This is a genomic window from Klebsiella sp. GG_Kp175 (assembly GCF_040062325.1).
GTDB classification, from domain to species: Bacteria; Pseudomonadota; Gammaproteobacteria; order Enterobacterales; family Enterobacteriaceae; genus Klebsiella; species Klebsiella quasipneumoniae.
Genome location: NZ_JBEAFX010000016.1, coordinates 1 through 56873 on the forward strand (window position 1 = coordinate 1; position 56873 = coordinate 56873).

A 56873-nucleotide genomic window follows, 5' to 3' on the forward strand; every position below is an offset into this window, starting at 1 on the left:
GCCTTATCCGGGCTACCCGTCAGCTCCGGTTTGTAGCCCCGGTAAGCGCAGCGCCGCCGGGGATATGTTCCCGGATAGCGGCTGGCGCCTTATCCGGGCTACCCGTCAGCTCCGGTTTGTAGCCCCGGTAAGCGCAGCGCCACCGGGGAACAGGGATTACTGACTCAAATCCAGCTGATAAATGGCGAAGCCGATATCATCGGTGGCCACCTGACGCATCGGATACTGGGCTTTCTCTTTGATAAACGCCGCGGCTTTGTCGCCAGGCGAGGTCTCAAAACGGATATCCAGCGGCGTCTTACTGTGGATCGGCGCCAGACGCCAGTTGTTATCCGCCGCCGGATGGATCGCGCCATCCTTCTTCGATTGCGCGCCAATCCACGCCGCCAGCACTGAACGGTTTTCATCCGGTGAGGCGAAGGCGATATGGCTTTCGCCGGTGCCAGCGAATTTACCGCCGTACGCGCGATAGTTATTGGTGGCGACCAGGAAAGTGGCCTGCGGATCGACCGGTTTGCCGTTGAAGGTCAGGTGCTTAATACGCTCTGCCTGCGGATGGATCATCTGACATTCGCCGTCGTAGCGGGCCGGCTGAGTGACGTCGATCTGGTAGTTCACCCCGTCAATCACGTCGAAGTTATAGGTGCGGAAGCCGTCCCAGTTGATCAGCGACTGCGGCTTGCTGCTGGCGGGATCGATCTGGTTAAACTGCCCGGCGGAGCACTCCAGCCACTCCTTGACCTCCTTCCCGCTGACCTTCATCACCACCAGGGTGTTCGGGTAGAGATAGAGGTCGGCGGCGTTGCGGAAGGTAAGCTGGCCTTTTTCCACTTCCACGAAGCTCGCCGGATCGTTTTTACGCCCGCCGACTTTAAACGGCGCGGCAGCGGAGAGTACCGGTAGTTTCGCCAGATCCGGGTCGCCCTGAATGTAGTGTTCAACGTAGGCTTTCTGCGCCATGTTGACCACCTGCACCGTCGGGTCGTCCTGCACCAGCGCCAGATAGCTGTACATGTTGTCGGCGGACTTGCCGATCGGCTTACTGACGAACTCGCGAGTAGCGTCGTGATCGGCTTTCAGCACCGCCACCAGCTTACCGTCTTCGTCCGCCAGCGATTTCTTCGCCACCGCGTCGTAGATTGGCCGTGCTTCCGCTTTACTCTGAGTCACCTGCCATTTGCCGCTGTCGTTGTTCAGCACCAGATCGACCACCCCGAGATGATCGCCCCACATTCCCGGCATCACCGCCGGTACGCCGTTCAGCGTCCCTCTGGCGATATCCGCGCCTTTAATGTTGGCGAAGTCTTTGCCTGGGAATACCGCGTGGGCGTGGCCGAACATGATGGCGTCAACGCCGGGCACCTGGCTTAAGTAGTAGACTGAGTTCTCGGCCATCGCCTGATACGGGTCGGCGGAGAGGCCGGAGTGAGCGACCACTACCACCACATCAGCCCCTTTCGCCCGCATCTCCGGGATATATTTGCGCGCGGTTTCGGTAATGTCGTTGACCGTCACTTTGCCGCTAAGATTGGCTTTATCCCAGGTCATGATCTGCGGCGGCACAAAGCCGATATAGCCGATGCGCAGGGTGTGGGATTGACCTTCGCTGTCCTGAACCGGGGTATCCTTGATCAGGTACGGGGTGAACAGCGGTTTGCCGGTTTTGGCATCGATGATATTGGCGTTCACGTAGGGGAATTTCGCCCCGGCTAGCGCCTTGTGCAGGAAGTCGAGGCCGTAGTTGAATTCATGGTTGCCCAGGTTGCCGACGGCATAATTCAGGGTATTCATCGCCTTATACACCGGATGAACATCGCCCTCTTTCAGTCCCTTGGCGGCCATGTAGTCGCCCAGCGGGCTCCCCTGGATGACATCCCCGTTATCCACCAGTACGCTGTTTTTCGCTTCTGCCCGCGCCTGTTCAATCAGGGTGGCGGTACGCACCAGGCCGAATTTCTCCGTGGCGGCATCTTTGTAATAGTCAAAGTCCATCATATTGCTGTGCAGATCGGTGGTTTCCATGATCCGCAGGTCGACCGTTGCGGCGTTGACGCTGGCGGCGATCAGCGTGGCCAGGAGCGTTGCGCTAAACTTAATCATCAGAGGCGTCCTTTTTTATGAGCGATAGCACAGAAGAAAATGTATTTATATTCTGTTGCTTACAGAAATGTGAATCTTGCCAGAAAAGCGGGCAGAGAAACCGCCATCGTTATCACAGATAGCGGAACTTGCGGTGATGCGATATAAATAAAACAACAAGTTAACGCCACTGTAACCAGACGAGGTGGAGAATGTTAGAACAAGTATGTCAGCTTGCACGGAACGCGGGCGATGCCATCATGGAAGTTTACGATGGAAACCAGCCGATCAACGTCGCCAGCAAGAAAGATGATTCTCCGGTCACGGCGGCGGATCTCGCGGCGCATAAAGTCATTGTCAGCGGCCTGCAGGCGCTGGATGCCACCATTCCCATTCTGTCGGAAGAGGACCCGCCGGCCTGGGAAGTGCGCCAGCACTGGCAGCGCTACTGGCTGGTCGACCCGCTGGACGGCACCAAAGAATTTATTAAGCGTAACGGCGAGTTCACCGTTAATATCGCGCTGATTGAAAACGGCAAGCCGACGCTGGGCGTGGTCTATGCGCCGGTGATGAAGGTGATGTACAGCGCGGAGAAAGGCAAAGCCTGGAAAGAAGAGTGCGGCGTGCGCAAGCAGATCCAGGTCCGCGATGCCCGTCCACCGCTGGTGGTGATCAGCCGCTCCCATGGCAACGATCCGGAGCTGCAGGAGTACCTTGAGCAACTGGGCGAGCACCAGACCACTTCCATCGGCTCCTCGCTGAAGTTCTGCCTGGTGGCGGAAGGCCAGGCCCAGCTCTATCCGCGCTTCGGGCCGACCAGCACCTGGGACACCGCCGCCGGCCATGCCGTCGCGGTCGCCGCCGGGGCGCATGTTCACGACTGGCAGGGCAAAACCCTCGACTACACGCCGCGTGAATCCTTCCTCAATCCCGGCTTCCGGGTCTCTATTTATTAAGCAATTTATGCAGCAGGTCGATCACCTGCTGCACCTCTTGCTGAGTGAGCGCGCCGTCTTTGGCCCACTGGATGCGCCCGCTCTTATCCAGCACCACAATCGCCGAGCTCTTCTCGTCCAGCTGCCAGGCTTTTCGCACCAATCCATTGCTGTCGACGATAAATTGCGACCATGGGAAGAGCTTTTTATTGCTTTCGATACTGTTGCGCACAAACATACCGGTGCCCGGGATGGCATCGTCGGTATTGACGATGGTGGTGGTCTGATAGCGATCGTGCGGGAAGCCCGCCGCTTTAATCGCCTCGATCAGATTGGCATTTTTCTCTTTTGCTGACGAGCGTCCGGCGATGTGCTGGACGACGCGCACTTTTCCCGCCAGCTGCGAGCTATTCCAGTTTTTATAGCTAAACTTATCATTATCCAGAATTAATTCGCCCCGATCCGCGACGCCGACCGGCGCCACGCGCTGGCCATCGACAAAGTTATGCGCTGAGGCCAGCAGCGGCACGAGGAGTAACGAGGCGGCCAGTATGCTACGTAGGGTCATACGGTTTCCTTAATCATTTTTTGTGCAGGTGATCCGACCACTTGGTCTCGTTTAATCATAAGTGCGATTGGTGGTGATTACCCGCAATGAGGATGCCAGTTTGCGTGTTGACGCACAAATTAGTCGAAAAACGGCGACTTATACTTACTTCATCGTATGTCTGAAACGAAAATTCTGAATTATTGTCATCAAAGGGTAAATAAACTTATACATACTGGGTCCCTCTGAGATTCTGGACTATAGTTTTAGGGCATTAAAATTTGCGCTCCCGATACGTGGGCTAACTGTGGCACCACAGGAGCGTAACCCTGGCAGGAGAGAAGAATGAAAATTTTCCAACGCTACAATCCGCTGCAAGTGGCGAAGTACGTGAAGATCCTGTTTCGTGGACGGTTGTACATCAAGGACGTTGGCGCATTTGAATTTGATAAGGGCAAAATCCTTATCCCGAAGGTCAAGGACAAGCTGCATCTGTCAGTGATGTCCGAAGTCAATCGTCAGGTGTTGCGTCTGCAAACTGAGATGGCATAACCTGAAACGTAGCAGTACGTAGTAGGTAAAAGACGGCTCCCGATGGGAGCCGTTGATGTTTTTAGCCCTTCATTTCCGCATAGCGTTTGCGATATTCGCCCGGTGGAATACCGTTATGTTTACGAAACAAGCGGGTGAAATAGACCGGATCGCTGTAGCCTACCGATAAAGCAATTTTGTTAAGCGGGAGCGAGGTGCTCTGAATAAGCCACCTGGCGCGGTTGATGCGTTGCGTTTCCCGCCATGCATAAACCGTTTGCCCCAGTTCATTTTTGAAAAGGTGCGCCAGACGTGAAGGGGAGATAAATACCATCGCCGCCAGGGTCTCGATTTTTACCTCCTGCGCAATATGGGCGTTGAGGTAGTCGCAGACGGCGTTAATCCGTGGGTCGTGGGCGTGACGGTTGCTGATGGGCTGTCGCTGAAAACAGTGAAGGATCAATCTTTCCAGGGCGTTCATCGCCAGCGCTTCCGACAGCGGCGCGGATGCCGAGTGATGGCGTATCACTTCGTAGAACAGATCGCGCAGCTGCTGGAGCTGTTCGGGATCGTTAATGGTTGTTTTGCCGATACCGTGAGTAGTTTGGTCCCACTTTAGCCAGTCTATCCAGTAGGGGCGGGGGATAAAGTAGATCCACAGATGGTCCCAATACTCGCTGTGCTCGTCCCTGCCGTAGTGATGGGGCACCCCGGGAGGAAACAGCAGCAGATCGTTTTCCCGGCACAGAAGGAAGCCATCGCCCGCCTTCGCCCGCGCCTGGCCGCGCAGGGTCAGATTAATGATGTAACCTTTCATCCCCTGCGGGCGGTTAATGTAGTAGTCCAGCGTGGAGCCGCGGGTAATCGGCGTGAAGCCTGCGACGACCCAGGCATTGAAGGTAAAGGTCTTCATCAATGGCGAGAAATTGAGTAGCTCATTGATATCCAGTTCCATTCTCTCTCCCACCTGAGCGCCGCCGCGTCGTTAGCTTTCGATGATAGTAAATTCCCAGGCCCTGAGGCGCAACGGCTGGCCGACGTATATTGTCTCCCCGCTCAGCAGCGCGCTACCCGCGGTCTCGCTGACAAATTCCAGCGTCTCGCCGGAGTAATTGAACAGGAAGTGGATGGTTTTCCCGGCGCGATTACGCATTTTTTTGACCACTAATGGGAAGCGATAGGCGGAAGTGCGCGAGCGCAATGCGATATCGGCGGTTAGTACATCAAACAGCTGGCTAATCAATCCCTTCTGCGGCAGGAAGCCAACATACATCGCTCGTCCCCGGCCATAATCCGCTTCGGTGGCGGCGGCGTATTCGCCCCATGCCGGATGCTGATAGCGCAGCAAGGTGCGGGTCCCATCATCGGGCGTCAGCAATTCCATCCACAGCTCAGCCTGATTGTCATTGCGGCAATCAATCTCTGCACAGCAAGAGCTTACCGTCGTCCCTTCCGGCAGGGTGAACTGGCTGTAGCTGACGCCGCAGCTCTGCCGCAGGATCCCAGGCTGCGCGCTGCGGCGTACCTTGACGTTTTCATCGCTAAAGCCCGATTTAAAGCCGATAAGCGCTCTGCCGCCCTCGGCGATATAGTGATTGATCCGCGCCAGCAGGCCATCATCGGCAGCGTACAGGCCGGGAACGATCAGCACTCGGTAGCGCGAGGTTTCCTCGTTTACATCGTGGATGATGTCGAGGCTGATATTGTGGTCATACAGCGCATCGTGGAAGCGGCGAAAGATATCGTTATAAATGTTGCCCTCGGCATCGCCAGGACGGAAGTGATTGAGGGCGTCCATTGCCTCATTGCTTATCAGCAGCGCAACGTCGTTTTCGGCCTTCAGCTCCGCCAGCTGCGGCGACAGGCGGGCAAAGTCAGCCCCGATAGTGGTGGCCTCCTGCCAGGTCGGGTTACGCGAGAAGTCGTGGCTGAGCAGCCCCTTCCAGTAGGTTTCGAAGGCGTTATGAATCGAATGCCAGTGCCAGTAGGAGACCATGGCGGCGCCGGAGGCGATATGGCTGAACGCCTGCAGGCGCAGCTGGCCCGGGTAGGGAGTCCACTGGGCGAAGCCCTGCGCCTGGGTTTCCAGCACGAAGTAGTTCTGGCCCGGCTTAAGCGAGCGGGTGATGGCGCCGCCAAAGGCGATTTCCCGCCCGGTCAGGTGTGCCTGGCTCGGGTGATAGATATCGACGCCGGCGATATCCAGCGCCTGCGCCGCCGCAAAATGGTCGACCCGCGGCTGCACGCCGTAAGAGTAACCGCGCCATTCAAAATCGAAGTTGTGGGTGACGAACTGGTGCGGTTGGGCGTACTCGCGCACAATCTCCGCCTGCCAGGCCAGATACTCGGTGACCTGCTGGCGCTGATAGCGGGAGAAGGCGCAGGCGAGGCTGGCGTTGATGGTGTTTTCCACCGGCGGAAAATCCTGCCAGCGGTCAATGCGGTTGCTCCAGTAATCCAGACCGAAATCGTGATTCAGTTGTCGGAGGTCTGGATATTTCTCCTGCAGGCTGCGCACGAAGCCCTCCTGCATATAGCGGCCAATATTGTCGTAATGCTTGGTTTCGTTATCCAGTTGCCAGCCGATAATCGCCGGATGGTGTTGCACATGGGCCATCAGCGTGCGGATAATTTTTTCGGCATAGCGGCGAAAGGTCGGGTTGACGATATCCATGATCTGCCGCGGACCATATTTTTGCTGCCCCGCGACGGTGGTGACCAGAATATCGGGATGTTTCGCCGCCAGCCAGGCCGGGACCGCGTAGGTGGGCGTCCCGACGATGACCGCAATGCCGGCCTCATGCATCGCCTCGAGCACCCGGTCGATATGGTAGAAATTGTACTGGCCCTCTTCGGGCTCCAGTGTACTCCATGTGGACTCGGCGATACGCACCACGTTAATGCCGGTTTCGCGCATTAAGGCGATATCGCTGGCCAGCCGATCTTCCGGCATATATTCATCGTAATACGCCACGCCATAAAATAACTGAGACATGCAGACTACCTCCTGACATTAATTCGCGGGCACAGGTTGTGAAGAGAACACGCGTGCTTTATCCAGCGTGATAAACGAAATGAGCGTGAAGCACAGGGCGATACTACCGAGCACGATATAGCTGCTGGTAAAGCCCATGCTCTGGTACATATGGCCGATGCCGGTGGAGAGAAAAATAGAGCTAAAGCTTTTTGAAAACTGGAAGCCAATTAAGTAAACCGTCGCGGAAAGCAGGGGGTTAAAGTTAGCGGTAATATATTTAAGCGCCGCGACGAGTAACACCGAGCTTTCAAATCCATGGAGTAGTTTAATCATGCTGATGGATACCGGGCCAATAGCCCACGCGGAACCGATAATGCGCAAGCTCATAATCAGCCCGCAGTATAACAGCGCATTTTTCGGGCCGATTTTATTCACAAACCATGGCGCAAAGAACATCACGATGGCATCAAGGAAAATCTGACCCGTGGTTAAATAACCGAAGACTTCTGCACCCCGGGCTTTACTCTCAAAGAAATGGCTGTAGTAGATAGCGAACTGCTGGTCATAGGTTTCATAGACCGCCCCGACGCCAATGACATAGAGGGCGAAGAACCAGAATTTTTTAATTTTTAACAACGAGACGGCATCGCGGAGGGTAACCGGCGACGTTTTGCCGGACAGCAGCCCTTGCTTTTGATGGGTGCTGATCTGCATTTTCCAGACAATCGCCAGCAGACAGACGCCTGCGCCGCTGGCCAGCCAGAAAATCATGTTCTGATCGATGCCGTAGAGCTTTCCTGCCGCAAAGGTGCCGATCGCAGCGCCGATGCCGCCAAACATCCGCGCCCGACCAAATTCGAAGCCGGAGGCGCGGCTGACCTTATCGATGTAGGCTTCGCAAATCCCGCAGCCTGCGCCGTAGGCCATGCCAATATAGAGGCCGCCAGCCAGCGCGCCAAGGAACACATTTATTTTTAACAGAGGCGCGAAGACATAGATCCAGTATGGAGCGAATAAGGTGATAATGATCGCCAGCATCCACATCAGATTCTTACGATACACCAGCTTATCCGATATAAAACCGAATAATGGCTGAACGCAGACGGCCACAATGGCGGTGAAAGAATAAACCAGACCGACGTCCGTGTAGTTAATACCGATGGTTTCCGTTAACCACAGTGATAAATAGGGGTAGCAGCATCCCCAGCCTATAAAGAAAAACAGGAAAAACAGACAGCTGATAAAGTAATTTTTATTCGACGTTATCATGGTAACCCTCGCTTCCTTTATTCAGGAATATGATCGTGTAGACGCGAGCAACGTTACCTTTTTGCGCACGGGGGAGTCATAAACGTTTCGCTATCGAGCAGTAATAATCTGCTATCGGCAGAGGGGCGTGAGCCGCTTCACATTCGGGCAATAAAAAGGGCGGATGATCATCCGCCCTTAAGAGAGAGAAAGGATTACGCTCAGGCGTTCTGGCTTTCCGCCGCTTCCGCCTGCTTGGGCACCAGCACCGTGGGCTTGTTATCGATGCGGGTCACCAGCAACTGGTCGATACGGTAGTTATCGATATCCACGACCTCGAACTTATAGCCGGAGAACTTCACCGCGTCGGTGCGTTTGGGGATTTTACGCAGCATAAACATCATAAAGCCGCCGATGGTCTCGTAGTTCCCGGACTGCGGAAACTCGTCGATATCCAGCACGCGCATCACGTCATCAATCGGCGTACCGCCATCGATTAGCCACGAGTTTTCATCGCGGGCGACGATCTGCTCTTCCAGCCCCTGGCCGACGAGGTCGCCCATCAGAGTTGTCATCACGTCGTTAAGGGTGATGATCCCGACCACCAGCGCATATTCATTCATGATCACCGCAAAGTCTTCCCCGGCGGTTTTGAAGCTTTCCAGCGCTTCGGACAGGGTCAGGGTATCCGGGACGATCAACGTGTTGCGGATCTGTACGCCGCCGGTCAGCACCAGGCTCTGGTTCGCCAGCACGCGGTTCAGCAGATCTTTGGAATCGACGTAACCGATAATGTGGTCGATATCTTCATTACAGACGAGGAACTTCGAGTGCGGGTGTTCGGCCACTTTATTCTTCAGGCTCTGCTCGTCTTCATGCAAATCAAACCAAATGACGCTTTCACGCGGGGTCATGGAGGAAGGAACGGTGCGGGACTCCAGCTCGAACACGTTCTCAATCAGCTCATGCTCCTGCTTGCGCAGCACCCCGGCCAGCGCGCCGGCTTCGACCACGGCATAGATATCGTCGGAGGTGATATCGTCTTTCCGCACCATCGGCAGTTTGAAGATGCGGAAGATCATGTTGGCCATGCCGTTAAACAACCACACCAGCGGGCGGAAGACTAACAGGCAGAAGCGCATCGGGTTGATGATGCGCAGGGCCACGGTTTCGGGCGCAATCATACCGATGCGTTTCGGAGTCAGGTCAGCAAACAGGATGAACAAGCTGGTGACCAGGGTAAAAGAGATGATGAAGCTCAGTTGCTCGGAGAGCTCCGGTGACAAATACCCGCTGAGCAGGCTATGAAACGCCGGTGAGAAAGCCGCGTCGCCCACGATACCGCCAAGAATGGCGACGGCGTTGAGGCCAATCTGCACGACGGTAAAGAAGGTGCCCGGGTTCTCCTGCATCTTCAGCACCCGCTGTGCGTTGACGTTGCCTTCATCGGCCAGCAGTTTCAGTTTGATTTTACGTGAGGCGGCCAGTGAGATTTCCGATATCGAAAAAAACGCACTGACGGCTATCAGACAGAGTATTACTAAAATACTGTTTAACATATCTTTTCTGACCGTTGAGGTCAGATCCTCGGAAGGGAAGTTGATAACTTAAATGTGGAATACATAAAAAACCGGTCCGAAGGCGCTGGACCGGCTGTCACACTGGGTAGTATAGCGTAAGGGAATGTAAAGCCGCCAGAGCGTTCATTAACCGCCTCGCTGTTGAGGCGGAAATCAGAATTACGCCTGAGGCGGCAGGCAGACGCCAATGCCGCCAATGCCGCAATAGCCATGCGGGTTCTTATACAGATACTGCTGGTGATCGTCCTCGGCATAGTAGAACGGTTTGGCGGTGGCGATCTCGGTGGTGATGTGACGGGTATCGTGCGCGTCGTTCATCGCCGCCTGGAAGCGCGCGAGGCTGGCCTTTGCCGCTGCCGTCTGTTCCGGCGTCAACGGATAGATCGCCGAACGGTACTGGGTGCCGAGGTCGTTACCCTGTCGCATGCCCTGCGCGGGGTCGTGATTTTCCCAGAACACCTGCAATAACTGCTCATAGCTGATGACCTGTGGATCGTAGACAACGCGCACCGCTTCCGCGTGACCGGTCTGGCCGCTGCACACTTCGCGATAGGTCGGATTGGGCGTATAGCCGCCAGTGTAGCCGGCGGCGGTGCTGTAAACCCCCGGCAATTGCCAGAACAGACGTTCAACTCCCCAGAAGCAGCCCATGGCGAACAGTGCCACTTCCATCCCCGCCGGGACGTTGGTCATCGAGTGGCCGTTAACTGCGTGGAGCGTCGCCACTGGCATCGGGGTATTGCGTCCAGGCAGCGCATCCGCCTGGGCGACAAGATGCGTTTTATCAAATAGACTCACGGTGGGCCTCTCAATACAGAAATCGTCGTTAAGGTTGTAACGAAGCGTGTCTTTTAACACAATAAATACGCGTAATACGTCTAGATTAATACATAAGAATTATTTGGGTTATTGCCACTTTTTCAACCCTAAGTTGTTAGTGTTTTGTTAAGCCGTGGAGCGGCGCCAGTGTTTCCTGTAGGGGGAAACAGGGATATTCAGGAGAAAATGTGCTAAAAATCCGCCAGTTATGTGTCACCAGCCTTTTGCTGGTCAGCGGGGTCGCCAGCGCAGCGAATGTGCGTTTGCAGGTTGAGGGATTATCCGGAGAGCTGGAGAAAAACGTTCGCGCCCAGCTTTCCACCATCCAGAGTGATGAGGTCACGCCGGATCGTCGCTTTCGCGCGCGCGTCGATGACGCCATTCGCGAAGGTCTGAAAGCGCTGGGATATTACGAGCCGACGATTGAATTTGATCTGCGTCCGCCGCCGAAAAGGGGCCGTCAGGTGCTGATCGCCAAAGTGACCCCGGGTGAGCCGGTACGCATTGGCGGAACCGAGGTGATTCTGCGCGGCGGCGCCCGCACCGACAGCGACTATCTGGCGCTGTTGAAAACCCGCCCGGCCATCGGGACGGTGCTCAACCACGGCGATTACGACGGTTTCAAGAGCTCATTGACCCGTGTCGCCCTGCGCAAAGGCTACTTTGACAGCGAGTTCAATAAAAGCCAGCTTGGGGTCTCCCTCGACCGTCATCAGGCGTTCTGGGATATCGATTACGACAGCGGAGAACGCTATCGCTTTGGCCACGTCACCTTCTCCGGATCGCAAATTCGCGATGAATACCTGCAAAACCTCGTGCCGTTTAAAGAGGGCGACTACTACACCTCGCAGGACCTGGCCGAGCTAAACCGCCGCCTGGCGGCGACCGGGTGGTTCAGTTCGGTGGTGGTGGCGCCTGATTTTGCTAAGTCACGGAAAACCAAGGTGCTGCCTCTGCAGGGCGTTGTCTCGCCACGCAAAGAGAACACCGTGGAAACCGGGGTAGGGTACTCCACAGACGTCGGTCCGCGGGTGAAAGCCACGTGGAAAAAACCGTGGATGAACTCCTATGGCCACAGCCTGACCTCCAGCGTCAGCCTCTCCGCCCCGGAGCAGCAGTTTGACTTCACCTATAAAGTCCCGCTGCTCAAGAGCCCGCTCGAGCAGTACTATCTGATGCAGGGCGGCTTTAAGCGTACCGATCTCAATGACACCCAGGCCGACTCCACCACCTTGGGGTTGTCGCGTTTCTGGGAGATGTCGAGCGGCTGGCAGCGGGCGATTAACCTGCGCTGGAGCCTGGACCACTTTACCCAGGCGAACGTCACCAACACCACCATGCTGATTTACCCGGGGGTCTCGGTGAACCGCACTCGCTCCCGCGGCGGCCTGATGCCTACCTGGGGCGATTCGCAGCGCTACTCGGTGGACTACTCCAACACCATGTGGGGCTCGGACATCAACTTTATCGTGATGCAGGCTCAGGACGTCTGGATCCGTACCCTCTATGACCGCCACCGCTTTGTGGTGCGTGGCAACCTGGGCTGGATCGAAGCGGACAACTTTGACAAGGTGCCGCCGGACCTGCGTTTTTTCGCCGGGGGCGATCGCAGTATTCGCGGCTATAAATACAAATCCATCTCGCCGAAGGACGATGACGGCAAGCTGATCGGGGCCTCGAAGCTGGCCACCGGCTCGCTGGAATATCAGTACAACGTCAGTGGCAAGTGGTGGGGCGCCGTGTTTGTCGATAGCGGCGAAGCGGTCAGCGATATTCGCGAGAGTGATTTCAAAACCGGCGCCGGGGTAGGCGTGCGCTGGCAGTCGCCGGTGGGGCCGATCAAGCTGGATATCGCCCGGCCAATCGGCGACAAAGAAGAGCATGGTTTACAGTTTTACATCGGTCTGGGGCCTGAATTATGAGTTTATGGAAGAAGATAAGCCTCGGCGTATTAATCGTGTTGGTTCTCCTGCTGGGCACCGTCGGGTTCCTGGTGGGCACCACCACCGGCTTGCATCTGGTGTTCAAAGCGGCGGAACGCTGGGTGCCGGGGCTGGAAATCGGCAAAGTGACCGGCGGCTGGCGTGATTTAACCCTTGATAATGTCCGCTATGAGCAGCCCGGCGTGGCGGTGACCGCCGGCCAGTTTCATCTCAGCGTCAGGCTGCGCTGTCTGTGGGACAGCAGTCTGTGCGTAAACGACATCGCGCTGCGCGATATTTACGTCGCCGTCGATACGAAGAAGATGCCGCCCTCTGCGCCGGTCGAGGAAGAGGACAGCGGGCCGCTGAATCTCTCCACCCCTTATCCGATCGCCCTCAGCCGCGTCGCGCTGCATAACGTCAACGTCAAAATCGACGATACCGCGGTCTCCGTGCGCGATTTTTCCACCGGCCTGAACTGGCAGGAGAAAAATCTGACCCTGACGCCGACCTCGCTGCAGGGGCTGCTGATCGCCCTGCCGAAGGTGGCGAAAGTGGCGCAGGAGCAGGTGGTTGAGCCGAAAATCGACAACCCGCGACCGCAGGAGAAACCGCTCGGCGAGACGATGACCGACCTCTTCTCGCAGCCGGTGCTGCCGGCGATGACCGATGTCCATCTGCCGCTTAACCTCAATATTCAGGCGTTCCGCGGCGAGCAGCTGCGCCTGACCGGCGATACCGATATCACCGTGTACAACCTGCTGCTGAAAGTCAGCAGTATCGACGGGCAGATGAAGCTCGACGCCCTCGACATCGACTCCGATCAGGGCAAGGTCAGCGCTTCGGGCAGCGCCCAGCTACAGGATAACTGGCCGGTAGACATCACCCTCGCCGGAACGCTGAACGTCGACCCGATGAAAGGGGAGAAGGTGCAGCTGAAGGTGGGCGGCGAGATACGTAAAACGCTTAAGGTCGGGGTGGACTTAAGCGGGCCGGTCGCGGCCACGCTGCGGGCGGACGCGCAGCTGGCGGAGGCCGGGCTGCCGCTCAATATGGAGCTGAAAAGTAAGCAGCTCGCCTGGCCGTTCAGCGGCGAGAAGCAGTTCCAGGCCGACGACGTCCAGCTGAAGTTCAGCGGCAAAATGACCGACTATGCGCTGGCCTTCTCCACCGCGGTGAAAGGCCAGTCGCTGCCGCCGGCGAAAATCGCCCTCAACGCCAAAGGCAATGAGCGGCAGATCAATCTCGACAAGCTGACGGTCAATGCCCTGGAAGGGAAAACCGAGCTGAAAGCGCTCCTCGACTGGCAGCAGGCGATCAGCTGGCGCGGCGAGCTGACCCTCGACGGCATCAACACCGCCAAAGAGGTGCCGGACTGGCCATCGAAGCTCAATGGTAGGATCAAGACCCAGGGCAGCCTGTACGGCGGCAGCTGGCAGATGTCGGTGCCGGAGCTGAAAATTACCGGCAACGTGAAACAGAACAAGGTGGATGTTTCGGGCTCGCTGCAGGGCAACAGCTATCTGCAGTGGAAAATCCCGGGGCTGCATCTGGCGTTAGGCCCGAACAGCGCCGATATCAAAGGCGAGCTGGGGGTGAAGGATCTGAATCTCGACGCCACCATCGATGCGCCGCACCTGGATAATGCGCTGCCGGGGCTCGGCGGGACGGCGAAGGGGCTGGTGAAAGTGCGCGGCACTGTCGATGCGCCGCAGCTGCTGGCGGACATCACCGCCCGGGCGCTGCGCTGGCAGGAGCTGACCATCGCCCAGGTCAACGTCAAAGGGGATGTGAAATCCACCGATCAGATTGGCGGCAACCTGGACGTACGGGTGGATCGCATCAGCCAGCCGGGGGTGAATATCAGCCTGGTGCAGCTCAATGCCAAAGGCACTGAGAAGCAGCATGAGCTGCGGCTGCGGGTGCAAGGCGATCCGGTTTCCGGCCAGCTGGCGCTGGCGGGCAGCTTCGATCGTCAGGCCGAGCGCTGGAGAGGCGCGCTAAGCGATACCCGCTTCCAGACGCCGGTGGGTCCGGTGGCGCTGACGCGCAGTATCGCGCTGGACTACCGCAACCAGGAGCAGAAAATCAGCATCGGGCCACACTGCTGGACCAACCCGAACGCCGAGCTCTGCGTGCCTGAGACCATTGACGCAGGCGCCAGCGGGCGGGCGCGGGTGAATCTCAACCGCTTCGACCTGGCGATGCTCAAGCCGTTTATGCCGGAGGCGACCCAGGCCAGCGGCGTCTTTACCGGTAATGCCGATGTCAGCTGGGACACCACCAAGGAGGGGCTGCCGCAGGGCAAAGTGACCCTCAGCGGGCGCAACGTCAAAGTGACCCAGGTGGTCAATGACGCCCCGCTGCCGGTGGCGTTCGATACGCTGAACCTCAGCGCCGATCTGCATAACAATCGCGCGGAGCTGGGCTGGCTTATCCGCCTGACCAACAATGGCCAGCTGGATGGGCAGGTGCAGGTCACCGACCCGCAGGGGCGGCGTAACCTCGGCGGCAACGTCAATATCAGCAACTTCTCGCTGGCGATGATCAACCCGATTTTCGCCCGCGGTGAAAAGGCGGAGGGAAGGCTCAACGCCCGTCTGCGCCTGGGCGGCAACGTGAAAAGTCCACAGCTGTTCGGCCAGATGCAGTTAAGCGGGGTGGATATCGACGGCAACTTTATGCCGTTTGATATGCAGCCGAGCCAGCTGGCGATGAACTTCAACGGCACGCGCTCGACCCTGCAGGGGACGGTGAACACCCGTCAGGGGCAAATCGCCCTCAGCGGCAACGCCGACTGGACGCAGATCGATAACTGGCGGGCGCAAATTGCGGCGAAAGGCAGCCGGGTGCGGATCACGGTGCCGCCGATGGTCCGTCTCGATGTATCGCCGGACGTGGTGTTTACCGCCACGCCAAGCCTGTTCAACCTCGATGGCAAGGTGGATGTGCCCTGGGCGCGGATCGTGGTCAACGAAGTGCCGGAGAGCGCGGTTGGCGTGTCTTCTGATGAAGTGATGCTCGACAAAAACCTCAAGCCGATTAATCAGCAGAGCGCCGGGATCCCGATCAACAGCAACCTGACGATCCACGTCGGCAACAACGTTCGTCTGGAAGCCTTCGGTCTGAAAGCGCGTCTGACCGGCGATCTGAAAGTGGCGCAGGACAAGCAGGGGCTGGGACTCAACGGGCAGATCAATATTCCGGACGGCCGCTTCCACGCCTATGGCCAGGATTTGATTGTGCGCAAAGGGGAACTGCTGTTCTCCGGTCCGCCGGATCAGCCATTACTGAATATCGAAGCAATTCGTAACCCGGATGCCACCGAAGACGACGTGATCGCCGGCGTTCGCGTCACCGGATCCGCCGATCAGCCGAAAGCGGAGATCTTCTCTGACCCGGTTATGTCCCAGCAGGAAGCGCTGTCTTATCTGCTGCGCGGCCAGGGTTTGAGCAGCGGACAGAGCGATAGCGCCGCGATGACCTCAATGCTTATTGGTATGGGGGTTGCACAAAGTGGTCAGGTTGTGGGTAAAATCGGCGAGACGTTTGGCGTAAGCAATTTGGCGTTGGACACCGAAGGGGTAGGCGACTCTTCCCAGGTGGTGGTCAGCGGCTATGTACTGCCGGGTCTGCAGGTAAAATACGGGGTCGGTATCTTCGATTCCCTGGCGACGCTGACTTTACGTTATCGCCTGATGCCTAAGCTATATGTGGAAGCGGTGTCTGGCATCGACCAGGCGCTCGATTTGCTCTATCAGTTTGAGTTTTAGCAATGCGAATATTTGTTTACGGCAGTTTACGACGCAAACAAGGCAACAGCCACTGGATGACCAACGCCCAGTGGCTGGGCGCTCATAGTGTCGACGATTATCAGCTGTACAGCCTGGGCCACTATCCAGGCGCGGTGCCCGGCGAAGGCACAGTACATGGTGAAGTTTATCGTATTGATGCATCGACGCTGGCCGAACTGGATGCGCTCCGCACCAAGGGGGGCGAGTATGCGCGCCACCTGATTCAGACGCCATACGGCAGCGCATGGATGTATGTCTATCAACGTTCCGTTGAGGGTTGTACGTTGATAGCGAACGGCAACTGGTTGGATCGCGACCAGTATTAACCATGACAGCGCCACCTTCGGGTGGCGTTGTTTTTTTCTGCGCCTACCTCTTACCAGAGCGGAAGATAATCCTTCGCCAGCCACGCTGTGGAAGCCAGCGTCGTCAGCGCGAGGAATACTAATCGTCGTGTTGGGGTGCTAAACATTACATGACCTCCTCGAGCGTGGTAGGAGGGGCAGCCCCCCGCAGGTAACGCCGCATCGCCGATCGCAGCTTCAGCCAGTCAGCCACCCGGTGTGACAATAACCAGGCCGTTGGGCCTATCAGCTCCAGCACCGCCAGTACCCCGCCAAAACAGAGTAACAATAAGGACAGCATGTCCAGCGAATCCTGAACCTGCCACCAGACGCGCCGGCCTGACTGAAGGGCGCTGACGAGTTCTACTCCGAGAAATAACAGATACATCACCAGCGCGAGGCCGTAAAACAGGTAATAGAGCAGCGACAGCTGTCGGCGTCCAGGATAGAGCGGATGGTTTTTTATATAAGCCGCGCCGTCGCTGGCATTGTATAGCGCATGGATCGCCCGGCTGTCGCGCTCGTATACGGCGAGGATGCGATCGCCGGTGGCAAGAAACGGCGGCTGACAACGGTAAAACACCGGATGCAGCGCGAAATTAGCGCAGCCTGCCTGCCACCAGAAGGCCAGCGGCAGGGAACCGCATTGTATCCCGAGGCCGTGATATTCGCGGGTTGGATTGCCTGCATACCACTTCTTAAAGTGGGCGTCGATGATGATGTCTGCCTGAGCGGCATAGCGTTCCGGCAGGGCTTGCGTAAAAGGCATTGCCGACTGGCGGAGGGCTTGCGTCGTGGCGGGTAGCGGCTGGCAAAAGGAGACGTCGCGTCGGCGGGCCAGCGCCATCTTCGCCAGCAGATCGCGCATGGCGGGGTGCCGTTTTAGCGCCGGGTGGAACAGAAGCTCGTAGAGCCCGGTTAACAGCGCGATGAAGGCCAGTATCGCGATAATGCCGCAGCCGAACTTTCCCCATTCTGAGGCGCTCACCATGAGCGGGATAAGGGTGATGATGAGCGTCAGCAGGCTGATAAACAGCAGTGGCCGGGCCCAGCGCTTTACGTGTTGACTGGGCTCAAGGAGCGTTTCGCCATCGCTGAGCCAGTGGATCCAGTAACTGCCGTTGTCCAGGCGGCGGGCGCCAAGATGCAGGGGCTGATTGATCTTCAGACGGTCAAAAAGTGCGGGGTCGTTAAAATAGCGTTTATCGGTGTAAAAGACATGCTCGCCGGCGATAAGGCGCAGATACCCCTGTTTTTCAGAGACGGCGGTCGTGAAGCCAGAAAAGTTAAGAGTGAAATAGCGAACGCTTTTCACGGGACACCCTCCATGGTGTTATCGCGGCAATCCGTGCCGCAATCAGGCAGGGGATGACCCTGCCTGAGACAGAATTACTTCTGCTTAGCGCGCTCGAAAGAGGCAACGATTTCGGCTTTCGCCGCTTCCGCGTTGTCCCAACCGTCGACTTTAACCCACTTGCCTTTTTCCAGATCTTTGTAGTGCTCAAAGAAGTGAGTGATCTGGGCTTTCAGCAGTTCCGGCAGGTCGTTCACATCATTGATGTGATCGTATTCTTTGCTCAGCTTGGTGTGCGGTACGGCAACCAGTTTCGCGTCTTCACCGGATTCGTCGGTCATCTTCAGAACGCCAACCGGACGGCAGCGGATCACGGAGCCCGGCTGCAGCGGGTACGGAGTCGGGACCAGCACGTCAACCGGGTCGCCGTCCAGGGAGAGGGTGTGGTTGATGTAGCCGTAGTTGCACGGATAGAACATCGCTGTGGACATGAAACGGTCAACGAACAGTGCACCGCTCTCTTTGTCGACTTCGTATTTGATAGGATCTGCGTTCGCCGGGATCTCGATCACGACGTAGATGTCTTCCGGCAGATCTTTGCCCGCAGGTACGTTGAGTAAGCTCATGTCTGTTTCCTTTAAAATGTATGGCAAACAAGTGCTCGGTATTATAGCCAACTCACATCGAATGTCTTCGCTTCTTTTTCCCGATCTCGCCGCGGAGTGCTCTGAATTTTGCACGCCATAATGACATGAAAATCCATAAACATAGCCACATCATGAATAAATTTATGTAACCGTTTTCATTGCATGTGATTGATTTATCAAACTGCTTAAAAAAACGTCACAAACCGCCGCTGCCGCGCTCCCCGCGAAGCCTTATCCGCTCTCCGCTGGGCTATTGGGCTGTAATTAACATCTCATTTACTTTTTTGAAGTGTGATGTAACGCATTCAGTTACATCACCGATTGTCTATAGTTTGTCCGCAGGTGAGACTTTAACCAACAATAACCCTACGAGGATACCCTTATGTGGAAGCGCTTACTTCTTGTCACAGCAGTTTCCGCAGCTATGTCGTCTATGGCGATAGCTGCCCCGCTAACCGTAGGTTTTTCGCAGGTCGGTTCTGAATCCGGCTGGCGTGCGGCGGAAACCAGCGTCGCGAAAGAGGAAGCCGCCAAGCGCGGTATTACGCTGAAGATCGCTGATGGTCAGCAAAAACAGGAAAACCAGATCAAAGCGGTGCGCTCCTTTATCGCCCAGGGGGTTGACGCGATCTTCATTGCGCCGGTGGTGGCCACCGGCTGGGAGCCGGTGCTGAAAGAGGCGAAAGAGGCCAAGATACCGGTCTTCCTCCTCGACCGTTCCATTGATGTGAAAGATAAAGATCTCTACATGACCACCGTGACCGCCAACAACGTGCTGGAAGGCCAGCTGATTGGCGACTGGCTGGTGAAAACCGTCGACGGTAAGCCGTGTAACGTCGTTGAACTGCAGGGCACCGTCGGGGCCAGCGTGGCCATCGACCGTAAGAAAGGCTTCGCCGACGCTATCGCCAAAGCGTCGAATATCAAAATTATCCGCTCTCAGTCCGGCGACTTCACCCGCAGCAAAGGGAAAGAGGTCATGGAGAGCTTTATCAAGGCGGAGAATAACGGCAAAAACATCTGCATGGTATTCGCTCATAACGACGATATGGCCATCGGCGCCATCCAGGCCATTAAAGAAGCCGGTCTGAAGCCGGGCAAAGATATTCTGACCGGCTCCATCGACGGCGTGCCGGATATCTATAAAGCGATGATCGCCGGCGAAGCCAACGCCAGCGTCGAGCTGACGCCGAATATGGCCGGCCCGGCGTTTGATGCGCTGGAGAAATACAAAAAAGACGGCACCCTGCCGGAGAAGCTGACCATTACCAAATCGACGCTGTATCTGCCGGATACGGCGAAAGAAGAGTTAGAGAAGAAGAAAAATATGGGCTACTGAGTGGCTAGCCCCTCATCCCGGCCCTCTCCGCAAGCGGAGAGGGTAACAGGCAGCGTTCCAGTAACCCCGGCAAGCAGAGCGCGAACCGGGGCAACCTGACATCATTTGAAGGTGATATCGATTATGAGCGCCGAGGCACACCAGGAGATCCTTCGCACCGAAGGACTCAGTAAATTCTTCCCCGGCGTTAAGGCGCTGGATAACGTCAACTTTAGCCTGCGGCGCGGCGAAATCATGGCCCTGTTGGGCGAAAACGGCGCCGGAAAATCGACGCTGATCAAAGCGCTTACCGGCGTTTACCATGCCGATCGCGGCACCATCTGGCTGGAAGGCCAGGCCATTTCCCCGAAAAATACCGCCCATGCCCAGCAGCTGGGGATCGGCACCGTTTATCAGGAAGTGAACCTGCTGCCGAATATGTCGGTGGCGGACAACCTGTTTATCGGCCGTGAGCCGCGGCGGTTTGGCCTGCTGCGGCGTAAAGAGATGGAGGCCAGGGCGACGGCGCTGATGGCCTCCTATGGCTTTTCCCTCGATGTGCGCGAGCCGCTGAACCGCTTTTCAGTAGCGATGCAGCAGATCGTTGCTATCTGTCGGGCTATCGACCTGTCGGCCAAGGTGCTGATCCTCGACGAGCCCACCGCCAGCCTCGATACTCAGGAGGTGGAGATGCTGTTTACCCTGATGCGCCAGCTCAGGGATAACGGCGTCAGCCTGATCTTCGTCACCCATTTTCTCGACCAGGTCTATGCGGTCAGCGACCGCATTACCGTGCTGCGCAACGGCAGCTTCGTCGGCTGCCGCGAAACCCGCGAGCTGCCGCAGATTGAGCTGGTGAAAATGATGCTGGGCCGCGAACTGGACCACAACGCCCTGCAGCGGGCGGGCCGAACCCTGCTGAGCGATAAGCCGGTGGCGGCGTTCGAAGGCTACGGCAAGAAAGGCACCATCGCCCCGTTCGACCTGCAGGTCCGTCCGGGCGAAATTGTCGGCCTCGCCGGCCTGTTGGGTTCCGGACGCACTGAAACCGCCGAGGTGATCTTCGGCATTAAAACGGCGGACAGCGGGAAGGCATGGATCAAAGGCAAACCGCAAACCCTGCGCTCTCCGCATCAGGCCTCCTGCCTCGGGATCGGCTTCTGTCCGGAGGATCGCAAAACCGACGGCATTATCGCCGCCGCTTCGGTGCGGGAAAATATCGTCCTTGCCCTGCAGGCGCAGCGCGGCTGGCTGCGGCCGATACCCCGGCGTGAACAGAACGAGATCGCCGAGCGCTTTATTCGCCAGCTGGGGATCCGTACCCCCAGCGCGGAGCAGCCGATCGAGTTTCTCTCCGGCGGCAACCAGCAGAAGGTATTACTTTCCCGCTGGCTGCTGACCAAACCGCAGTTCCTGATCCTCGATGAACCGACCCGCGGCATTGACGTCGGCGCCCACGCGGAAATTATTCGCCTGATTGAAACCCTCTGCGCCGATGGTCTGGCGCTGCTGGTCATCTCCTCTGAACTGGAGGAGCTAGTGGGTTACGCCGATCGGGTCATTATCATGCGCGATCGCCGGCAGGTGGCCGAGATCCCGCTCGCCGAGCTCTCTGTACCGGCGATCATGAACGCTATTGCGGCATAAGGAGTAACTCATGATGCCTCGATCTCTTTCGCAAACCGGCCCGGAGAAGCGACGCTTCACCTGGCCGAAGGGCACCCCGCAGATCATTGCTCTGCTGCTGGTTCTGCTGGTCGACAGCCTGGTGGCGCCCCATTTTTATCAGGTAGTGCTCCAGGATGGCCGCCTGTTTGGCAGCCCAATCGATATTCTCAACCGCGCCGCTCCGGTGGCGCTGCTGGCCATCGGCATGACGCTGGTGATCGCCACCGGCGGCATCGACCTGTCGGTGGGGGCGGTGATGGCGATTGCCGGCGCGACGGCCGCCTCGATGACCGTCGCCGGACACAGCCTGGCGGTGGTGCTGCTGGCCTCGCTGGCGGCGGGCGCGCTGGCCGGGCTGTGGAACGGCATCCTCGTGGCGGTCCTTAAGATCCAGCCCTTTGTGGCGACGTTGATCCTGATGGTGGCCGGACGCGGGGTAGCGCAGTTGATCACCGCCGGGCAGATCGTCACCTTTGATTCCCCTGCGCTGGCGTGGCTTGGCAGCGGATCGTTTCTGCTGTTTCCGACGCCAGTGATCGTCGCCGCTGCTACGCTGCTGCTGTTCTGGCTGTTTACCCGTAAAACGGCGCTGGGCATGTTTATCGAAGCGGTGGGGATCAATATCCGCGCGGCGAAAAACGCCGGCGTTAATACCCGCATCGTGGTGATGCTGGCCTATGTCCTGAGCGGCGTCTGCGCGGCGATCGCCGGGATCATCGTGGCGGCGGACATTCGCGGCGCGGATGCCAATAACGCCGGGCTATGGCTGGAGCTGGACGCCATTCTGGCGGTGGTCATCGGCGGCGCTTCGCTGATGGGCGGGCGATTCAACCTGCTGCTGTCGGTGGTGGGGGCGCTGATTATCCAGGGCATGAACACCGGGATTTTGCTCTCCGGCTTCCCGCCGGAGCTCAACCAGGTGGTGAAAGCGGTGGTGGTGCTGTGCGTACTGATTGTCCAGTCGCCGCGCTTTATCGGTTTACTGAAAGGGGTACGCGGCCATGATAAAACGTAATTTACCGTTGATGATCACCCTCGCGGTGTTTGTGCTGGGCTATCTCTACTGCCTGACGCAATTCCCCGGCTTTGCCTCGACGCGGGTGATCTGCAATATCCTGACGGATAACGCCTTCCTCGGGATCATCGCCGTGGGCATGACCTTCGTGATCCTCTCCGGCGGGATCGATCTGTCTGTCGGGTCGGTGATCGCCTTTACCGGCGTCTTTCTCGCCAAAGCGATTGGCTTTTGGGGAATATCACCGCTGGTGGCGTTTCCGCTGGTGCTGGTGATGGGCTGCGCCTTCGGCGCGTTTATGGGGCTGCTGATTGACGCCCTGAAGATCCCGGCCTTTATCATCACCCTCGCCGGCATGTTCTTCCTGCGCGGCGTGAGCTATCTGGTGTCAGAGGAGTCGATTCCGATTAACCACCCGGTGTATGACACCCTGTCCGGGCTGGCATGGACCATTCCCGGCGGCGGACGCCTCAGCGCCATGGGGCTGCTGATGCTGCTGGTGGTGGTGGCCGGTATTTTTGTCGCCCACCGCACCCGCTTCGGCAATCAGGTGTATGCCATCGGCGGCAACGCGACGTCGGCGAATCTGATGGGGATTTCCACCCGCAGCGCCACAATCCGTATCTATATGCTCTCCACCGGGCTGGCGACGCTGGCCGGGATCGTCTTTTCCATTTATACCCAGGCGGGCTATGCGCTGGCGGGCGTCGGCGTGGAGCTGGACGCCATTGCCTCGGTGGTGATCGGCGGTACGCTGCTCAGCGGCGGCGTTGGCACCGTGCTGGGAACCCTGTTCGGGGTGGCGATCCAGGGGCTGATTCAGACCTACATCAACTTCGACGGCACCCTCAGCTCATGGTGGACGAAAATCGCCATCGGCATTTTGCTGTTTATCTTTATCGCGCTGCAGCGTGGGCTGACCGTGCTGTGGGAAAACCGGCAGAATGCGGCGGTGACGCGGGTGAGCGGGGCGGGGAGTCGCTAAGCGAGAGGCTCCTCCCGCAGGCGCGGGAGGAGCGGGCAGGGCGTTTAGGCGTCCGGGAACGACTTAATAAAGTTCTCGACGTCTTCCACCATGTGGTTGTTGCCGACGAAGAAGGAGCGGCGCTGGTGCAGGCTTTCCGGAACAATATCCAGAATACGCTCTTTACCATCGCTGGCCTTACCGCCCGCCTGTTCGGCAAGGAAGGCCATCGGGTTGCATTCATACAGCAGGCGCAGCTTACCATCCGGGTGGCTGGCGGTGCTTGGATAGAGGTAGATGCCGCCTTTCAGCAGGTTGCGGTGGAAGTCCGCCACCAGAGAGCCGATATAGCGTGAGGTATAAGGACGCTGAGTCGCTTTGTCTTCTTCCTGGCAGTACTTAATGTACTTCTTCACGCCCTGCGGGAATTTGATGTAGTTGCCTTCGTTAATGGAGTAGGTATTGCCCTTCTCCGGGAAGCGCATGCGCTCCTGGCACAGACAGAAGACGCCGAGGGACGGGTCATAGGTGAAGGCGTGGACGCCGCAGCCGGTGGTATACACCAGCATTGTCGAAGAGCCATAGACCACATAGCCCGCTGCCACCTGCTTGTTTCCCGGCTGCAGGAAATCTTCTTCTGTCACCGGCGTGCCAACAGGCGTCACGCGGCGATAGATAGAGAAGATCGTACCGACAGAGACGTTAACGTCGATGTTAGAGGAGCCATCCAGAGGGTCCATCAGCACCACGTATTTGGCGTGTTCACACCCTTCGAAGACGACAATCTCATCTTCTTCTTCAGAGGCGATCCCGGCAACAATATCGCGTGCTCGCAGTGCGGCTTTTAATTTTTCATTAGCGAACAGATCGAGTTTTTGCTGAACCTCGCCCTGAACGTTTTCAGCACCGCTGGCACCCAGGATATCGACCAGACCGGCCTTGTTGATATCGCGGTGGATGATCTTGGCGCCCAGCTTTATTGCTGACAACAAAGCAGTCAGCTCACCGGTGGCGTGGGAGAACTCGTGCTGCTTTTCAACAATAAACTCACCTAACGTTTTCATAACTCGTTCCCTGCATTTTTATGTTGAGTAAAACGAACGCAACAATCTTAACAAAGAATCAAAAAAGTGCGCACTGGTGAATCGCGCCAGCAAAATACAGATTCGCCTGAAATGCATTTCGCCAGGGCCCGGGATATGGGTAAAATGTGCCCCGGATAAGAGAAGGAAATGACGAATGCGCATTCATATTTTAGGAATCTGTGGCACGTTTATGGGGGGCCTGGCCATGCTGGCGCGCTCCCTCGGTCATGAGGTAACGGGGTCGGATGCTAACGTCTATCCGCCGATGAGCACCCTGCTGGAAAACCAGGGGATTGATTTAATTCAGGGCTATGACCCCAGCCAGCTGGAGCCCCGGCCGGACCTGGTGATCATCGGTAACGCCATGACTCGCGGCAACCCGTGCGTTGAAGCGGTGCTGGAAAACAATATTCCCTATATGTCCGGCCCGCAGTGGCTGCACGACTTCGTGCTGCGCGATCGCTGGGTGCTGGCCGTCGCCGGGACCCACGGCAAAACCACCACCGCCGGCATGGCGACCTGGATCCTTGAAGCCTGCGGTTACCAGCCGGGCTTCGTTATTGGCGGCGTTCCGGGCAATTTTGACGTCTCTGCGCGCCTGGGCGACAGCCCGTTCTTCGTCATTGAAGCGGATGAATACGACTGCGCCTTCTTCGACAAGCGCTCCAAATTTGTTCACTACTGCCCGCGGACGCTGATCCTCAACAACCTTGAGTTCGACCACGCGGATATCTTTGACGACCTGAAGGCGATTCAGAAGCAGTTCCACCATCTGGTGCGCATCGTGCCGGGCAAAGGCAAAATTATCCTGCCGGAGAACGACATCAACCTGAAGCAGGTGATGGCGATGGGCTGCTGGAGCGAGCAGGAGCTGGTGGGCGAGCAGGGCCACTGGCAGGCGAAGAAGCTGAACGCCGACGCCTCGCAGTGGGAAGTGCTGTTTGACGGCGAAAAGGTCGGCGAGGTGAAGTGGGCGCTGGTCGGCGAACATAATATGCATAACGGCCTGATGGCCATTGCCGCGGCGCGTCACGTCGGGGTACTGCCGGCGGATGCCGCGAACGCGCTGGGCAGCTTTATCAACGCCCGCCGTCGCCTGGAGCTGCGCGGCGAAGCCAACGGCGTCACCGTGTATGACGATTTCGCTCATCATCCGACGGCGATCCTCGCCACGCTGCAGGCGCTGCGCGGCAAAGTGGGCGGCACCGCGCGCATTCTCGCCGTGCTGGAGCCGCGCTCTAACACCATGAAAATGGGCGTCTGCAAGGACGATCTGGCGCCGTCTCTTGGCCGCGCCGATGAGGTGTTCCTCCTGCAGCCGCAGCATATCCCGTGGCAGGTGGCGGAAGTGGCGGAAGCCTGCGTCCAGCCGGCCCACTGGAGCGCCGACGTCGATACCCTGGCGGAGATGGTGGTCAAAACCGCCCATCCTGGCGACCATATCCTGGTGATGAGCAACGGCGGCTTCGGCGGCATTCATCAAAAGCTGCTGGATAAACTGGCGCAAAAAGCGGCCGCGACAGAGTAACGTCCCGCCTCCGGTCACTGCCCTCCGCGTGAGGGCAGTTTTGTTTTTACCAACAGGGAGGGTGTGATGCTGACCCGCGAAAGCGTTCTTTCTACCGACTCGCCCCATTTCGCCATGCTGGACGCGCTCTACGCGCGCGCCTTTCCTTGGCACGAGCAGCGCGAAAGCGAGGCCAAACGTCAGGCGCTCAGCAACGCGCACTACGCGCTTGAGGCGTGGTTCGATGAGGACGTATTTATCGGCCTCAGCGGCTGCTGGCAGTTTGCCGGCTACGGTTATGTCGAACATTTGGCGATCGACGATACGCTGCGCTCCCGCGGCTATGGTAAACAGCTGCTGGCGCAGATCCTGACGCGCGCCCCGCTGACCATTCTGGAAATCGATCCGCTGAGCAGCGAGATCGCCCATAAACGGCTGCGCTTTTATCAGTCGATGGGATTTCACGCTAACCCCTGGGCGCATCGTCATCCCACCTATCATCAGGGCATCGCGGATCATGAGCTGCTGGTGCTGAGCTATCCGCAGCCGATCGATGAGCGACAGTACCAGCAGTTTGCCCGGGATCTCGGGCACGAGGTGATGGGGCGGGAGTAGCCCGGCGCGGCGTACCGCTCCGGGCGTTCGGCTGGGGGTATTTTTACTCTTTGGCGATCGGCGTTTCGTTCTCCACCACTTTATTGTCGCCCTGAATCTGCGCGATCTTCTGCTCGACGGCGGCCACCTGGGCGCTGTCGTGCAGCAAGGTGTAGGTCAGATCAAACTGCGCGCTGGCGCCCGGCTGCAGCTGCTTCACGCGTTTTTGCTCGCGTTCAATGGTCACCGGATAGGCGTAGCTGGTCCCCGGCTCGATACCGGTGACGTAACCCTGTTTGACGGTGTCGGTGTTTTTCCACAGCGTCAGGACCGGCAGCTGGCGGGTGTCGAACTGAATAGAGGCGCCTTTATCGCCAGCCTTGTTGACCACGGCGGCCAGCGTCTGGTGATTTTCATCGGCCAGCGGCTGAATATTAAATACCATCTCGTCAAAGTCTTTGGTCGGTCCCTGATAGGTTTGCCAGGTTTTTAACCCGCTCTTGGCGTAATCATTGAACGGGCTGATGCTGGACATCGGGGCGAGGAAACGTGCGCCTTCTTCGAGGATCGGGGTACCGAAGTTGCTGTGGTAGATGATCTGATAATCATGCGGATAGTCGGCGTGATTGGTTAAGACATCGTGCAGGCTGAAGCTGTTACTGCCCGGGATATAGCGCAGCTCGGTCATGGTCTGCAGATCGGCTTTTTTGAAGGTGCTCTCTTTCACCAGCCCGCGGACGCGAATTTCATACGGCGCGCTGTCGGCCACCTCAACCTCCACCAGGGAGGCCGGCGTGTTGCCGGCCTTGCCGTGCAGGGTATAAATTTGCCCGTCCGCGGTGACTGGATGGCCGGTCCACTCATAGCCGCAGCGGACCATCATCTCGTTGAACCCTTCCAGCCAGCCGAGTCCGTTGCGGCTCTCCAGGTTGATAAACGCCGGGTTAACAACCTCTTTGACCGGCGAATCCCAGCCCATCCGGCTGCCGAAGCCTTCCACTCGCAGCAAGTTCATGCCCCGCGTCGGGCTGAGGGTGATTGTCAGGCCGTCTTTACTGCGAATGGTGAGGATTTTGCTGCCTTCCTGCTTGCCGCCGTGCAGGACTTTTTGCTCAATGCTGAACGTATGGTCTTTCACCTTCAGCTGATCGCTGCTGATCTGCCAGTTTCCTTTATCCATGCCCTCTTCAGCACTCGTCAGCACCCATGTTTTTGCCGCGGCGGAGCCAGAAACCAGCAGAGCGATAGCCGTCAGAACCAATGTCTTTTTCATTTTTATTCCCTTTTGCTGAATCGATTGTGTCATTGACGTGTGAAATCTACCGGCATGGGGGTGATTAAAATGTGAAGCGCCTCACCTGGTGAGAAAGTGGCCGTTTTGAAGATGTTAAATGCGATAAGTGTCGTATTATTGTGCTAAGGCATGATTAATTATCACCACAAGATGTGATCTGCATTGCTTTTAGCTTTAACGATTCAGCGGTGGTGAGGCAATAAACAAAAGTATCGTTGTGCGGATTAGGGGGACTCAGGAGATGCAGCGGGAACCCCCTGCTGGCGCGATGTTGGCGTTGTAGCTGGGGAAGGTAGGCCGGATAAGGCGTAGCCGCCATCCGGCACAACGCCGGAAACAGCGGAGTAGCCCGGATAAGGCGCAGCGCGCCGCCATCCGGGTGACTTGTGCGGCAAAAGCGGCGGGGATTAGCCTTCGTTTTCCGCCAGTTCGCGCAGATACTGGAAGATCAGGCGCGCGGATTTCGGCGGTTTGTTGCCTTCTTTCTCTTTCTTCGCATTGCGGATCAGGGAACGCAGCTGCTGACGGTCAGCATCTGGCCACAGGTTCAGCACTTCAGCTACGGCGTCATCCCCGTCGTCAATCAGTCGGTCACGAATCTGCTCCAGCTTGTGGAACAGCGCAACCTGCTGGTTGTGGCGGTTTTTTAGCTTATCCAGCGCCTGACGAATCGGATCGACATCGCGATTGCGCAGCATCTTACCGATAAGCTGCAGCTGGCGGCGGCGACCCTCTTTTTTGATTCGCTGGGCGAGTTCGATGGCGTCGCGCAGGTCAGTATCCAGCGGAATTTTATCCAGCGCGTTTTTCCCCAGGTCAACGAGTTCAGCGCCAAGACGCTTCAGTTCTTCCGCGTCGCGCTTAATTTCACTCTTACTGACCCAGATAATTTCATCGTCTTCATCCTCGATATCATCACCGGGAACGTCGTCGAGCCAGTCTTCGGGCTGCTTTGTCATCTCAGGCTCCTTAAAAAAAGAGGCTAATGTTACCAGTTAAGGCGCGCACTGAAAAACGGTTCTCTGTTAGACTTCAGTTAACTCCTTCTTACATTATGGCATTAGCAATGAAAGTGATCTCTCAAGTTGCCCAGCAACGTAAGACGCTGGAAGAGGCCGTGACCACGGCGCTGGAACTGGCGGCAGGTAAATCCGATGGCGCAGAAGTCTCCGTCAGCAAAACGACAGGCATCGGCGTCAGCACCCGCTATGGCGAAGTGGAGAATGTAGAATTCAATAGCGATGGGGCGTTAGGCATCACGGTTTACCACCAGAACCGCAAGGGCAGCGCCTCTTCCACCGATCTCAGCCCGGACGCCATCGCCCGTACCGTGCAGGCGGCGTTGGATATCGCACGCTATACCTCCCCGGACCCGTTTGCCGGCGTGGCCGATAAAGAGCTGCTGGCCTTTGACGCCCCGGATCTGGACCTGTTCCACCCGGCGGAGGTCTCCCCGGACGACGCCATTGAACTGGCCGCCCGCGCGGAGCAAGCGGCGCTGAAGGCCGATAAACGCATCACCAACACCGAAGGCGGCAGCTTTAACAGCCACTATGGCATCAAAGTGTTCGGCAACAGCCATGGCATGCTGCAAAGCTACTGCTCGACTCGCCATTCGCTCTCCAGCTGCGTCATTGCGGAAGATGACGGCGATATGGAACGCGACTACGCCTACACCATTGGCCGGGCAATCGAGGATCTGCAATCCCCGGAATGGGTCGGGGAAGAGTGCGCCCGCCGCACCCTGTCGCGCCTGGCGCCGCGTAAGCTGTCGACCATGAAGGCGCCGGTGATTTTCGCCAACGAAGTGGCGACCGGGCTGTTTGGCCACCTGGTCGGAGCGATTGCCGGTGGTTCGGTATACCGCAAATCCACCTTCCTGCTCGATTCGCTGGGCAAACAAATTTTGCCGGAGTGGCTGACCATTGAAGAGCATCCGCACCTGCTGAAAGGGCTGGCCTCCACGCCTTTCGACAGCGAAGGCGTGCGCACCGAGCGTCGCGATATCGTCAAAGATGGCGTACTGACCCAGTGGCTGCTGACCAACTACTCCGCCCGCAAGCTGGGGATGAAAAGCACCGGCCACGCCGGGGGCATCCATAACTGGCGCATTAACGGCCGCGGCCTGAGTTTTGCAAAGATGCTTAAAGAGATGGGCACCGGTCTTGTGGTTACCGAACTGATGGGGCAGGGTGTCAGTGGCGTCACCGGAGACTACTCACGCGGCGCATCCGGCTTCTGGGTAGAAAATGGCGAAATTCAATATCCTGTCAGTGAGATCACCATTGCAGGAAATCTGAAAGAAATGTGGCGTAATATCGTGACCATTGGCGATGATATTGAAACGCGCAGCAACATTCAGTGTGGTTCTGTGCTGCTGCCGGAGATGAAAATCGCCGGACAATAACACCTGTTTGCTTAAATAATAAAAAGGAAGTGAGCAATGCGTAAAAAACTGTTAGCGATGCTGGCTGTCTCTGCTTTTGCGCTCGGTTCAGCGTCGGCCTTCGCCGACCTGGGCGAAGACATGGACACTCTGGCAGAAAACCTGCAAGTGGTACAGAAAACCTCCGACGCCGGCGAGCTGAAAGCGGCGCTGAATAAGATGCGTACCGCCGCGGTTGATGCCCAGAAAGAGACCCCGCCGAAGCTGGAAGGCAAAGCGGCCGACAGCGCTGAGATGAAAGATTACCGTCACGGTCTGGATATTCTGATCGGCCAGATCGACGGCGCGCTGAAGCTGGCGAATGAAGGCAAGGTGAAAGAGGCGCAGGCCGCCGCGGAGGAGTTTAAAACCACCCGCAACACCTACCATAAGAAGTACCGCTAACTGTTCTTTTCGGGAGGCATCAGCCGATGTCTCCTGCCTGAAAACCTACCTGTATCACATTTTTCCCTTTTCTTTTTCCGGCCTTTCCGCAGCCGCGGGCGGCTCATTCGCGCGCATTGTTGTGATACGTCTCACGCCATAATTGCTGTTTTTTCATTTTTCCAGTGAATATGTGGTGTCGATCACGCCTGCCGTCTCCCTTTCCACTTCGAAGTGGAAAACAACTCGCTACAAACTCCCATCCCCCGGCGCTACTTTGATTCCCAGAGACATCAGCGGGGTATCAGAAGTGAATAACGGAGCGGTAATACACGACGTAGGGGAGCAGGCAGCGCAGACCGAACGCCTGGCTGACAAGATGCTGCAGCAGGTTTTTGCCCTGTTAAGCCGTCACGGCATCGTCCCTAACGACGTTCAGGAGCAAATGCTGACTTCCCACGTGCGGGCGATGGCCCACCGGTCAATCAGCGGCGAACCGCTGCCGGAAGTGGATGCCAGCCTGTTCGAAGAGATTTCACCAGATTCAATGACGTTGGCCCGCGAAGTGGTCGCGCAGTTCGGCAACCTGCCCGATGAAGAGGCCTGGCTGCTCTCCGTCCACTTCGAAGTCGCAAAAGAAAACCTGTAAGGAGCAAAACATGGAACAAATCACCGTAGTTATTGGCGACCGTATGGGTAAAGGCCAAAAGGTCGCCGCAGGCGCAGAGAAAGCCGGCGCACGCGCAGTGGTCGTCCCTGGCGTTGCTGCCGACATGAAGCTTGGTGACATGATGAAAGCGGAAAACGCCACCTTCGGCATCTCCTTCTGCGGCAGCGGCGGCGCCGGCGCCATCACCGCCCAGACCAAATACGGCTACAAAGCGAAATACGGCATGCGTTCTGTTGAAGAGGGCGTCACCGCCATCAACGAAGGCTGCAACGTGCTGGGCTTCGGCTTTATGGATAAAGAAGAGCTGGGCGAGCGCCTGGTAGAAGCCTGGAAAAAGAAATACGGCGCATAAGTATGAAAGAGCAATTCACCACCACGGTGAGGGTTGCCGGCAAAGGCGAAAGCAAATCACGGGCCTTCGCCGATGCCCTGAACCATGTGCAGGCTGCGGTGATGAAAACCTCATCGCACATTCTGCTGCGTATTGAGCCACAGGACGTGACGGTTGTTCATGCGCGCGAAGCGGTACGAAAAGAGGCCTTCCTGTTTTTCTTTTTGCGCCGTGAACGACGGACCTACAGCGTGGAGCTGGACGTCACCGTCAACGTGACCGCCATCGATCTCGATAAAGTGGATTTCGTCACGCAAACCTGATTGTTAGCAAAGGGTCTGACTATGTTCCTGATAATTTTAATAAAATCGCTTATCATCGGCGGCCTGGTCGGCGTCGGCGTGGGCGCCGGAGCGGCACGCATGTTTCATGCCCCTACCACCCAGGGGATGGGGGCGTTTCGAACCCTGGGCGAGCTGAACTCCTGTGAGGGCGATCCGGCTTCCCACTTCTCCTTTGGCCTCGGTTTCTTCTTTAACGCCTGGGCCTCTTCCGTTGCAGCAGGCTCCTTCACCCAGGATGTTGACCACCGCATTATCCCCAACTGGGGCGCGGCGGCGCTGATGCTGAAAAATCGTAACGTCGGCGAAACGCTGCACGATCCGAAAAAAATGGCCATCTCCTGCGGCATCATCGGCATGATTGTCGTCGCCTTCCTCAACCTTACCGCCTCGTCCGTACCGGAAGCGCTGCAGGTGACCGCGGTTAAGGTACTGGTACCGGCGGCAAACCTGCTGGTGAACACCGTGATGCCGGTGATCTTCTGGCTGGCGGCGATCGACGCCGGTAAAAAATCAGGCTTCTGGGCGACCATCTTCGGCGGCGCAGCGCAGCTGATTATGGGCAACGCCGTACCGGGGCTGGTGCTGGGTATTCTGATCGGCAAAGGCGTTGAAGAGAGCGGCTGGAACCGGGTCACCAAAGTGATGATGGTGGCCATTGTCGCCCTGTTCGTCCTCAGCGGCTTCTTCCGCGGCTTCGACATGAAGATGATCGAATCCTTCCATCTGACCGTGCCGAACTGGCTGGACATGATCCACAACTCACTCAGCGGCAAATAACGGGAGCCTGGTAATGGAACAGAATAAAGGTTTTTGGTATGCCGACTGGTCGTTCCCGATCTTCGTTGGCCTGCTCTCCTCCGGCGTCTTCGCCGGGACCCACATGTACTACCTGTACGGCATCGGCGCCTTTAACGAAGTCGCCTTCGTGGCGATGCTGAAGTCGGGGATTGATACCGGCGTTTACGGCGCGGTGGCGGCGTTTGGCGCCAGCTTCCTGTTCGCCCGCATCATCGAAGGGTCGCTGGTGGGGATCCTCGATATCGGCGGCGCTATTCAGACCGGGATCGGTCTTGGCGTCCCGGCGCTGCTGCTCGGCGCGGGCTTTGTCTTCCCGGTGGCGAACTTCGCCGCCTCGCTGGCAACCGGCCTGATCCTCGGCCTGGCGGTGGGCTACATCATCATTCTGGCGCGTAAGTTCACCATCAACCAGAGTGACTCCACCTACGGCGCCGACGTGATGATGGGCGCAGGTAACGCCTCCGGCCGCTTCCTGGGGCCGTTGATTATCCTCAGCGCAATGACCGCCTCGATTCCTATCGGGATCGGCTCGCTGGTTGGCGCACTGCTGTTCTACATCTGGCAGAAACCGATCACCGGTGGCGCCATCCTCGGCGCGATGATCCTTGGCTCGATCTTCCCGGTGGCGATTAGCTAATCGCCCGATGGCGCTGCGCTTATCGGGCCTACAGGTCAGCGCGATGTGTAGGCCGGATAAGGCGGTACGCCGCCATCCGGCAACAGATTCACTCTTTCATCAGGAGATAGCTATGTTTGATTTACTCCTGCGCCGCGCGCGCCTCGTCGACGATACCCTGACTGATATCGCCATTCAGGACGGGAAAATCGCGGCGCTGGGCGAGATTAGCGCGCCCTCCCGTAAAACCATCGATCTGCAGGGCAACAGCTACGTCAGCGCCGGCTGGATTGACTCCCACGTTCACTGCTACCCAAATTCGCCGATATATCACGATGAGCCGGACAGCGTTGGCATCGCCACCGGCGTCACCACCGTGATTGATGCTGGCAGCACCGGCGCCGACGATGTGGACGACTTCTACCAGTTAACCCGCAAAGCGGTGACGGAAGTCTATGCCCTGCTCAATATCTCCCGCGTCGGGCTGATTGCCCAGAACGAACTGGCCAATATGGCCAATATCGACGCCGAGGCGGTGAAGCAGGCGGTGCAGCGCCATCCCGACTTTATCGTCGGCCTGAAAGCGCGGATGAGCAGCAGCGTGGTGGGGGAAAACGGCATTACGCCGCTGGCGCGCGCCAAGACTATGCAGCAGGAAAACGGCGATCTGCCGCTGATGGTACACATCGGCAATAATCCGCCGAACCTCGATGAAATTGCCGAGCTGTTGAGTCGCGGCGACATCGTTACCCACTGCTATAACGGCAAGCCGAACCGCATTCTGAATCCTGCCGGCGAACTGCGCAGTTCGATTACCCGCGCCCTGCACCGCGGCATGCGCCTTGACGTCGGCCACGGTACCGCCAGCTTCAGCTTTGAAGTGGCGCGCCGGGCGATTGCGCTGGGCATTCTGCCGCACACCATCAGCTCGGATATTTACTGCCGCAACCGCATCGACGGCCCGGTACGTTCGCTGGCGCTGGTGATGTCGAAATTCCTCGCTATCGGCATGACCCTGCCGCAGGTGATTGACTGCGTGACCGTCAGCGCCGCCGAGGGGCTGCGCCTGTCGCGTAAAGGGCGGCTGGAAGTGGGTTTCGACGCCGATCTAACGCTATTTCGCCTGGAGCGCCAGCCTACGCTGCTGGTGGATGCCGAAAAAGAGAGCCTCCAGGCAGACAACATTCTGGTGCCGCTGGCCGCGATCCGCGCGGGCAAAGGCTATCTGACCGAACAAGGGAGCGCGGAACATGCCTTCGATTTTTGAAAAATACCATTTAAAACAAGTTATTAACACTTCCGGCCGGATGACGGCGCTGGGCGTCTCCACGCCGCGCCCGGAAGTGGTGGAAGCCGCGATGGCCGGTATGAACCAGTACTTTGAAATGAAAGACCTGGTGAATAAGACCGGCGAGTACATCGCCAGGCTGCTGGACGTGGAAGGGGCGACCGTGGTCTCCTGCGCGTCGGCAGGGATTGCCCAGTCGGTGGCGGCGGTGCTGGTGAAAGACAGCGACTGGCTGCTGGAGAACCTGCACGTTACGCCGATAGAGAATAACGAAATCGTCCTGCCGAAGGGCCACAACGTCAACTTCGGCGCGCCGGTCGGCACCATGGTGGCGCTGGGCGGAGGTAAGCTGGTGGAAGCGGGCTACGCCAACGAATGCTCTGCCGAACAGCTGGCGGCGGCGATCACCCCGCGCACCGCGGCGATCCTCTACATCAAATCCCACCACTGCGTGCAGAAAAGCATGCTCAACGTCGCGCAGGCCGCGGAAGTAGCGCGTCAGCATCATTTACCGCTGATCGTCGACGCGGCGGCGGAGGAAGATCTGCAGTGCTACTACCGCATGGGCGCCGACCTGGTTATCTACAGCGGCGCGAAAGCGATTGAAGGGCCGACCAGCGGGCTGGTGATCGGCAAAACGCAGTACGTTGAGTGGGTTAAACGCCAGTCGATGGGCATTGGCCGGGCGATGAAAGTGGGGAAAGAGGGGATCCTCGGCCTGACCTGCGCCATTGAACACTACCTGACGGCGAGCAAAGAGAGCGGTGAGGAGATGGTGACGAAGATGACGCCGTTTATCGAACAGCTCAACACCCTCAACGGCGTCACTGCCCGTGTGGTATGGGACAGCGCCGGCCGCGATATCGCCCGCGCCGAAATCAAATTCGACGAAGCGGTGACCGGCGTGAAGACCGGCGATCTGGTTAACGCGCTGAAGCAAGGCGAATACGCCATCTACTTCCGCGGCTATAAAGCGAATGAAGGCATTATCGAAGCCGATGTCCGCAGCGTTAACGCACAGCAGCTGGCGGTGGTCGCCCGTCGCATCGCGGAAGTTCTGCACAAGGAGAAACAAGCATGAAACTGACCCCAAACTTTTACCGTGACCGCGTGTGCCTGAACGTCCTGGCGGGCAGCAAAGACAACGCTCGGGAAATCTACGACGCGGCGGAAGGTCATGTCCTGGTCGGCGTGCTCTCCAAAAATTACCCGGACGTCGCCAGCGCGGTGGCCGATATGCGCGACTACGCGAAGCTGATTGATAACGCCCTCTCCGTCGGGCTGGGCGCGGGGGATCCGAATCAGTCGGCGATGGTGAGCGAGATTTCTCGCCAGGTGCAGCCGCAGCACGTCAACCAGGTCTTCACCGGCGTGGCCACCAGCCGCGCGCTGCTCGGGCAGAACGAGACGGTGGTCAACGGCCTGGTCTCGCCCACCGGCACCCCGGGGATGGTGAAGATCTCCACCGGCCCGCTGAGCAGCGGCGCGGCGGATGGGATTGTGCCGCTGGAAACCGCCATCGCGCTGTTAAAAGATATGGGCGGCAGCTCCATCAAATACTTCCCGATGGGCGGCCTGAAGCACCGCGACGAGTTCGAAGCAGTGGCCAAAGCCTGCGCCGCGCACGATTTCTGGCTGGAGCCGACCGGCGGTATCGATCTGGAAAACTACAGCGAGATCCTGAAAATCGCCCTTGATGCCGGGGTAAGCAAAATCATCCCGCATATCTACAGCTCGATTATCGATAAGGCCAGCGGCAACACCCGCCCGGCCGATGTTCGCCAGCTGCTGGAGATGACCAAACAGTTAGTGAAGTAGTGCCCTTGCCCCTCACCCATCAAAGGATGAGGGGCAACTGATCCCACCGAACCATCAAGGAGTTACCATGCCAACCGCTCGTCACCTGCTTGTTGCTTCACTGTCTTTGCTTGCCGCCGGCGCCGCCGCGCAAACCCACTACGCCTGGATTGGCACCTATAATCCCAATGGCGAAGGTCTGTACCGCTTTACCGTTGATGGCCAAACCGGCGCGCTGCGGGACAAGGCGCTGGTGAGCTCGCTGGCGAACGTCGCGCAGCTGACCGTCTCGCGCGATGGCAAAACGCTGTATGCCGCCAGCGAGGTGGAGAAAGGCGTGGTGCAGGCGTGGCGCATTGAGAAGAACGGTGAGCTGACCGCACTCAATCAGGTCGCCTCCGGCGGCGCCGGGCCGGTTTATCTCTCCCTGACGCCAAACGGTAAACAGTTGCTGGTAGCCAACTACGTCAGCGGCAGCATCGCCGTGCTACCGGTCAAAGAAGATGGTAGCCTGGGTGAGGCGGTGGACAGGCATCAGGATGAAGGCCCGGCAGGGGCCGAACGCCCGGCGGCGGCCGTCGAGGGCAGTTTCGCCATCAGCGATCACAATGGCCCGCACGCCCATATGATCGCCGCCGATCCCAGCGGAAAATACGTTTACTCTACCGATCTGGGGCTGGATCGGATCTATCAGTACCGGCTGGATAGCGCCAGCGGCAAGCTGACGCCGAACGAACCGCCATTTATCGCCGCTTCGTCGCCGGGCGCCGGCCCGCGCCACTTCGTCTTTACGCCAAAGGGCGACGGCCTGTGGCTGATTAACGAAGAAGCGTCGACGCTGACCTTCTATCATCTGGATCAGCAAAGCGGTCTGCTGCGCGAAGGCAAAACCGTCTCCGCGCTGCCGAAAGAGTATAAGGGCACCAGCTTTGCCGCCGGTCTGGCGCTGAGCAACGACGGCAAACAGCTGTACGTCGCCAACCGTCTGCATAACAGCATCGCCCACTTTACGGTGCAGGCCGATGGCCGCCTGAGCCACCAGGAGGATATCTGGACGCGCGGAGATTACCCCCGCACGCTGACCCTGGATACTCAGGGGCAGTGGCTGTACGTCATGAACCAGCGTAGCGATAATATTACCCGCTTCAGCGTGGCGCCGAAGGATGGCAAATTGACCTTTGTCTCAGACTACACGCCGGTCGGCAGCCCATCGCAGATGGTGATATCCGCCCAACCCTGAGCCGTAACCACAAGGAACTGACATGCGATTTCCCAACCAACGCTTAGCGCAACTCTTCACCCTGCTGCGGAATGAAACGCTGCCGCAGGATGAGCTGGCGCAACGCCTGTCGGTTTCCACCCGTACCGTGCGCGCCGATATTACCGCCCTGAATGCGCTACTGGCGCAGTATGGCGCGCAGTTTATCCTTAACCGCGGCAGTGGTTATCAGCTGAAAATTGATAACCCGGCGAGCTTTCAGACACTGGAGGAGACGTCGCCGAAGGCGCAGCATGTCCCGCGTACCGCCCAGGATCGCATCACGTTTCTGCTGGTGCGTTTTCTGACATCGGCGTTCTCCATCAAGCTGGAAGACCTGGCGGATGAGTGGTTCGTCAGCCGCGCCACGCTGCAGAACGATATGGTCGAGGTGCGCGAGCGCTTCCAGCGCTATCAGCTCACCCTTGAAACCCGCCCGCGCCACGGTATGAAGCTGTTTGGCAGCGAGGTATCGGTTCGCGCCTGCCTCACCGACCTGCTGTGGGAGCTGGCCCAGCAGGGCGGTATCGCGCCGCCGATCGGCGCCGAGGCCTTTGCCGCGGAGGTGCCTGCGCTGCTGGAGCCCGTGCTGCAGGAGACGCTAACCCGGCACCATATTCGCCTCACCGACGTCGGCGAGCGCTTTATCTGCCTGTACGGGGCGGTGGTGGTGCGCCGCGTCAGCGAAGGCTACCCGCTGGCGGATTTCAGTGCTGAAGATGTGGCGCAGAACGTCCGTGATGCCGCGCGCGATCTGGCGGGCGAACTGCAGCGGCTGGCCGGTAAACCTTTATCGCCCGCGGAAGAAGAGTGGCTGTGCGTGCATATCGCCGCCCGTCAGGTACAGGACGTGGACCCGGAAACCATCAGCGCCGACGATGACGAAGCGCTGGTCAACTACATCCTGCGCTACATCAACAGCCAGTATAACTACAATCTGCTGGACGATGCCCAGCTGCACGCCGATCTGCTGACCCACATAAAGACCATGATCACCCGCGTACGCTACCAGATCATGATCCCCAATCCGCTGCTGGATAACATCAAACAGCACTACCCGATGGCCTGGGATATGACCCTCGCCGCGGTCTCCAGCTGGGGCAAATACACGCCTTATACCATTAGCGAAAACGAAATCGGTTTTCTGGTGCTGCATATCGGCGTCGGGCTGGAGCGCCACTACAACATCGGTTACCAGCGTCAGCCGCAGGTGCTGCTGGTGTGCGATACCAGCAATGCGATGGTGCGGATGATTGAGGCGATCCTGCAGCGCAAATATCCGCAGCTGGAGATCGCCGCCACTATTTCCCAGCGCGAGTACGAACAGCGGGACGCGATCGAGGCGGATTTTGTTATCTCCACGGTGCGGATCAGCGAAAAAGACAAGCCGGTAGTGACCATCGCGCCGTTCCCCACTGACTATCAACTGGATCAGATCGGCAAGCTGGTGCTGGTGGACCGCACCCGTCCGTGGATGCTGAATAAGTACTTCGATGCCGCCCATTTCCGGGTGATCGACACGCCGATGGATCAGCAAACGCTGTTCGCCGGACTGTGTCAGCAGCTGCTGGAGGAAGGCTTCGTCGATGCGGAGTTTCATGCTTCGGTGGTGGAGCGTGAAGCGATCGTCAGCACCATGCTCGGCGACGGTATTGCGCTGCCGCACTCCCTGGGTCTGCTGGCGAAAAAGACGGTGGTCTATACCGTTATTGCCCCGCAGGGCATCGCCTGGGGGGACGAAACCGCCCATATCATCTTCCTGCTCGCTATCAGCAAGCGCGAGTATGAAGAGGCGATGGCGATCTACGATATTTTCGTGACTTTCCTGCGCGAGCGCGCCATGAGCCGCCTCGCCACGACCCGCAGCTTCGATGAGTTTAAAATGGTGGCGATGGAATGCGTCAGCCGGTTTTGAGAGGCGTTTTCCAGATTCGAGTGTAATTCAAATGTAATGCTATAATGCATTACAAAATATCCCTTTCTGGAGGCATAATGGCCACGCTCAACGTTCGACTGGATGATAAACTCAAAAAAGAGGCTTATGCCGTGCTGGAGAAACTCGATATGACGCCAACGGAGGCGGTACGCCTGCTGTTTCAATACATTGCGGAAAATGGCCGCATGCCGGTGAAAAGTATGACTATCAGCGATAGCGAAGCGGCATTATTACGCACCGTCCGCGAGCGGCTGGAAAACCCACGGCCGGGGGTTAAGGTGAGTCTGGATGACCTATGAACTGGAGTTTGATCCACGAGCCTGGCGCGAATGGCAGCTTGGCGAGACGGTCAAAAAACAGTTCAAAAATAAGCTCCAGCAGATTGTGCAGAATCCGCGAATTGAGTCGGCCAGGCTGAGCGATTTGCCGGATTGCGACAAAATCAAGCTTAAGGCGTCAGGTTATCGGCTGGTGTATCAAGTACGAGATAGTGTGGTGGTGGTTTACGTTATTGCCATTGGCAAAAGAGAGAAAGCGGCCGTTTATCATCAGGCGAATAAACGGCTCTAAACGCTATCGCAAATGATGCACGACCTGGTTGCTGCTGCCGCGCCAGATCAGCGCCGGGTCTTTTAAATCTTGCACAAACTTACCGTCGACCAGCACGTTGATCAGGTTCACCACCTGCATCTGCGCCTCATTCAGCTCTTCCAGCTTATAGCCGGTCCAGACCCAGATATCTTTACCGGGGCATTCGGCGCGCACGCGCTGAACCAGCTTTAAGATCTCCGCGATGTTTTGCGGATGCAGCGGATCGCCGCCGGAGAGTGAAATCCCCTGGCGCTTGATGCGGGTATCGTTGAGGTCGGCAATGATGCGGTCGGCCATCTCGGTCGTGAAGGGCATGCCGGAATTCACCCGCCAGGTGCTTTTGTTGTAGCAGCCTGGGCACTCGTGGACGCAGCCGGAGACAAACAGGGTGCAGCGGGTGCCGGGGCCGTTGACAATATCTACCGGGTAGTACTGATGGTAATTCATTGTTTCCTCTTCTCATTTGCCGCTGCAGCGGCGTTGGCTGCGCTCGCTCGCCCGGGTCACTTACTCCAGTAAGCTCCCCGGGACTTACTCGTTTGCCGCCTTGCTACAACGCCAACTGATTTGAGGAAACCCACCTGGCTGTCTGGGATCCCTTCGTTTGCCGCCTTGCTCTGACGTTATTTGCTTTGCGAAAACGGAGGAGTGCGGCCATTTCCCGGCGTCGCTGCGCTCGGCCGGGCTACGACTCACCAGGCAGTGGTAGCCCGGATAAGGCGCTGCGCGCCGCTATCCGGGAAAAGCGCATTGTTCTTTAACCGATCTGCCCATTGCCCAGGTGCTTCACGCGGCGCTTCACTTCTTCCTGCTTGCCGGCGTTGAACGGACGCGCGTCCGGGCTACCGAGGTAGCCGCACACCCGGCGGGTAACGGAAACGCGGGAGGCGTCGTGGTTACCGCATTTCGGGCAGGTAAAACCCTTGCTGGTGCACTCGAACTCGCCGGTGAAACCACACTCGTAGCATTCATCGATCGGCGTATTGGTTCCGTAATACGGCACATGCTGATAGCTGTAATCCCACACGTCCTCCAGCGCCTTCAGGTTGTGCTGGATGTTCGGGTATTCGCCGTAGCAAATGAAGCCCCCGTTGGCCAGCGGCGGATACGGCGCTTCAAAATCGATCTTGTCGTACGGGTTGACCTTCTTCTCCACGTCGAGGTGGAAGCTGTTGGTGTAGTAACCTTTGTCGGTCACCCCTTCCACCACGCCAAACTCGGCGGTATCGAGACGGCAGAAGCGATCGCACAGGTTTTCGCTCGGCGTGCTGTACAAGCTAAAGCCGTAGCCGGTCTCTTCCTTCCACAAATCGACGGCGTCGCGCAGGCGCTGGACGATGGCCACACCCTTCTCGCGCAGCGCCTCGCTGTCGTACATGTGCTGATTGCCGTACAGTGCATTGATGGTTTCATGGATACCGATATAGCCCAGCGAAATCGACGCCCGGCCGTTTTTGAAAATCTCGGAGACGTCGTCGTCGGCTTTCAGTCGCACGCCGCAGGCCCCTTCCATATAGAGGATCGGCGCCACGCGCGCTTTTACCCCTTCCAGGCGGGCAATACGGGTCATCAGCGCTTTGCGCGCCAGCTGCAGGCGCTCGTCCAGCAGCGCCCAGAAGGCGGCTTCGTCGCCTTTCGCTTCCAGGGCGATGCGCGGCAGGTTGAGGCTGATAACGCCGAGGTTATTGCGTCCATCGTGCACCTGCTCGCCGTTCTCGTTTTCCCACACCCCGAGGAAGCTGCGGCAGCCCATCGGCGTTTTAAACGACCCGGTAACTTTCACCACCTGGTCGTAGTTGAGGATATCCGGGTACATGCGCTTGCTGGCGCACTCCAGCGCCAGCTGTTTGATGTCGTAGTTCGGATCGCCGAACTTATGGTTCAGGCCGTCACGGATCGCGAACACCAGTTTCGGGAACACCGCGGTCTTACGGTTTTTACCGAGGCCGGCAATGCGGTTACGCAGAATCGACTGCTGGATCAACCGCGATTCCCAGCTGGTGCCGAGGCCGAACCCGAAGGTGACGAACGGCGTCTGACCGTTGGCGGTATGCAGCGTGTTAACCTCATACTCCAGCGACTGGAAGGCGTCGTAGCACTCTTTTTCGGTACGGGCGCGGGCATAGCCTTCGGCATCCGGGATCTGCCACTCTTCGGCGATTTTGCGATGCTTGTTAAAGCTTTCGCTGACGAACGGCGCCAGCACTTCATCGATGCGGTTAATGGTGGTGCCGCCGTAAATATGGCTGGCGACCTGGGCGATGATCTGCGCTGTCACCGCGGTGGCGGTAGAGATAGACTTCGGCGGCTCGATCTCCGCGTTGCCCATCTTAAAGCCCTGGGTCAGCATGCCTTTCAGGTCGATCAGCATGCAGTTAAACATGGGGAAGAAGGGCGAGTAATCGAGGTCATGATAGTGGATCATGCCGCGTTCGTGGGCCATCACCACATCGTGAGGCAGCAGGTGCTGACGGGCGTAGTGCTTGGCGACGATACCGGCCAGCAGGTCGCGCTGGGTCGGGATGACTTTACTGTCCTTGTTGGCGTTTTCGTTGAGCAGCGCGGAGTTGGTCTGCTCGACGAGGCCGCGGATCTCCTGATTGAGGCGGCCGCGCTTCTCACGCTGGCTATCGCGGTCATGGCGATACTCAATATAGGCGCGCGCCAGCTGCTTATAGGGGCCGGACATCAGCTGGTTTTCCACCGCGGTCTGGATCTCATTGATGTCGACCTGGGCGCGGCCCTGCATTTGTTGGCTAACGACTTCTGCGACGGTGGCGCAATAGTCTGCGTCATCGACTCCCGCTGCTTTAGCTGCACGCAGAATTGCTTCCTGAATGCGCTCTGACTTGAACGGCACTTTACAGCCATCACGTTTCATCACATGCGGTGTCATGATCACTCCATATATAGAACAGGTTATCCACAGAGGCGGAGGTTATCCCGAAGGCGCTGCGCGCTACGGCTCGTGCTGTTTGCCTTCAGATCCGGCCCGTTTTATCCACATCTCATCACCGCCAGACATCGACAAGATATGGTGACATAATAGACGATTAATACAACATGTAGGGCCGGGACGCATTTTAAGTTCTATATGTAGTGATTTGCATCAAAGATGTTTGCGATTTTATTGACCCAGAACAAGGTAAAAAGGTGAGAGTACGGATGATGGGCGCTGGCGATAAATGTAAATTTATCTGGCTGGAAAATAAGCAAAAATGCCTGGCGTTCGCCACCGGCGCCAGGCATGACATTCTCATCTCGGGAGGGCAGGGGATACCTTACGCCTGTAGCCACCATACCGCTTCGAACGGCCGCAGCGTCAGCCCGGTCGGGCGGGGCGTGGTCTCGGCATAGTTGCTGATAATCATCTTCCAGTCGCCTGGTGCCTCCTCTGGCTGCCAGGTCTGCAGTTCGCGGCTCAGGTTGGCGGCGACCACCAGCGTTTGCCCCTGCCACTGACGGCGATAGCACCACAGCGACGGATGCTCCGGCAGCAGATCCTCGTAATCGCCCCAGGTCAGCAGCGGCAGGGTTTTACGCAGCGTAATCAGCTGCTGATAGGCATAAAACACTGAATCGGGATCCGCTAGCGCCGCCTCGACGTTGATCTCCTGGTAATTATCGCCAAGGCCGATCCACGGCTCACCGTCGCTAAAGCCACCGTTCTCGCCACTATGCCACGGCATCGGCGTGCGGCTGTTGTCGCGCGATTTGCTGGCAAGGATTGCCAGCAGTTCGTCCGGGCTTTGCCCCTGCGCCGCACGTTCGATAAACATATTGTGGCTCTCGACGTCGCGATAATCGCTGATGCTGTTGAAGTGCGGATTGGTCATACCGATCTCTTCGCCCTGATAAATATAGGGCGTGCCCTGCATGCCGTGCAGCACCATCGCCAGCATCTTCGCCGCCGGCACCCGGTACGCGCCTTCGTCGCCAAAGCGCGAGACGATGCGCGGCTGATCGTGGTTACACCAGAACAGCGCGTTCCATGCCCGGTTGTGCATCCCCTGCTGCCAGTGGCGGAACAGCGCCTTCAGCGCCACATAGTCCGGGCGGGCGAGGGTCCACTTCTCCCCTCCGGGATAATCGACTTTTAAATGGTGGAAGTTAAAGGTCATCGACAGCTCGCGGCCGTCCAGCGCGGCGTACTGCTGGCAGTGTTCCAGCGAGGTGGAAGACATCTCGCCGACGGTCATCAGGTTACGCGGGGTGAAGACATCGCGGCTCATCTCCTGCAGGAACTCATGCACCCGCGGGCCGTCGGTATAGAAGCGGCGGCCATCCCCGTCCAGATCGCAGGGAAAGGTCTGGTCTTTTGAGATCAGGTTGACCACGTCGAGGCGCAGACCGTCGACGCCGCGGTCAGCCCAGAATTCGCAGACCTTTTTCAGCTCGGCGCGCACCGCCGGATTCTCCCAGTTGAGATCCGCCTGCTCAATGGCGAACAGGTGCAGATAATACTGCCTGCTGTCGGCGTGCCACTGCCAGGCGTTGCCGCCAAACTTGGAGCGCCAGTTGTTCGGCAGGGCGTCCGGTTCGCCATCGCGCCAGATATAGAACTGACGGTAGGGGCTTTCCTTATTCAGCGACTGACGGAACCATTCGTGTTTGGTCGAGGTATGGTTCAGCACCATATCCAGCACGATGCGGATCCCGCGGGCCTTCGCCTCCGCCACCAGGGCGTCAAAGTCGGCCATCGTGCCGTAGGAGGGATCGATGGCGGTGTAGTTCGCCACGTCGTAGCCGTTATCCACCTGCGGAGAGACGTAGAACGGCGTCAGCCAGATGGCGTCTACCCCAAGCTTTTGCAGATAGTCGAGGCGGGAGGTGACGCCGCGCAGGTCGCCGGTACCGCTGCCGGTGGTATCCTGAAAACTCTTCGGATAGATTTGATAAATAACGCCGTTTTGCCACCAGTGGGGGAGTTGATTCATAGTACTTTCCTGCTGCAACGAGAGGCGCCAAAGGCGCCCCGAAAGAAGAAGTTAGACAATCTGCAAAGTGCCCTGACGGTACTTGCGCTGATACACCACGGTGGTGAGGATAATCGGCACCACCACCGCGATGGCCATCGCCATGGCGTACACCTGCCAGTAGGTAGGCTGGATGGAGAGGATCCCCGGCAGGCCGCCGACGCCGATGCCGTTCGCCAGCACGCCGTTCAGGCCGCACAGCAGGCCGGCGAGGCCGGAGCCGATCATCGCGCACAGCATCGGGAAGCGGTACTTCAGGTTGATACCGTACATTGCCGGCTCGGTGACCCCGAGATAGGCGGAGATCGCCGCCGGCACCGAGATTTCACGTTCATTCTGCTTGCGGCTGGCGATGATGATGCCGACCACCGCCGACGCCTGGGCAATGTTGGACAGCGCAATCAGCGGCCACACCGGGGTACCGCCCATGCTCTGGATCATCTGCATATCGATGGCGAGGGTGGTCTGGTGGACACCGGTTATCACCAGCGGCGCGTAGAGGAAGCCAAACAGCGCGGCGCCGATCGGCGCGAAGCTGCCGGTTAACAGATGGCGCACCGCGAAGGCCACGCCGTCGCCGATCAGGCGGCCGAACGGACCGATAATGGCGTGCGCGAGGAATACCGCCAGGATCAGCGAGCAGACCGGGACAATGACCAGGTAGAGGTAGTCCGGCACGATGCGCTTGAGGCGCGTCTCGATAAAGCCTAAGGTCAGGCCAGCCAGCAGGGCCGGGATCACCTGCGCCTGGTAGCCGACTTTAGCAATGGTAAACAGGCCGAAGTTCCACACCTCCGGCACCTGCTGGCCGAGGAGATAGGCGTTCATCAGCTGCGGGGACACCAGGGTGACGCCAAGGAAGATCCCGAGGATCGGCGTGCCGCCCATCTTCTTCACCGCCGACCAGCAGATCCCCACTGGCAGATAGAAGAAGATCGCCTCGCCAATCAGCCACAGGAAGTCATAGATGGTTTTCAGCGACGGGTGCATCTGGGCCAGCGTCTGGCCGTTGCTCATGGGTAAGTCGCCGATGACGTTGCGGAAACCGAGGATCAGACCGCCGCTGATCAGCGCCGGCAGCAGTGGGAAGAAGATCTCGGCGAAGTGCGAAATCAGCTGTTCATGCCACTTCATATTTTGCCGCGCGGCCTGTTTGACCTGCTCTTTATCGGCGGAAGTCTGGCCGGTGGTCGCCAGCAGGGCTTTGTAGTAATCGCCCACCTCGGTGCCGATGACCACCTGGAACTGGCCGGCGTTAGTGAAGCATCCCTTCACCATGCGCAGCTGCTCAATCTCTTTTGGTCTGGCGATGGCCGGGTCGTTCAGCACAAAGCGCAAACGGGTAATACAGTGGCTGACGGTGGCGATGTTACCGCGCCCGCCCACCAGTTCGATCAGTTTATCGATGTCCTGCTGGTTTACTTTGCTCATGATGAAGCCTCAAAAACAGAGGGGAGAGATGCCGTTTTTACCTTGAGGGCATCCTAACCGTTCCGCTTAATTTGCAAAATGGGAACGTTCCCGAAACCCAGCGACGATCACATAAATCGCCCGAACGAGATTAATTCAGGGCGGCGGGAATGACGATCTGGCGGGGATCGACGCTGCCGGCGATCTGCTCGATCAACTGCCGGGCGGCCCGGCGTCCGGACTCGGCATAGCCCGGATCGACGGTCAATATTTCCGGGTGGAGAAACTTCATCAGCGGCGTGCTGCCGACGCTGGCGAGCTGCAGCGCATCGCGGCCCTGCTGCTGGAGGTACTTACTGGCGCCGAGGGCGAGGGTATCGGTGGCGCAGACCAGGGCGCTGGTCTCGGCCGTCAACACGCTGGCGACGGTGTCATACCCCTGCTTCATGCCCAGCCCCGGCAGGGCGGCGGTGGGCGTCAGACGATGCTTTTTACAGAAGGCGAGGTAGGCGAGATGGCGGCGTTCGCCGGTGGTGACGTCGCTGTGCGGTACGCCAAGGAAGCTGATGTGGCGATGTCCGCGTTCGTAGAGCCGCTGCATCAGCAGCGTGATGGCCCCCTCGTCGTCATAGCACACCGAGGCGAAGCCGGGGGCGTCGCGGGCCATCAGCACCAGGGTGTCGCGCCAGGGGGCGAGCATCGCCTCGTCGATGCCGGTAAAACCGAACAGTACCACGCCGTCAATATTACGCCGGGCGAGCATGCCGAGATGCTCCTCCACCAGCCCCGGGGAGAACTGACTCTCCATCATAATCGGGTCGTAACCCTGCTCATAAAAGGCGGGCAGCATGGTCTGCACGGCGAGGTTTTCCGACAGCGAATCGAGACGGGTGACGATAATCGCCACCACTTTATCGCTCTGGCCGCGCATGGCGCGGGCGGAGCGGGAGGGCGAGAAACCGTGCTGCTGCATCACCGCTTCGACGCGCTCGCGGGTCCGTTCGCTGACCCCGCTCTCGTTGTTGAGGACGCGGGATACCGTTGATTTCCCTACGCCGCTTAAGCGCGCGATATCTTTGATGGTCAGCCGGTTCTGCATGCGGAATTCTCGTCAGGGGGTAGAAGTGAGCATAATGCTACTCAACCAAACCGCAATGAGCAAAGTCTGGTTTACGTTCGGTTTAGTTGCGCGGGTTTATCATCGCCATTATTGCCACACAATCCTTAACGAGGGCGCTATAATCCGCGCCGTTTATATTCACTTACCGGAGATAGTTATGGACCCCGATCCCACTCCTCATCCTCGATGGAGCAACCTTTCTTTCCGGTAAGCCTGTTTAACACTGCTTTACCGGAAAGCGTAAAGCAGTGACGTCCTTGATGTCCCTGCCATAAAAATAACATGCCTGACAGGTAGGTTTTGCTACGCCCGTCGGCAACGCTGCGTTCGCTTTGGCGAGCGCGGAGGGACTGTTTATGCTGAAAAATTATACCCGGCAGCTGTTCGCACAGCTTAGCCGCCATCTGCCACGCCGTTTAGTCCAGCGCGATCCGCTGCCGGACGCCCGCCATCTGGCGAGCGGCCCCATTCCTGAGTCGCTGGGCAAACAGTGCCTGGACGTGGCGGCGATGGACGACCAGGAGATCTGGCGCGCCTTTGACAGCCACCCTGAAGGGCTCAATGAAGGCGAAGTGGCGGCGAAAATCCTCAAACACGGTGACAACCAGATCCCGGCGCAGAAGCCCTCGCCGTGGTGGGTGCATCTGTGGACCTGCTACCGCAACCCGTTCAATCTGCTGTTGACGGTGCTCGGCATCGTCTCCTATTCCACCGAGGATCTGTTCGCCGCCGGGGTTATCGCCCTGATGGTGGGGATCTCGACGCTGCTCAACTTCATCCAGGAGGCGCGCTCGACCAAAGCGGCGGATGCGCTGAAGGCGATGGTGAGCAATACCGCCACCGTGCTGCGGGTGGTCAACGAGCAGGGGGAGAGCCGCTGGCTGGAACTGCCTATCGACCAGCTGGTGCCGGGCGACATCATCAGGCTGTCGGCGGGAGACATGATCCCGGCCGACCTGCGTATCCTGCAGGCGCGGGATCTGTTTGTCGCCCAGGCCTCGCTGACCGGCGAATCGCTGCCGGTGGAGAAAGTGGCCCGCAGCCGCGATCCGCTGCAGCAGAACCCGCTGGAGTGCGACACCCTGTGCTTTATGGGCACCAACGTGGTGAGCGGCTCGGCGCAGGCCATCGTTTTCGCCACCGGCGGCCACACCTGGTTTGGGCAGCTGGCCGGCCGCGTCAGTGAACAGGAGAGCGAGCCGAACGCCTTTCAGAAAGGCATCAGCCGGGTCAGCATGCTGCTGATCCGCTTTATGCTGGTGATGGCCCCGGTGGTGCTGCTGATCAATGGCTACACCAAAGGCGACTGGTGGGAGGCGGCGCTGTTCGCGCTGTCGGTGGCGGTTGGCCTGACGCCGGAGATGCTGCCGATGATCGTCACCTCGACGCTGGCGCGCGGGGCGGTGAAGCTGTCGAAGCAAAAGGTTATCGTGAAGCACCTCGACGCCATTCAGAATTTTGGCGCGATGGACATCCTCTGCACCGATAAAACCGGCACCCTGACCCAGGATAAAATCGTGCTGGAGAACCATACCGACGTCTCCGGCAAGGTCAGCGAGCGGGTACTGCATGCCGCCTGGCTCAACAGCCACTACCAGACCGGCCTGAAAAACCTGCTCGACACCGCGGTGCTGGAGGGCGTTGAGCTGGAGGCCGCCCGCGGGCTGGCGGCGCGCTGGCAGAAGGTAGATGAGATCCCCTTCGACTTCGAACGCCGCCGCATGTCGGTGGTGGTGAAAGAGCAGGACGACGCGCATCAGCTGATCTGCAAAGGGGCGCTGCAGGAGATCCTCAACGTCTCAACCCAGGTGCGCTACAACGGCGATATCGTGCCGCTGGACGACACCATGCTGCGCCGCATTCGCCGGGTGACCGACACCCTCAACCGGCAGGGGCTGCGGGTGGTGGCGGTGGCGACCAAATATCTGCCGGCCCGCGAAGGCGACTACCAGCGCGCCGATGAGTCGGACCTGATCCTGGAAGGCTACATCGCCTTCCTCGATCCGCCGAAAGAGACCACCGCTCCGGCGCTGAAAGCGTTAAAAGCCAGCGGCATCACGGTGAAGATCCTCACCGGCGACAGCGAGCTGGTGGCGGCCAAGGTGTGCCATGAAGTGGGGCTGGATGCCGGCGAAGTGGTGATTGGCAGCCAGATTGAAGCGATGAGCGACGACGAGCTGGCGGCGCTAGCGAAACGCACCACGCTCTTCGCCCGCCTGGCGCCGCTGCATAAGGAGCGTATCGTGACGCTGCTGAAACGCGAAGGCCACGTGGTGGGCTTTATGGGCGACGGCATCAACGACGCCCCGGCGCTGCGCGCGGCGGACATCGGCATCTCGGTCGACGGCGCGGTGGATATTGCCCGCGAGGCGGCGGATATCATTCTGCTGGAGAAGAGCCTGATGGTGCTGGAGGAGGGGGTGATCGAAGGACGCCGCACCTTCGCCAACATGCTTAAGTACATCAAAATGACCGCCAGCTCCAACTTCGGCAACGTCTTCAGCGTGCTGGTGGCCAGCGCCTTCCTGCCGTTTCTGCCGATGCTGCCGCTGCACCTGTTGATTCAAAACCTGCTGTACGATGTCTCCCAGGTGGCGATCCCGTTCGATAACGTCGATGATGAACAGATCCGCAAACCGCAGCGCTGGAACCCGGCCGATCTCGGGCGCTTTATGGTCTTTTTCGGCCCGATCAGCTCGATTTTCGATATCCTCACCTTCGGCCTGATGTGGTGGGTGTTCCACGCCAATACCGTGGAGATGCAGACCCTGTTCCAGTCCGGCTGGTTTATCGAGGGGCTGCTGTCGCAAACGCTGATTGTGCACATGATCCGCACCCGGCGCATTCCCTTCGTCCAGAGCCGCGCCGCCTGGCCGCTGTTCGCCATGACCCTGGTGGTGATGGCGGTGGGGATCGCGCTGCCGTTCTCGCCGCTGGCGGGCTATCTGCAGCTGCAGGCTCTGCCGCTGAGCTACTTCCCGTGGCTGGTGGCGATCCTGGCGGGCTATATGGTGCTGACCCAAACCGTCAAAGGCTTCTACAGCCGCCGCTACGGCTGGCAATGAGGGGAAGGTTTACGGATGACCCACGTAAAAAAGGCAGCCTGCGGGCTGCCTTTTTTCATGCCGAGGTTAGCGATCAGCGACGCACGGCGATGGCTTCGATCTCGATCTTCACATCTTTCGGCAGACGCGCCACTTCAACGCAGGAGCGCGCCGGGAAGGTGGCGTTGTGCTCGGTGAAGAACGCTTCGTAAGTGGCGTTAACGGTAGCGAAATCGTTGAGGTCTTTGACGAAAACGGTGGTCTTGACGATATCGCCGACGGTGAGGCCAGCGGCTTCAACGATCGCTTTCACGTTGTTCAGCGACTGGCGCGCCTGTGCGGACACGTCTTCCGGAACGCTGCCGGTTTTCGGGTCGACCGGGATTTGGCCAGAGGTGATGATCATGCTGCCGAGGTCAACGCCCTGAACGTATGGGCCAATCGCTGCTGGTGCATTTTCCGTCGCAATAGTTTTGCTCATGTTATCTCCAGATGAACTGAGTAATGTTACGCAAAATCATTCAGGTTGCCGCCAGGCGATAAGCGCTGTATCGCCGGCGCAGACGCCGCCTGAAGGACGAAGCGTAGGGTGGTAGCCATTATAGGGAGGCCTACCACCAATACCAACCGCATTTAGTTGGCCAGCACCACATAATGAGAAAACTCTTTTTCGCAGTATTTACATTTGAGTGCGATGTCATCAGCGCGCTTTTTCACTGCAAAACTGGAAGAAACCGGTTCGGCGTGGCTGATACAGTTGCTGTTCGGGCAGACCAGCACGCTGTCGATACGATCCGGCAGGCTCGGGCGGGATTTGCCCACCACTTCGTAATCATCAATGCGGTTTACCGTCGCCTGCGGGGCGTATAACGACAGCTGGTTAACCTGCTCGTCGGTCAGGAAGGTGTTCTCGATTTTAATCAAGTCTTTGCGGCCCATCTCGCCGGAGGGCAGGTTCAGGCCGATGGTGATGCGCTGGTCGGTTTCGGTCAGTTTGAACAGGGTGAGCAGCTTAAAGCCGACCTGCGCCGGGATGTGGTCGATCACGGTGCCGCGTTTGATCGCTTCTACCTGCAGTTTATTGTCGTGTGTCATCTCTCATTTCCCCCTTACAGAGCCAGCTCGCTATTCAGTACCAGTGCCAGTAACGCCTGGCGGGCGAAGATGCCGTTACCGGCCTGCTGGAAGTACCAGGCGTGCGGCGTTTTATCGACATCGGTGGTGATTTCGTCAATGCGCGGCAGCGGGTGCAGCACCTTCATGTTAGCGCGCGCCCCTTCAAGGTCGGCGGCGCGCAGGACGAACTGCGCTTTGACGTTGGCATATTCCGACGGATCCAGACGTTCTTTCTGCACGCGGGTCATGTACAGAATATCCACTTCCGCCATTACGTCGTCGATGGCGCTATGCAGGCTCCAGGCGATACCTTTTTCATCCAGCATATCGAGGATGTATTGCGGCATGGCCAGCGCGTCCGGGGCGATGAAGTAGAAGCGGTTGCCGCTGAACTTGGCCAGCGCCTGGGTCAGGGAGTGGACGGTACGGCCATACTTCAGATCGCCGACCATCGCCACGTTGAGGTTTTCGAGGCGGCCCTGGGTCTCCTGAATGGTGAACAGGTCGAGCAGGGTTTGGGTCGGGTGCTGGTTAGCGCCGTCGCCGGCGTTCAGTACCGGCACGCCGCCGGAGAATTCGGTCGCCAGACGGGCCGCGCCCTCCTGCGGATGACGCATCACGATGGCATCAACGTAGGTGCTGATGACGGAGATGGTATCCGCCAGCGTTTCCCCTTTTTTGCCCAGCGAAGTGTTGGCGCTGTCGGAAAAGCCGACCACGCTGGCCCCCAGGCGGTGCATCGAGGTTTCAAAAGAGAGGCGGGTGCGGGTCGAGGCTTCAAAGAAACAGCTGGCGATAACCTTATGCTTCAGCAGCTCGGGTTGTGGATTGGCTTTCAGCTTTGCCGCCGTCGCCAGCACCAGTTCGAGGTCTTCGCGGCTGAGATCGTTTATGGAAATGATATGTTTTTGATATAGCGGGTTAGCCATGCTTATCTCCTGACGCCTGGGCAAAAAAAAAGCCCCTTAAATAAGGGGCTTCGGGAATCCAATGAGCAACGGAAAGAAAAACGGCAGGCCAGCGTCTGCATTGAGACGCGCTAAGACAGAATGTCGTACGCAATTGGCCATGCTTCCTCCCGGCAAAACGACTGGCATTATACGCAGACCGTTATGACGATCAAGCGATTCATTCACAATCAGGTAATCGTTTGCCTGCAGAAAAGTGCGCCAGCGCAAAGAACCATGAAACTGTACTGGTATGGCAGCGGCGATGGGGGTATAAAACGCAAAAATGAAATGTTGTTTTATATTTGAGGTAAGCGATGATTATTGGCAATATCCACCATCTGCAGCCGTGGCTGCCGGCCGCGCTGCGCGAGGCTATCGAACACGTTATCGCCCATGTCAGCGAGGCGACGCCGCTGGGTAAACACGATATCGACGGCGACAACCTGTTTTATCTGATTTCCGAAGACACCACCGAGCCGCAGGCCGCACGCCGCGCGGAATATCATACCCGCTATCTCGATATCCAGATTGTGCTCCGCGGCAGCGAGGGGATGACCTTCAGCACCTTGCCGGCAGGAGAGCCGCAGACCGACTGGCTGGCGGAGAAAGACATCGCTTTCCTGGCGGAGGGGACGCAGGAGCAAACGGTGATCCTTAACGAAGGGGACTTTGTGGTGTTTTATCCCGGGGAAGTGCATAAACCGCTGTGCGCCGTGGGCGCGCCGGCGAAGGTGCGCAAAGCGGTGGTGAAGATGCTGATGGCGTAACGCAGCGCCCTGACGGGCGGTATCCCGGATACGCGCCGAGCGATCCGGGATTTGACGGCGAGCGAAGGACTATTTGCTCAGCGTCGCCACCATCACCGCTTTGATGGTGTGCATCCGGTTTTCCGCCTGGTCAAAGACCACGCTTGCCGCCGACTCAAACACCTCGTCAGTCACTTCCATGCCGCCGTGCAGGCCGTAATCGGCCGCCATCTGTTTGCCCAGCGTGGTCTGGTCGTCATGGAACGCCGGCAGGCAGTGGAGGAACTTGACCTGCGGATTGCCGGTCAGCGCCAGCATCGCGCTGTTAACCTGATAGTCGCGCAGCAGGGCGATACGTTCGGCCCATTTTTCCTTCGCCTCGCCCATTGAGACCCAGACGTCGGTATAGATAAAATCGGCGCCTTTCACCCCCGCGGCGATATCTTCCGTCAGGGTGATGTTGCCGCCCTGCTGTTTCGCCAACGCGGTACAGGTTTCCACCAGCGCGGCCTCCGGCCAGCAGGCCGATGGCGCCACCAGGCGCAGATCCAGACCGGTCAACGCGGCGGCTTCCAGCATCGAATTGCCCATGTTGTTGCGCGCGTCGCCGGCGTAGACCAGCGTCATCTGGTTAAAGGCTTTGCCCGGCAGGTGCTCTTTCATGGTCAGCAGGTCCGCCAGCAGCTGGGTAGGGTGGTACTCGTTGGTGAGGCCGTTCCATACCGGCACGCCGGCATATTGCGCCAGGGTCTCCACCACTTCCTGGCCGTGGCCGCGATACTGAATGCCGTCGTACATCCGTCCGAGCACACGGGAGGTGTCCTTGATCGACTCTTTATGGCCAATCTGGCTGCCGCTGGGCCCCAGGTAGGTCACGCGGGCGCCCTGATCGTATGCGGCAACTTCGAAAGAGCATCGTGTACGGGTTGAGTCTTTTTCGAAGATGAGCGCGATGTTTTTCCCTGCCAGTTTCTGGACTTCGATACCGTTTTTCTTATCGGCTTTCAGCTTTGCCGCCAGCTCGAGCAGGGCGGTGATTTCTGCAGGCGTAAAATCGAGTAACTTTAAAAAATGCTTCTGGTAAAACGCAGACATGGTTCCCTCACCTGGCATAGGCCACTAATTGAATTAAAATTCAATTTATATGTATGAATATTCATTTGCAAGTCTGTGATCGAAATCTTTCACTGAGAAGTGGAGGCAATGACGGCGGTATGTGACAATAGGGATAACTGCCGCACATTATGAGGAACGAGCCATGGCAAACCCGGAACACCTGGAAGAACAGCGTGAAGAGACGCGTCTGATTATCGAAGAGCTGCTGGAGGATGGCAGCGATCCGGACGCACTGTACACGATTGAGCATCACCTCTCTGCAGACGATTTCGAAACCCTGGAGAAAGTGGCGGTGGAAGCCTTTAAGCTGGGCTACGAAGTAACCGAGCCCGAAGAGCTGGAAGTGGAAGAGGGTGAAGTGGTCATCTGCTGCGATATTCTGAGCGAATGCGCCCTGAACGCAGAACTGATCGATGCCCAGGTGGAACAGCTGATGACGCTGGCAGAAAAATTTGACGTCGAGTATGACGGTTGGGGCACCTACTATGAGGACCCGAACGGCGAAGAAGACGGCGATGATGACGAAGATTTTGTCGATGAAGACGACGATGGCGTTCGTCACTAAGTCGCAGATGTTGTAGATGGATACGGCGGCGCCAGCCGCCGTATAGCAAGGAACTTCCATGGATTACCCGCAGATACTCTCCCCGATTATCAACTTCCTGCACTGCCCGACGCCGCAGGCGTGGATTGACGAAGCCCGCAAGCCGGAAAACCTGCCGCTGCTGCTGACCGACCATATGGTGTGCGAACTGAAAGCGGCGCAGAACGCCATGCTGCTGGTGCGTCGCTACGTCGCGGATAAAGCCGACGCCGATGAGCTTCTGGACTGCCTGAAGCCGTATGAAGACTTCACCTACCGCCGGGGGCCGGAGCCGGATTTTGTCGCTCTGCATAAGCGGATCAACAAAAGCGCCATGCCGCAGACCGACGACCCATGGGGCCGTCAGCTGCTGGACAGCATGATTTTGCTGATTAAAGAGGAGCTGCATCACTTCTGGCAAGTGCGGGAGATGATGCTGGCGCGCGATATCCCCTATGTCAAAATCACCGCCAGCAACTATGCCCGCGGCATGCGACGGGAGGTACGCTCACATGAGCCGGTGATGCTGATCGATAAGCTCATCTGCGGCGCCTATATCGAGGCCCGCTCCTGCGAGCGCTTTGCGGCGCTGGCGCCGTGGCTGGACGACGATCTGCAGAAGTTCTATCTGTCGCTGCTGCGCTCGGAAGCGCGTCACTATCAGGACTACCTGGATCTGGCGCAGAAGATTGCCGGAGAAGATATCAGCGAGCGGGTACGCCAGCTCGGCGAGGCGGAAGCGGCGCTGATCCTCCGTCCGGAGGCCGAGTTCCGCTTTCACAGCGGCGTGCCGGCGGCGGCGTAGCCCACGCTATTCGGCCCCTGTAGCCCCGGTAGCCACTAACACCGGCAGTTTCATTAGCCATGGGGAGAGAGATAGCGTTGAGAGCTTCAGCTCGCAATAGTACGGGCCGTAGGTTGGGTAAGGCGTTAGCCGCCACCTGACAAAAAAACGGCACCGCGAGCACGGGTAAGGTGCCAGCAGTGCCATCCGGGACATACCCCGGCTCGCGCTGCGCTTAGCCGGGCTACCGAACTGTCGCCCCGGTAAGCGTAGCGCTACCGGGGACGCCTGCGATATCGAGGCGCTACAGCGTTTTCAACATCCGCACTTCGCAGTCCACGTGGCCGGTGCAGCCCAGCGGACCGTCAATATGTTCGAAGCCAAGATGCTCATATAAGCCGATCGCCTCCGTCAGGAAGGCGGTGGTT

General features: G+C 58.3%; 53 protein-coding genes (1 of these 53 running past the window's edge). 29 read left to right on the top strand and 24 right to left on the bottom strand.

What is annotated here, in order from left to right; translation table 11 throughout:
• Nucleotides 1–156 precede the first annotated feature (156 nt).
• Nucleotides 157–2100, bottom strand: coding sequence for a 2',3'-cyclic-nucleotide 2'-phosphodiesterase (gene cpdB, locus ABLU73_RS20290; RefSeq protein ID WP_032456889.1), 1944 nt, complete (start codon nucleotides 2098–2100; stop codon nucleotides 157–159).
• A 191-nt stretch (nucleotides 2101–2291) separates the two neighbouring features.
• Here cpdB and cysQ point away from each other — a divergent pair, with 191 nt between their 5' ends.
• Complete coding sequence (gene cysQ, locus ABLU73_RS20295) at nucleotides 2292–3035, top strand: 3'(2'),5'-bisphosphate nucleotidase CysQ (protein WP_004206477.1); 744 nt, start codon at nucleotides 2292–2294, stop codon at nucleotides 3033–3035.
• Here the strand turns inward: cysQ and ABLU73_RS20300 are convergent.
• The gene (locus tag ABLU73_RS20300) at nucleotides 3025–3582 is read right to left on the bottom strand and encodes a YtfJ family protein (protein ID WP_004206478.1); all 558 of its coding nucleotides are present in this window, start codon (nucleotides 3580–3582) and stop codon (nucleotides 3025–3027) included. The genes cysQ and ABLU73_RS20300 overlap by 11 nt on opposite strands.
• A gap of 324 nt (nucleotides 3583–3906) precedes the next feature.
• Between ABLU73_RS20300 and ABLU73_RS20305 the strand changes: the two genes are divergently transcribed.
• On the top strand, nucleotides 3907–4113 hold the full coding sequence (locus ABLU73_RS20305) for a DUF1107 domain-containing protein (RefSeq protein ID WP_002886707.1): 207 nt from the start codon (nucleotides 3907–3909) through the stop codon (nucleotides 4111–4113).
• 61 nt (nucleotides 4114–4174) lie between these two features.
• Here ABLU73_RS20305 and araC read toward each other — a convergent pair whose 3' ends face one another.
• From araC to msrA, 5 genes are all read right to left on the bottom strand, one after another.
• A complete protein-coding gene (araC, locus tag ABLU73_RS20310; protein ID WP_004206480.1) occupies nucleotides 4175–5047 on the bottom strand; it encodes an arabinose operon transcriptional regulator AraC in 873 nt (290 codons plus the stop codon).
• Between the two features lie 30 nt (nucleotides 5048–5077).
• Entirely contained in the window at nucleotides 5078–7087 is a 2010-nt protein-coding gene (locus tag ABLU73_RS20315; RefSeq protein ID WP_017900584.1) for a beta-galactosidase, read from the bottom strand.
• A gap of 18 nt (nucleotides 7088–7105) precedes the next feature.
• Complete coding sequence (locus ABLU73_RS20320; protein ID WP_264924173.1) at nucleotides 7106–8338, bottom strand: oligosaccharide MFS transporter; 1233 nt, start codon at nucleotides 8336–8338, stop codon at nucleotides 7106–7108.
• Between the two features lie 200 nt (nucleotides 8339–8538).
• A complete protein-coding gene (locus ABLU73_RS20325) occupies nucleotides 8539–9876 on the bottom strand; it encodes a hemolysin family protein (RefSeq protein WP_004206485.1) in 1338 nt (445 codons plus the stop codon).
• A 180-nt stretch (nucleotides 9877–10056) separates the two neighbouring features.
• Nucleotides 10057–10695, bottom strand: a complete 639-nt coding sequence (gene msrA, locus ABLU73_RS20330) for a peptide-methionine (S)-S-oxide reductase MsrA (RefSeq protein WP_004206486.1) — start codon at nucleotides 10693–10695, stop codon at nucleotides 10057–10059.
• 209 nt (nucleotides 10696–10904) lie between these two features.
• On the opposite strand from msrA, the gene tamA reads away from it, so the two are divergent.
• Genes tamA through ABLU73_RS20345 form a run of 3 tightly spaced genes read left to right on the top strand, consistent with a single transcriptional unit; the run spans nucleotide 10905 to nucleotide 16758 of the window.
• Complete coding sequence (tamA, locus tag ABLU73_RS20335) at nucleotides 10905–12638, top strand: autotransporter assembly complex protein TamA (protein WP_043519304.1); 1734 nt, start codon at nucleotides 10905–10907, stop codon at nucleotides 12636–12638.
• A complete protein-coding gene (gene tamB, locus ABLU73_RS20340) occupies nucleotides 12635–16411 on the top strand; it encodes an autotransporter assembly complex protein TamB (protein ID WP_264924176.1) in 3777 nt (1258 codons plus the stop codon). The genes tamA and tamB overlap by 4 nt, the downstream gene beginning before the upstream one ends.
• Before the next feature lie 2 nt (nucleotides 16412–16413).
• Nucleotides 16414–16758 (top strand): gamma-glutamylcyclotransferase, encoded by a 345-nt coding sequence (locus ABLU73_RS20345; protein WP_002886724.1) that lies wholly within the window; start codon nucleotides 16414–16416, stop codon nucleotides 16756–16758.
• Nucleotides 16759–16903: 145 nt separating this feature from the next.
• Here ABLU73_RS20345 and ABLU73_RS20350 read toward each other — a convergent pair whose 3' ends face one another.
• Nucleotides 16904–18091 carry a hypothetical protein gene (locus tag ABLU73_RS20350; protein WP_109882776.1) on the bottom strand — a complete coding sequence of 396 codons (1188 nt, stop codon included), beginning with the start codon at nucleotides 18089–18091 and terminating at the stop codon, nucleotides 16904–16906.
• Nucleotides 18092–18165: 74 nt separating this feature from the next.
• Complete coding sequence (gene ppa, locus ABLU73_RS20355) at nucleotides 18166–18696, bottom strand: inorganic diphosphatase (RefSeq protein WP_002886766.1); 531 nt, start codon at nucleotides 18694–18696, stop codon at nucleotides 18166–18168.
• 403 nt (nucleotides 18697–19099) lie between these two features.
• Here ppa and ytfQ point away from each other — a divergent pair, with 403 nt between their 5' ends.
• The 4 genes from ytfQ to yjfF all read left to right on the top strand — a co-directional run bounded on the left by ytfQ (nucleotide 19100) and on the right by yjfF (nucleotide 23703).
• Nucleotides 19100–20056: a galactofuranose ABC transporter, galactofuranose-binding protein YtfQ gene (ytfQ, locus tag ABLU73_RS20360; RefSeq protein ID WP_002886769.1), complete on the top strand. Its 957-nt coding sequence runs from the start codon at nucleotides 19100–19102 to the stop codon at nucleotides 20054–20056.
• Nucleotides 20057–20179: 123 nt separating this feature from the next.
• Complete coding sequence (gene ytfR, locus ABLU73_RS20365) at nucleotides 20180–21682, top strand: galactofuranose ABC transporter, ATP-binding protein YtfR (protein ID WP_008807146.1); 1503 nt, start codon at nucleotides 20180–20182, stop codon at nucleotides 21680–21682.
• Between the two features lie 10 nt (nucleotides 21683–21692).
• Nucleotides 21693–22718 (top strand): galactofuranose ABC transporter, ATP-binding protein YtfT, encoded by a 1026-nt coding sequence (ytfT, locus tag ABLU73_RS20370; RefSeq protein ID WP_004206491.1) that lies wholly within the window; start codon nucleotides 21693–21695, stop codon nucleotides 22716–22718.
• Nucleotides 22705–23703: a galactofuranose ABC transporter, permease protein YjfF gene (yjfF, locus tag ABLU73_RS20375; RefSeq protein WP_002886825.1), complete on the top strand. Its 999-nt coding sequence runs from the start codon at nucleotides 22705–22707 to the stop codon at nucleotides 23701–23703. Before ytfT ends, yjfF begins: the two co-directional genes overlap by 14 nt.
• A gap of 44 nt (nucleotides 23704–23747) precedes the next feature.
• Here yjfF and fbp read toward each other — a convergent pair whose 3' ends face one another.
• Complete coding sequence (gene fbp / locus ABLU73_RS20380; RefSeq protein WP_004206493.1) at nucleotides 23748–24746, bottom strand: class 1 fructose-bisphosphatase; 999 nt, start codon at nucleotides 24744–24746, stop codon at nucleotides 23748–23750.
• 175 nt (nucleotides 24747–24921) lie between these two features.
• On the opposite strand from fbp, the gene mpl reads away from it, so the two are divergent.
• Both mpl and ABLU73_RS20390 read left to right on the top strand, forming a co-directional pair.
• Nucleotides 24922–26295: a UDP-N-acetylmuramate:L-alanyl-gamma-D-glutamyl-meso-diaminopimelate ligase gene (gene mpl, locus ABLU73_RS20385; protein WP_048296492.1), complete on the top strand. Its 1374-nt coding sequence runs from the start codon at nucleotides 24922–24924 to the stop codon at nucleotides 26293–26295.
• Nucleotides 26296–26361: 66 nt separating this feature from the next.
• Nucleotides 26362–26889, top strand: a complete 528-nt coding sequence (locus ABLU73_RS20390) for a GNAT family N-acetyltransferase (protein WP_064151128.1) — start codon at nucleotides 26362–26364, stop codon at nucleotides 26887–26889.
• 43 nt (nucleotides 26890–26932) lie between these two features.
• Here ABLU73_RS20390 and ABLU73_RS20395 read toward each other — a convergent pair whose 3' ends face one another.
• Both ABLU73_RS20395 and yjgA read right to left on the bottom strand, forming a co-directional pair.
• A complete protein-coding gene (locus ABLU73_RS20395; RefSeq protein ID WP_017900577.1) occupies nucleotides 26933–28141 on the bottom strand; it encodes an aldose 1-epimerase family protein in 1209 nt (402 codons plus the stop codon).
• A 428-nt stretch (nucleotides 28142–28569) separates the two neighbouring features.
• Nucleotides 28570–29121: a ribosome biogenesis factor YjgA gene (gene yjgA, locus ABLU73_RS20400; RefSeq protein ID WP_004206498.1), complete on the bottom strand. Its 552-nt coding sequence runs from the start codon at nucleotides 29119–29121 to the stop codon at nucleotides 28570–28572.
• Between the two features lie 95 nt (nucleotides 29122–29216).
• Here yjgA and pmbA point away from each other — a divergent pair, with 95 nt between their 5' ends.
• The 14 genes from pmbA (at nucleotide 29217) to ABLU73_RS20470 (ending at nucleotide 40579) form a co-directional block, all read left to right on the top strand.
• Nucleotides 29217–30569, top strand: a complete 1353-nt coding sequence (gene pmbA / locus ABLU73_RS20405) for a metalloprotease PmbA (protein ID WP_017900576.1) — start codon at nucleotides 29217–29219, stop codon at nucleotides 30567–30569.
• A 36-nt stretch (nucleotides 30570–30605) separates the two neighbouring features.
• Complete coding sequence (cybC, locus tag ABLU73_RS20410; RefSeq protein ID WP_002886893.1) at nucleotides 30606–30992, top strand: cytochrome b562; 387 nt, start codon at nucleotides 30606–30608, stop codon at nucleotides 30990–30992.
• A gap of 289 nt (nucleotides 30993–31281) precedes the next feature.
• A complete protein-coding gene (locus ABLU73_RS20415) occupies nucleotides 31282–31620 on the top strand; it encodes a PRD domain-containing protein (RefSeq protein ID WP_004206500.1) in 339 nt (112 codons plus the stop codon).
• 10 nt (nucleotides 31621–31630) lie between these two features.
• Nucleotides 31631–31993, top strand: coding sequence for an SFCGS family glycine-rich protein (locus ABLU73_RS20420; RefSeq protein WP_348850411.1), 363 nt, complete (start codon nucleotides 31631–31633; stop codon nucleotides 31991–31993).
• A gap of 2 nt (nucleotides 31994–31995) precedes the next feature.
• A complete protein-coding gene (locus ABLU73_RS20425) occupies nucleotides 31996–32295 on the top strand; it encodes a DUF4312 family protein (RefSeq protein WP_004206503.1) in 300 nt (99 codons plus the stop codon).
• 21 nt (nucleotides 32296–32316) lie between these two features.
• On the top strand, nucleotides 32317–33093 hold the full coding sequence (locus tag ABLU73_RS20430; RefSeq protein WP_002886897.1) for a DUF4311 domain-containing protein: 777 nt from the start codon (nucleotides 32317–32319) through the stop codon (nucleotides 33091–33093).
• Between the two features lie 13 nt (nucleotides 33094–33106).
• Nucleotides 33107–33751, top strand: a complete 645-nt coding sequence (locus tag ABLU73_RS20435; RefSeq protein WP_004206504.1) for a DUF4310 family protein — start codon at nucleotides 33107–33109, stop codon at nucleotides 33749–33751.
• 112 nt (nucleotides 33752–33863) lie between these two features.
• Nucleotides 33864–34997, top strand: coding sequence for an amidohydrolase/deacetylase family metallohydrolase (locus ABLU73_RS20440; RefSeq protein WP_264924185.1), 1134 nt, complete (start codon nucleotides 33864–33866; stop codon nucleotides 34995–34997).
• A complete protein-coding gene (locus ABLU73_RS20445; protein WP_048294063.1) occupies nucleotides 34981–36099 on the top strand; it encodes a DgaE family pyridoxal phosphate-dependent ammonia lyase in 1119 nt (372 codons plus the stop codon). Before ABLU73_RS20440 ends, ABLU73_RS20445 begins: the two co-directional genes overlap by 17 nt.
• Entirely contained in the window at nucleotides 36096–36836 is a 741-nt protein-coding gene (locus ABLU73_RS20450; RefSeq protein WP_004206507.1) for a KDGP aldolase family protein, read from the top strand. The genes ABLU73_RS20445 and ABLU73_RS20450 overlap by 4 nt, the downstream gene beginning before the upstream one ends.
• A gap of 67 nt (nucleotides 36837–36903) precedes the next feature.
• The gene (locus ABLU73_RS20455) at nucleotides 36904–38055 is read left to right on the top strand and encodes a lactonase family protein (protein WP_101839283.1); all 1152 of its coding nucleotides are present in this window, start codon (nucleotides 36904–36906) and stop codon (nucleotides 38053–38055) included.
• Between the two features lie 22 nt (nucleotides 38056–38077).
• Nucleotides 38078–39988, top strand: a complete 1911-nt coding sequence (locus tag ABLU73_RS20460) for a PRD domain-containing protein (protein WP_101839286.1) — start codon at nucleotides 38078–38080, stop codon at nucleotides 39986–39988.
• A 77-nt stretch (nucleotides 39989–40065) separates the two neighbouring features.
• On the top strand, nucleotides 40066–40308 hold the full coding sequence (locus ABLU73_RS20465; RefSeq protein WP_101839288.1) for a type II toxin-antitoxin system RelB/DinJ family antitoxin: 243 nt from the start codon (nucleotides 40066–40068) through the stop codon (nucleotides 40306–40308).
• A complete protein-coding gene (locus ABLU73_RS20470; RefSeq protein WP_108433176.1) occupies nucleotides 40298–40579 on the top strand; it encodes a type II toxin-antitoxin system RelE/ParE family toxin in 282 nt (93 codons plus the stop codon). Before ABLU73_RS20465 ends, ABLU73_RS20470 begins: the two co-directional genes overlap by 11 nt.
• A gap of 3 nt (nucleotides 40580–40582) precedes the next feature.
• Here the strand turns inward: ABLU73_RS20470 and nrdG are convergent, their stop codons facing one another.
• The 5 genes from nrdG to treR all read right to left on the bottom strand — a co-directional run bounded on the left by nrdG (nucleotide 40583) and on the right by treR (nucleotide 48085).
• The gene (gene nrdG, locus ABLU73_RS20475) at nucleotides 40583–41047 is read right to left on the bottom strand and encodes an anaerobic ribonucleoside-triphosphate reductase-activating protein (RefSeq protein WP_032456904.1); all 465 of its coding nucleotides are present in this window, start codon (nucleotides 41045–41047) and stop codon (nucleotides 40583–40585) included.
• 310 nt (nucleotides 41048–41357) lie between these two features.
• Entirely contained in the window at nucleotides 41358–43496 is a 2139-nt protein-coding gene (gene nrdD, locus ABLU73_RS20480) for an anaerobic ribonucleoside-triphosphate reductase (RefSeq protein ID WP_004206513.1), read from the bottom strand.
• Between the two features lie 385 nt (nucleotides 43497–43881).
• Complete coding sequence (gene treC, locus ABLU73_RS20485) at nucleotides 43882–45537, bottom strand: alpha,alpha-phosphotrehalase (RefSeq protein WP_264924192.1); 1656 nt, start codon at nucleotides 45535–45537, stop codon at nucleotides 43882–43884.
• Between the two features lie 51 nt (nucleotides 45538–45588).
• A complete protein-coding gene (treB, locus tag ABLU73_RS20490) occupies nucleotides 45589–47007 on the bottom strand; it encodes a PTS trehalose transporter subunit IIBC (protein WP_348850414.1) in 1419 nt (472 codons plus the stop codon).
• 130 nt (nucleotides 47008–47137) lie between these two features.
• Nucleotides 47138–48085: a trehalose operon repressor TreR gene (treR, locus tag ABLU73_RS20495; RefSeq protein WP_004206520.1), complete on the bottom strand. Its 948-nt coding sequence runs from the start codon at nucleotides 48083–48085 to the stop codon at nucleotides 47138–47140.
• Between the two features lie 377 nt (nucleotides 48086–48462).
• On the opposite strand from treR, the gene mgtA reads away from it, so the two are divergent.
• Nucleotides 48463–51171, top strand: a complete 2709-nt coding sequence (mgtA, locus tag ABLU73_RS20500) for a magnesium-translocating P-type ATPase (protein ID WP_004206521.1) — start codon at nucleotides 48463–48465, stop codon at nucleotides 51169–51171.
• 73 nt (nucleotides 51172–51244) lie between these two features.
• On the opposite strand, the gene ridA is transcribed toward mgtA, so the two are convergent.
• The 5 genes from ridA to ABLU73_RS20525 form a co-directional block, all read right to left on the bottom strand.
• Nucleotides 51245–51631 carry a 2-iminobutanoate/2-iminopropanoate deaminase gene (ridA, locus tag ABLU73_RS20505; RefSeq protein WP_002886926.1) on the bottom strand — a complete coding sequence of 129 codons (387 nt, stop codon included), beginning with the start codon at nucleotides 51629–51631 and terminating at the stop codon, nucleotides 51245–51247.
• A 152-nt stretch (nucleotides 51632–51783) separates the two neighbouring features.
• The gene (gene pyrI / locus ABLU73_RS20510; protein WP_002886927.1) at nucleotides 51784–52245 is read right to left on the bottom strand and encodes an aspartate carbamoyltransferase regulatory subunit; all 462 of its coding nucleotides are present in this window, start codon (nucleotides 52243–52245) and stop codon (nucleotides 51784–51786) included.
• Between the two features lie 14 nt (nucleotides 52246–52259).
• Complete coding sequence (gene pyrB / locus ABLU73_RS20515) at nucleotides 52260–53195, bottom strand: aspartate carbamoyltransferase (protein WP_004206522.1); 936 nt, start codon at nucleotides 53193–53195, stop codon at nucleotides 52260–52262.
• 2 nt (nucleotides 53196–53197) lie between these two features.
• Complete coding sequence (locus ABLU73_RS20520) at nucleotides 53198–53257, bottom strand: pyrBI operon leader peptide (protein WP_227650304.1); 60 nt, start codon at nucleotides 53255–53257, stop codon at nucleotides 53198–53200.
• Nucleotides 53232–53336: a pyrBI operon leader peptide gene (locus ABLU73_RS20525; RefSeq protein ID WP_002886930.1), complete on the bottom strand. Its 105-nt coding sequence runs from the start codon at nucleotides 53334–53336 to the stop codon at nucleotides 53232–53234. Before ABLU73_RS20525 ends, ABLU73_RS20520 begins: the two co-directional genes overlap by 26 nt.
• Nucleotides 53337–53530: 194 nt before the next feature.
• Here ABLU73_RS20525 and ABLU73_RS20530 point away from each other — a divergent pair, with 194 nt between their 5' ends.
• The gene (locus ABLU73_RS20530) at nucleotides 53531–53983 is read left to right on the top strand and encodes a YhcH/YjgK/YiaL family protein (RefSeq protein WP_017900567.1); all 453 of its coding nucleotides are present in this window, start codon (nucleotides 53531–53533) and stop codon (nucleotides 53981–53983) included.
• 69 nt (nucleotides 53984–54052) lie between these two features.
• On the opposite strand, the gene argF is transcribed toward ABLU73_RS20530, so the two are convergent.
• Entirely contained in the window at nucleotides 54053–55057 is a 1005-nt protein-coding gene (gene argF, locus ABLU73_RS20535) for an ornithine carbamoyltransferase (RefSeq protein WP_348850416.1), read from the bottom strand.
• 163 nt (nucleotides 55058–55220) lie between these two features.
• Here argF and rraB point away from each other — a divergent pair, with 163 nt between their 5' ends.
• Nucleotides 55221–55643, top strand: coding sequence for a ribonuclease E inhibitor RraB (rraB, locus tag ABLU73_RS20540; protein WP_004206524.1), 423 nt, complete (start codon nucleotides 55221–55223; stop codon nucleotides 55641–55643).
• 58 nt (nucleotides 55644–55701) lie between these two features.
• A complete protein-coding gene (gene miaE / locus ABLU73_RS20545; protein WP_004206526.1) occupies nucleotides 55702–56466 on the top strand; it encodes a tRNA isopentenyl-2-thiomethyl-A-37 hydroxylase MiaE in 765 nt (254 codons plus the stop codon).
• Nucleotides 56467–56749: 283 nt separating this feature from the next.
• Here the strand turns inward: miaE and ABLU73_RS20550 are convergent, their stop codons facing one another.
• Nucleotides 56750–56873 carry the 3' end of a GNAT family N-acetyltransferase gene (locus ABLU73_RS20550; protein WP_017900565.1) on the bottom strand. The gene runs 380 nt beyond the window's last position, so 124 of the gene's 504 nt are visible here — the last part of the coding sequence; its start codon lies beyond the right edge, outside the window; it ends in the stop codon at nucleotides 56750–56752.

Excerpts from the sequence above, each read along its gene's own strand:
- cpdB (WP_032456889.1), bottom strand. The coding sequence starts at position 2,100 with ATGATTAAGTTTAGCGCAACGCTCCTGGCCACGCTGATCGCCGCCAGC.
- cysQ (WP_004206477.1), top strand. The coding sequence starts at position 2,292 with ATGTTAGAACAAGTATGTCAGCTTGCACGGAACGCGGGCGATGCCATC.
- ABLU73_RS20300 (WP_004206478.1), bottom strand. The coding sequence starts at position 3,582 with ATGACCCTACGTAGCATACTGGCCGCCTCGTTACTCCTCGTGCCGCTG.
- ABLU73_RS20305 (WP_002886707.1), top strand. The coding sequence starts at position 3,907 with ATGAAAATTTTCCAACGCTACAATCCGCTGCAAGTGGCGAAGTACGTG.
- araC (WP_004206480.1), bottom strand. The coding sequence starts at position 5,047 with ATGGAACTGGATATCAATGAGCTACTCAATTTCTCGCCATTGATGAAG.
- ABLU73_RS20315 (WP_017900584.1), bottom strand. The coding sequence starts at position 7,087 with ATGTCTCAGTTATTTTATGGCGTGGCGTATTACGATGAATATATGCCG.
- ABLU73_RS20320 (WP_264924173.1), bottom strand. The coding sequence starts at position 8,338 with ATGATAACGTCGAATAAAAATTACTTTATCAGCTGTCTGTTTTTCCTG.
- ABLU73_RS20325 (WP_004206485.1), bottom strand. The coding sequence starts at position 9,876 with ATGTTAAACAGTATTTTAGTAATACTCTGTCTGATAGCCGTCAGTGCG.
- tamB (WP_264924176.1), top strand. The coding sequence starts at position 12,635 with ATGAGTTTATGGAAGAAGATAAGCCTCGGCGTATTAATCGTGTTGGTT.
- ABLU73_RS20345 (WP_002886724.1), top strand. The coding sequence starts at position 16,414 with ATGCGAATATTTGTTTACGGCAGTTTACGACGCAAACAAGGCAACAGC.
- ppa (WP_002886766.1), bottom strand. The coding sequence starts at position 18,696 with ATGAGCTTACTCAACGTACCTGCGGGCAAAGATCTGCCGGAAGACATC.
- ytfQ (WP_002886769.1), top strand. The coding sequence starts at position 19,100 with ATGTGGAAGCGCTTACTTCTTGTCACAGCAGTTTCCGCAGCTATGTCG.
- ytfR (WP_008807146.1), top strand. The coding sequence starts at position 20,180 with ATGAGCGCCGAGGCACACCAGGAGATCCTTCGCACCGAAGGACTCAGT.
- ytfT (WP_004206491.1), top strand. The coding sequence starts at position 21,693 with ATGATGCCTCGATCTCTTTCGCAAACCGGCCCGGAGAAGCGACGCTTC.
- yjfF (WP_002886825.1), top strand. The coding sequence starts at position 22,705 with ATGATAAAACGTAATTTACCGTTGATGATCACCCTCGCGGTGTTTGTG.
- fbp (WP_004206493.1), bottom strand. The coding sequence starts at position 24,746 with ATGAAAACGTTAGGTGAGTTTATTGTTGAAAAGCAGCACGAGTTCTCC.
- mpl (WP_048296492.1), top strand. The coding sequence starts at position 24,922 with ATGCGCATTCATATTTTAGGAATCTGTGGCACGTTTATGGGGGGCCTG.
- ABLU73_RS20390 (WP_064151128.1), top strand. The coding sequence starts at position 26,362 with ATGCTGACCCGCGAAAGCGTTCTTTCTACCGACTCGCCCCATTTCGCC.
- ABLU73_RS20395 (WP_017900577.1), bottom strand. The coding sequence starts at position 28,141 with ATGAAAAAGACATTGGTTCTGACGGCTATCGCTCTGCTGGTTTCTGGC.
- yjgA (WP_004206498.1), bottom strand. The coding sequence starts at position 29,121 with ATGACAAAGCAGCCCGAAGACTGGCTCGACGACGTTCCCGGTGATGAT.
- pmbA (WP_017900576.1), top strand. The coding sequence starts at position 29,217 with ATGGCATTAGCAATGAAAGTGATCTCTCAAGTTGCCCAGCAACGTAAG.
- cybC (WP_002886893.1), top strand. The coding sequence starts at position 30,606 with ATGCGTAAAAAACTGTTAGCGATGCTGGCTGTCTCTGCTTTTGCGCTC.
- ABLU73_RS20420 (WP_348850411.1), top strand. The coding sequence starts at position 31,631 with ATGGAACAAATCACCGTAGTTATTGGCGACCGTATGGGTAAAGGCCAA.
- ABLU73_RS20425 (WP_004206503.1), top strand. The coding sequence starts at position 31,996 with ATGAAAGAGCAATTCACCACCACGGTGAGGGTTGCCGGCAAAGGCGAA.
- ABLU73_RS20430 (WP_002886897.1), top strand. The coding sequence starts at position 32,317 with ATGTTCCTGATAATTTTAATAAAATCGCTTATCATCGGCGGCCTGGTC.
- ABLU73_RS20435 (WP_004206504.1), top strand. The coding sequence starts at position 33,107 with ATGGAACAGAATAAAGGTTTTTGGTATGCCGACTGGTCGTTCCCGATC.
- ABLU73_RS20440 (WP_264924185.1), top strand. The coding sequence starts at position 33,864 with ATGTTTGATTTACTCCTGCGCCGCGCGCGCCTCGTCGACGATACCCTG.
- ABLU73_RS20445 (WP_048294063.1), top strand. The coding sequence starts at position 34,981 with ATGCCTTCGATTTTTGAAAAATACCATTTAAAACAAGTTATTAACACT.
- ABLU73_RS20450 (WP_004206507.1), top strand. The coding sequence starts at position 36,096 with ATGAAACTGACCCCAAACTTTTACCGTGACCGCGTGTGCCTGAACGTC.
- ABLU73_RS20455 (WP_101839283.1), top strand. The coding sequence starts at position 36,904 with ATGCCAACCGCTCGTCACCTGCTTGTTGCTTCACTGTCTTTGCTTGCC.
- ABLU73_RS20460 (WP_101839286.1), top strand. The coding sequence starts at position 38,078 with ATGCGATTTCCCAACCAACGCTTAGCGCAACTCTTCACCCTGCTGCGG.
- ABLU73_RS20465 (WP_101839288.1), top strand. The coding sequence starts at position 40,066 with ATGGCCACGCTCAACGTTCGACTGGATGATAAACTCAAAAAAGAGGCT.
- ABLU73_RS20470 (WP_108433176.1), top strand. The coding sequence starts at position 40,298 with ATGACCTATGAACTGGAGTTTGATCCACGAGCCTGGCGCGAATGGCAG.
- nrdG (WP_032456904.1), bottom strand. The coding sequence starts at position 41,047 with ATGAATTACCATCAGTACTACCCGGTAGATATTGTCAACGGCCCCGGC.
- nrdD (WP_004206513.1), bottom strand. The coding sequence starts at position 43,496 with ATGACACCGCATGTGATGAAACGTGATGGCTGTAAAGTGCCGTTCAAG.
- treC (WP_264924192.1), bottom strand. The coding sequence starts at position 45,537 with ATGAATCAACTCCCCCACTGGTGGCAAAACGGCGTTATTTATCAAATC.
- treB (WP_348850414.1), bottom strand. The coding sequence starts at position 47,007 with ATGAGCAAAGTAAACCAGCAGGACATCGATAAACTGATCGAACTGGTG.
- treR (WP_004206520.1), bottom strand. The coding sequence starts at position 48,085 with ATGCAGAACCGGCTGACCATCAAAGATATCGCGCGCTTAAGCGGCGTA.
- mgtA (WP_004206521.1), top strand. The coding sequence starts at position 48,463 with ATGCTGAAAAATTATACCCGGCAGCTGTTCGCACAGCTTAGCCGCCAT.
- ridA (WP_002886926.1), bottom strand. The coding sequence starts at position 51,631 with ATGAGCAAAACTATTGCGACGGAAAATGCACCAGCAGCGATTGGCCCA.
- pyrI (WP_002886927.1), bottom strand. The coding sequence starts at position 52,245 with ATGACACACGACAATAAACTGCAGGTAGAAGCGATCAAACGCGGCACC.
- pyrB (WP_004206522.1), bottom strand. The coding sequence starts at position 53,195 with ATGGCTAACCCGCTATATCAAAAACATATCATTTCCATAAACGATCTC.
- ABLU73_RS20525 (WP_002886930.1), bottom strand. The coding sequence starts at position 53,336 with ATGGCCAATTGCGTACGACATTCTGTCTTAGCGCGTCTCAATGCAGAC.
- ABLU73_RS20530 (WP_017900567.1), top strand. The coding sequence starts at position 53,531 with ATGATTATTGGCAATATCCACCATCTGCAGCCGTGGCTGCCGGCCGCG.
- argF (WP_348850416.1), bottom strand. The coding sequence starts at position 55,057 with ATGTCTGCGTTTTACCAGAAGCATTTTTTAAAGTTACTCGATTTTACG.
- rraB (WP_004206524.1), top strand. The coding sequence starts at position 55,221 with ATGGCAAACCCGGAACACCTGGAAGAACAGCGTGAAGAGACGCGTCTG.
- miaE (WP_004206526.1), top strand. The coding sequence starts at position 55,702 with ATGGATTACCCGCAGATACTCTCCCCGATTATCAACTTCCTGCACTGC.